Annotated in this window: 49 protein-coding genes, 2 tRNA genes and 1 pseudogene (1 of these 52 cut by a window edge); 20 read left to right on the forward strand and 32 right to left on the reverse strand. The window is 71.6% G+C overall.

Annotation, left to right across the window (positions count from 1 at the left end):
- Positions 1–285: pseudogene (locus ABZV00_RS02120) on the reverse strand (hypothetical protein); the annotation flags it as partial.
- A gap of 185 nt (positions 286–470) precedes the next feature.
- Positions 471–1172 carry a PASTA domain-containing protein gene (locus tag ABZV00_RS02125; RefSeq protein ID WP_355601065.1) on the reverse strand — a complete coding sequence of 234 codons (702 nt, stop codon included), beginning with the start codon at positions 1170–1172 and terminating at the stop codon, positions 471–473.
- Between the two features lie 122 nt (positions 1173–1294).
- On the opposite strand from ABZV00_RS02125, the gene ABZV00_RS02130 reads away from it, so the two are divergent.
- Positions 1295–2707: a hypothetical protein gene (locus ABZV00_RS02130; protein WP_355601067.1), complete on the forward strand. Its 1413-nt coding sequence runs from the start codon at positions 1295–1297 to the stop codon at positions 2705–2707.
- 54 nt (positions 2708–2761) lie between these two features.
- On the opposite strand, the gene ABZV00_RS02135 is transcribed toward ABZV00_RS02130, so the two are convergent.
- Together ABZV00_RS02135 and ABZV00_RS02140 are read right to left on the reverse strand one after the other, a co-directional pair.
- Complete coding sequence (locus tag ABZV00_RS02135) at positions 2762–4240, reverse strand: glutamate--cysteine ligase (RefSeq protein ID WP_355601069.1); 1479 nt, start codon at positions 4238–4240, stop codon at positions 2762–2764.
- A 286-nt stretch (positions 4241–4526) separates the two neighbouring features.
- The gene (locus tag ABZV00_RS02140) at positions 4527–5108 is read right to left on the reverse strand and encodes a YceI family protein (protein ID WP_328422113.1); all 582 of its coding nucleotides are present in this window, start codon (positions 5106–5108) and stop codon (positions 4527–4529) included.
- Positions 5109–5206: 98 nt separating this feature from the next.
- Here ABZV00_RS02140 and ABZV00_RS02145 point away from each other — a divergent pair, with 98 nt between their 5' ends.
- Entirely contained in the window at positions 5207–5710 is a 504-nt protein-coding gene (locus ABZV00_RS02145; RefSeq protein ID WP_328422112.1) for a MarR family transcriptional regulator, read from the forward strand.
- A 251-nt stretch (positions 5711–5961) separates the two neighbouring features.
- On the opposite strand, the gene ABZV00_RS02150 is transcribed toward ABZV00_RS02145, so the two are convergent.
- From ABZV00_RS02150 to ABZV00_RS02160, 3 genes are all read right to left on the reverse strand, one after another.
- On the reverse strand, positions 5962–8655 hold the full coding sequence (locus ABZV00_RS02150; protein WP_355601072.1) for a helix-turn-helix domain-containing protein: 2694 nt from the start codon (positions 8653–8655) through the stop codon (positions 5962–5964).
- A 144-nt stretch (positions 8656–8799) separates the two neighbouring features.
- A complete protein-coding gene (locus ABZV00_RS02155) occupies positions 8800–9948 on the reverse strand; it encodes an acyl-CoA dehydrogenase family protein (protein ID WP_355601074.1) in 1149 nt (382 codons plus the stop codon).
- A gap of 81 nt (positions 9949–10029) precedes the next feature.
- Positions 10030–11562 carry an acyl-CoA carboxylase subunit beta gene (locus ABZV00_RS02160; protein ID WP_355601075.1) on the reverse strand — a complete coding sequence of 511 codons (1533 nt, stop codon included), beginning with the start codon at positions 11560–11562 and terminating at the stop codon, positions 10030–10032.
- Between the two features lie 191 nt (positions 11563–11753).
- Between ABZV00_RS02160 and ABZV00_RS02165 the strand changes: the two genes are divergently transcribed.
- Positions 11754–12326, forward strand: a complete 573-nt coding sequence (locus ABZV00_RS02165) for a snapalysin family zinc-dependent metalloprotease (RefSeq protein ID WP_328422105.1) — start codon at positions 11754–11756, stop codon at positions 12324–12326.
- A 60-nt stretch (positions 12327–12386) separates the two neighbouring features.
- On the opposite strand, the gene ABZV00_RS02170 is transcribed toward ABZV00_RS02165, so the two are convergent.
- The 5 genes from ABZV00_RS02170 to ABZV00_RS02190 all read right to left on the reverse strand — a co-directional run bounded on the left by ABZV00_RS02170 (position 12387) and on the right by ABZV00_RS02190 (position 20311).
- A complete protein-coding gene (locus ABZV00_RS02170) occupies positions 12387–13307 on the reverse strand; it encodes a hydroxymethylglutaryl-CoA lyase (RefSeq protein WP_355601077.1) in 921 nt (306 codons plus the stop codon).
- Between the two features lie 141 nt (positions 13308–13448).
- Entirely contained in the window at positions 13449–14816 is a 1368-nt protein-coding gene (locus ABZV00_RS02175) for a biotin carboxylase N-terminal domain-containing protein (RefSeq protein ID WP_355601079.1), read from the reverse strand.
- Positions 14817–14888: 72 nt separating this feature from the next.
- Complete coding sequence (locus ABZV00_RS02180) at positions 14889–15488, reverse strand: TetR/AcrR family transcriptional regulator (protein WP_328422099.1); 600 nt, start codon at positions 15486–15488, stop codon at positions 14889–14891.
- Positions 15489–15608: 120 nt separating this feature from the next.
- On the reverse strand, positions 15609–18521 hold the full coding sequence (locus ABZV00_RS02185) for a hypothetical protein (RefSeq protein ID WP_355601081.1): 2913 nt from the start codon (positions 18519–18521) through the stop codon (positions 15609–15611).
- Positions 18522–18523: 2 nt separating this feature from the next.
- Complete coding sequence (locus ABZV00_RS02190; RefSeq protein WP_355601349.1) at positions 18524–20311, reverse strand: HSP90 family protein; 1788 nt, start codon at positions 20309–20311, stop codon at positions 18524–18526.
- A gap of 120 nt (positions 20312–20431) precedes the next feature.
- Here ABZV00_RS02190 and ABZV00_RS02195 point away from each other — a divergent pair, with 120 nt between their 5' ends.
- A complete protein-coding gene (locus ABZV00_RS02195) occupies positions 20432–21691 on the forward strand; it encodes an MFS transporter (RefSeq protein ID WP_355601083.1) in 1260 nt (419 codons plus the stop codon).
- Here the strand turns inward: ABZV00_RS02195 and ABZV00_RS02200 are convergent.
- Positions 21591–22148: a VanZ family protein gene (locus tag ABZV00_RS02200; protein WP_355601085.1), complete on the reverse strand. Its 558-nt coding sequence runs from the start codon at positions 22146–22148 to the stop codon at positions 21591–21593. The genes ABZV00_RS02195 and ABZV00_RS02200 overlap by 101 nt on opposite strands.
- Positions 22149–22157: 9 nt before the next feature.
- Positions 22158–23315 carry an FAD-dependent oxidoreductase gene (locus tag ABZV00_RS02205; RefSeq protein ID WP_355601087.1) on the reverse strand — a complete coding sequence of 386 codons (1158 nt, stop codon included), beginning with the start codon at positions 23313–23315 and terminating at the stop codon, positions 22158–22160.
- A gap of 107 nt (positions 23316–23422) precedes the next feature.
- On the opposite strand from ABZV00_RS02205, the gene ABZV00_RS02210 reads away from it, so the two are divergent.
- From ABZV00_RS02210 to ABZV00_RS02220, 3 genes are all read left to right on the forward strand, one after another.
- Positions 23423–24004, forward strand: a complete 582-nt coding sequence (locus tag ABZV00_RS02210) for a TetR family transcriptional regulator (protein WP_355601089.1) — start codon at positions 23423–23425, stop codon at positions 24002–24004.
- Positions 24005–24073: 69 nt separating this feature from the next.
- A complete protein-coding gene (locus ABZV00_RS02215; RefSeq protein ID WP_355601091.1) occupies positions 24074–24631 on the forward strand; it encodes a SigE family RNA polymerase sigma factor in 558 nt (185 codons plus the stop codon).
- Positions 24628–25812 (forward strand): hypothetical protein, encoded by a 1185-nt coding sequence (locus ABZV00_RS02220; protein ID WP_355601093.1) that lies wholly within the window; start codon positions 24628–24630, stop codon positions 25810–25812. The genes ABZV00_RS02215 and ABZV00_RS02220 overlap by 4 nt, the downstream gene beginning before the upstream one ends.
- 68 nt (positions 25813–25880) lie before the next feature.
- Here the strand turns inward: ABZV00_RS02220 and ABZV00_RS02225 are convergent, their stop codons facing one another.
- The 3 genes from ABZV00_RS02225 to ABZV00_RS02235 form a co-directional block, all read right to left on the reverse strand.
- Positions 25881–26783, reverse strand: coding sequence for a sulfurtransferase (locus tag ABZV00_RS02225; protein WP_328422082.1), 903 nt, complete (start codon positions 26781–26783; stop codon positions 25881–25883).
- An 87-nt stretch (positions 26784–26870) separates the two neighbouring features.
- Entirely contained in the window at positions 26871–27317 is a 447-nt protein-coding gene (locus tag ABZV00_RS02230; RefSeq protein ID WP_355601095.1) for a hypothetical protein, read from the reverse strand.
- Between the two features lie 2 nt (positions 27318–27319).
- Complete coding sequence (locus ABZV00_RS02235; RefSeq protein WP_328422078.1) at positions 27320–28087, reverse strand: SGNH/GDSL hydrolase family protein; 768 nt, start codon at positions 28085–28087, stop codon at positions 27320–27322.
- Positions 28088–28374: 287 nt separating this feature from the next.
- On the opposite strand from ABZV00_RS02235, the gene ABZV00_RS02240 reads away from it, so the two are divergent.
- The 4 genes from ABZV00_RS02240 to ABZV00_RS02255 all read left to right on the forward strand — a co-directional run bounded on the left by ABZV00_RS02240 (position 28375) and on the right by ABZV00_RS02255 (position 31792).
- On the forward strand, positions 28375–30144 hold the full coding sequence (locus ABZV00_RS02240; RefSeq protein ID WP_355601097.1) for a proline--tRNA ligase: 1770 nt from the start codon (positions 28375–28377) through the stop codon (positions 30142–30144).
- Positions 30145–30200: 56 nt separating this feature from the next.
- Positions 30201–30626: a CBS domain-containing protein gene (locus ABZV00_RS02245; RefSeq protein WP_328422074.1), complete on the forward strand. Its 426-nt coding sequence runs from the start codon at positions 30201–30203 to the stop codon at positions 30624–30626.
- A gap of 75 nt (positions 30627–30701) precedes the next feature.
- A complete protein-coding gene (locus ABZV00_RS02250; RefSeq protein ID WP_355601099.1) occupies positions 30702–31130 on the forward strand; it encodes a SufE family protein in 429 nt (142 codons plus the stop codon).
- 20 nt (positions 31131–31150) lie between these two features.
- On the forward strand, positions 31151–31792 hold the full coding sequence (locus tag ABZV00_RS02255) for a DsbA family oxidoreductase (protein ID WP_355601101.1): 642 nt from the start codon (positions 31151–31153) through the stop codon (positions 31790–31792).
- 79 nt (positions 31793–31871) lie between these two features.
- Here ABZV00_RS02255 and ABZV00_RS02260 read toward each other — a convergent pair whose 3' ends face one another.
- From ABZV00_RS02260 to ABZV00_RS02280, 5 genes are all read right to left on the reverse strand, one after another.
- Entirely contained in the window at positions 31872–32420 is a 549-nt protein-coding gene (locus tag ABZV00_RS02260) for a YbaK/EbsC family protein (RefSeq protein WP_328426197.1), read from the reverse strand.
- Between the two features lie 95 nt (positions 32421–32515).
- Positions 32516–32710: a hypothetical protein gene (locus tag ABZV00_RS02265; protein WP_328422068.1), complete on the reverse strand. Its 195-nt coding sequence runs from the start codon at positions 32708–32710 to the stop codon at positions 32516–32518.
- A 37-nt stretch (positions 32711–32747) separates the two neighbouring features.
- A complete protein-coding gene (locus tag ABZV00_RS02270) occupies positions 32748–33530 on the reverse strand; it encodes an NAD(P)H-binding protein (RefSeq protein ID WP_355601103.1) in 783 nt (260 codons plus the stop codon).
- 135 nt (positions 33531–33665) lie between these two features.
- Positions 33666–34319, reverse strand: coding sequence for a GAP family protein (locus ABZV00_RS02275; protein WP_355601105.1), 654 nt, complete (start codon positions 34317–34319; stop codon positions 33666–33668).
- 51 nt (positions 34320–34370) lie between these two features.
- Positions 34371–35759, reverse strand: coding sequence for an MFS transporter (locus tag ABZV00_RS02280; RefSeq protein ID WP_355601107.1), 1389 nt, complete (start codon positions 35757–35759; stop codon positions 34371–34373).
- A 249-nt stretch (positions 35760–36008) separates the two neighbouring features.
- Between ABZV00_RS02280 and ABZV00_RS02285 the strand changes: the two genes are divergently transcribed.
- From ABZV00_RS02285 to ABZV00_RS02300, 4 genes are all read left to right on the forward strand, one after another.
- The gene (locus ABZV00_RS02285) at positions 36009–40496 is read left to right on the forward strand and encodes an HAD-IC family P-type ATPase (protein WP_355601351.1); all 4488 of its coding nucleotides are present in this window, start codon (positions 36009–36011) and stop codon (positions 40494–40496) included.
- Positions 40497–40869: 373 nt separating this feature from the next.
- Positions 40870–41916, forward strand: coding sequence for an IS110 family transposase (locus ABZV00_RS02290; protein ID WP_355601109.1), 1047 nt, complete (start codon positions 40870–40872; stop codon positions 41914–41916).
- Between the two features lie 45 nt (positions 41917–41961).
- Positions 41962–42342: a hypothetical protein gene (locus tag ABZV00_RS02295; RefSeq protein ID WP_355601111.1), complete on the forward strand. Its 381-nt coding sequence runs from the start codon at positions 41962–41964 to the stop codon at positions 42340–42342.
- Positions 42339–42983, forward strand: coding sequence for a class I SAM-dependent methyltransferase (locus ABZV00_RS02300; RefSeq protein WP_355601113.1), 645 nt, complete (start codon positions 42339–42341; stop codon positions 42981–42983). The genes ABZV00_RS02295 and ABZV00_RS02300 overlap by 4 nt, the downstream gene beginning before the upstream one ends.
- Before the next feature lie 58 nt (positions 42984–43041).
- On the opposite strand, the gene ABZV00_RS02305 is transcribed toward ABZV00_RS02300, so the two are convergent.
- A complete protein-coding gene (locus ABZV00_RS02305) occupies positions 43042–43836 on the reverse strand; it encodes an SDR family NAD(P)-dependent oxidoreductase (protein WP_328422056.1) in 795 nt (264 codons plus the stop codon).
- Between the two features lie 78 nt (positions 43837–43914).
- Here ABZV00_RS02305 and ABZV00_RS02310 point away from each other — a divergent pair, with 78 nt between their 5' ends.
- Complete coding sequence (locus ABZV00_RS02310; RefSeq protein WP_328422054.1) at positions 43915–44319, forward strand: helix-turn-helix domain-containing protein; 405 nt, start codon at positions 43915–43917, stop codon at positions 44317–44319.
- Positions 44320–44467: 148 nt separating this feature from the next.
- On the opposite strand, the gene ABZV00_RS02315 is transcribed toward ABZV00_RS02310, so the two are convergent.
- Positions 44468–44857, reverse strand: a complete 390-nt coding sequence (locus ABZV00_RS02315; protein WP_355601115.1) for a hypothetical protein — start codon at positions 44855–44857, stop codon at positions 44468–44470.
- Positions 44858–45097: 240 nt separating this feature from the next.
- Between ABZV00_RS02315 and ABZV00_RS02320 the strand changes: the two genes are divergently transcribed.
- Complete coding sequence (locus ABZV00_RS02320; RefSeq protein ID WP_355601117.1) at positions 45098–45817, forward strand: hypothetical protein; 720 nt, start codon at positions 45098–45100, stop codon at positions 45815–45817.
- Between the two features lie 234 nt (positions 45818–46051).
- Here the strand turns inward: ABZV00_RS02320 and ABZV00_RS02325 are convergent, their stop codons facing one another.
- Complete coding sequence (locus ABZV00_RS02325; RefSeq protein WP_355601119.1) at positions 46052–46903, reverse strand: hypothetical protein; 852 nt, start codon at positions 46901–46903, stop codon at positions 46052–46054.
- A gap of 609 nt (positions 46904–47512) precedes the next feature.
- On the opposite strand from ABZV00_RS02325, the gene ABZV00_RS02330 reads away from it, so the two are divergent.
- A complete protein-coding gene (locus ABZV00_RS02330) occupies positions 47513–47893 on the forward strand; it encodes a VOC family protein (protein ID WP_073837923.1) in 381 nt (126 codons plus the stop codon).
- Between the two features lie 647 nt (positions 47894–48540).
- Positions 48541–48984 carry a tyrosine-type recombinase/integrase gene (locus ABZV00_RS02335; protein ID WP_355601121.1) on the forward strand — a complete coding sequence of 148 codons (444 nt, stop codon included), beginning with the start codon at positions 48541–48543 and terminating at the stop codon, positions 48982–48984.
- A gap of 15 nt (positions 48985–48999) precedes the next feature.
- Here ABZV00_RS02335 and ABZV00_RS02340 read toward each other — a convergent pair.
- From ABZV00_RS02340 to gyrB, 6 genes are all read right to left on the reverse strand, one after another.
- A tRNA-Ala gene (locus ABZV00_RS02340) sits at positions 49000–49075 on the reverse strand.
- A 43-nt stretch (positions 49076–49118) separates the two neighbouring features.
- Positions 49119–49247 (reverse strand): DLW-39 family protein, encoded by a 129-nt coding sequence (locus ABZV00_RS02345; protein ID WP_208869723.1) that lies wholly within the window; start codon positions 49245–49247, stop codon positions 49119–49121.
- Positions 49248–49289: 42 nt separating this feature from the next.
- Positions 49290–49363, reverse strand: a tRNA-Ile gene (locus tag ABZV00_RS02350).
- Between the two features lie 149 nt (positions 49364–49512).
- Complete coding sequence (locus tag ABZV00_RS02355) at positions 49513–50418, reverse strand: DUF3566 domain-containing protein (protein WP_355601124.1); 906 nt, start codon at positions 50416–50418, stop codon at positions 49513–49515.
- Positions 50419–50422: 4 nt separating this feature from the next.
- Positions 50423–52942, reverse strand: a complete 2520-nt coding sequence (gene gyrA / locus ABZV00_RS02360) for a DNA gyrase subunit A (RefSeq protein WP_355601126.1) — start codon at positions 52940–52942, stop codon at positions 50423–50425.
- 130 nt (positions 52943–53072) lie between these two features.
- On the reverse strand, positions 53073–55019 hold the full coding sequence (gene gyrB, locus ABZV00_RS02365) for a DNA topoisomerase (ATP-hydrolyzing) subunit B (protein ID WP_328422033.1): 1947 nt from the start codon (positions 55017–55019) through the stop codon (positions 53073–53075).
- A gap of 522 nt (positions 55020–55541) precedes the next feature.
- Here gyrB and ABZV00_RS02370 point away from each other — a divergent pair.
- The gene (locus ABZV00_RS02370; RefSeq protein ID WP_328422031.1) at positions 55542–56096 is read left to right on the forward strand and encodes a hypothetical protein; all 555 of its coding nucleotides are present in this window, start codon (positions 55542–55544) and stop codon (positions 56094–56096) included.
- On the opposite strand, the gene ABZV00_RS02375 is transcribed toward ABZV00_RS02370, so the two are convergent.
- Positions 56081–56476, reverse strand: the 3' portion of a protein-coding gene (locus ABZV00_RS02375; RefSeq protein WP_355601129.1) for a MarR family transcriptional regulator. The gene runs 108 nt beyond the window's last position; 396 of the gene's 504 nt are visible here — the last part of the coding sequence; its start codon lies off the right edge, out of view; its stop codon occupies positions 56081–56083. The genes ABZV00_RS02370 and ABZV00_RS02375 overlap by 16 nt on opposite strands.

Raw genomic sequence — 56476 nt, forward strand, 5'->3', positions numbered from 1 at the left:
CTCGTCCGGCTGCGCGGTGCGGTCGTGCGGCGCGGTCTCGTCCGGCTGCGCGGTGCGGTCGTGCGGCGCGGTCTCGTCCGGCTGCGCGGTGCGGTCGTGCGGCGCGGTCTCGTCCGGCTGCGCGGTGCGGTCGATCGGCGCGGTCTCGTCCGGCGCCGCGGCGCGGGGTGGGGTGGCGGGCTCGGCTGGTTGTGGCGGCTCCGGCCGGTCGGCGGCGGGCGGCAGGGGTCGGGTCCGGTCGTCGTCGTGTTCCCCGGTGGGCGGCCCCTGGCGGTCGTCGCTCATCGCACCGTCCTTTCCCGAACCGGGCGGGCGCCATGGCCCTCGACCGCCAACCTAACCGCCCGCACCGTCATCGGCGGGTATCAGCGGCCCGAACCGCCCGGCTCGAACCGGTGTCGGCGGTCGGATGCCCCGATCTCTGGCACCCACAAGGCGGTCGGTGGTGATGGTCGATCGCTGGGCCGGGATCAGGGGGTGGGTTCCGGGCTCGCCTGGGTGGGTGGCGCTGCCGCCCCGCACCAGATGCTGACCTCGTCGTTCCAGCGGGCCGGGCCGTCCTCGGCCGGTTCCTGCCGGCTGACCTTTCCGCTGCGTCCGCTGCGGTAGCTCGGGTAGAGCCCCTCGTCGACCAGGTCGTCGGCGGCATCGGAGCAGTTGTCGCCGACCACATCGGGCACCTCGGCGGCCGGCGCGGGACCGGCCACGCGGAGTTGCACCGTGGCGCCCCGGGCAACGTCGGTACCCACGGCGGGCGAGCTGCTCTCGACCGTACGACCGGTGCCCGTGCCGAAGACCAACCGCCAGCCCAGCCGCTGCTTGCGCAACATGTCCCGGGCCTGCACGAAGTCGGTGCCCACGACCGGTGGCACGGTCAGCCCGGTCCCCTTCGTCCCAGTGCCGGAGGTCCGGGGGGTGGAGGGCGTGGTCCGGCCGGTGCTGGGCCGGGGTGCGGTGGCCTGGTCGGTCGGCGCACCGGTCGCGGTCGCCACCGCCAGCGGATCCGACGGAGATCCGTCGTCCCCGCCGGCCAGCAGCCAGCCGCCGGTCGCACCGACGGCGGCGAGGAGCACGGCGACCAGCCCGCCACCCAGCAGCACGCTGGTCCGTCCAGGACCGCCGTTGTCCCGGTCGCCAGCGGAATCCTGCCGACCCGTGTTCGCGTCCGTCATACCGCCCACCGCCTCATCACCGGCGACCGTACCCGTCGCCGCCCAACACGCTGCGCCGCCGGCCAACCCCGGCGGGTCGTCGCGACTCGCCGCGCCGACGACGGGACGCTACGCTGCCCGGCATGGCCAGACGGGGCTGGGGAGTATCGATCGCGACGGCGATCGGGGTCGCTGCCGGCGCTGGCGCCGCGCAACTGGGCTTCGGCTACGGGCTTGGCGTCATCACCTGGACGCCAACCGATGCCGGAGCCACAGAGACGGCATGGCCGGACGGCCTCGCCTGGGCCACCTGGCTCGCCGCCAGCTCGACCGTGCTGGGTGCGGTCTGTGCGCAGCGGCTGCACCAGCGGGCCGTGCCGCCGGTGGCCGATCCGAGGGTGACCGACACGGAGCCGACGCCTCCCGCCGTGCCCGAGCCGCGACCGGCGGACAGGTCGGACCAGACGGCCCGGCCAGACCGGGCGACGCTCGCGACCGGACTTCCGGCTGTGGTCGACGGTGACGGCCCCACGACGGCGGACCGACCGGCCGAGACGGGCGACCAGTCGGCGCAGGCGTCCGAGGCCCTGCCCAACGAGGACGAGGGCCTGCTGCGACGGATCGCCCTGGCGCTCGGTGCCGGGATCGGCGGGCTGGTCACCGTGCTGCTGGTCTCCGTACCTGCGCGGGTCGCGATGGGCGCCGACACCGGGGCCCCGCAACGGGTGGCCGCCGTACACGCGGGACTGGGCATCCTGATCGGCGTGCTCGTCGCGGTCTGGGCGCTGCGCTCCCGCACCGCCGCGCTGAACGTGACCGCGACGGCCGCCTGGCTCTGGCTGCTCGCGGTGGTCTCGGTGATCGACGGGGTACGCGTCGGACGCGGGCTGACCGGCGCCCAGCTCGGCACCTGGCAGCTCGACCCGGATCACCCGCGGTACTGGATCGGGGACCAGCTCTACTGGCCGGGTGCGCTGCTGGCGCTCGTTCCCGCACTGGTGATCGGCGCGCTGGCCGCCCGACGGGCCGCGAGGTCGCCCGGGCACCGGGTCGGCGCGGCGGCCTCCGGCGCGGCCGGTCCACTGCTCGTCGCGCTCGCCTACCTGACCACCGTGCCGCGCTGGTCGGCACTGGGTCCGGCACAGCTGTCCACCCAACTGATCGCCCCGTACGCGGTGATCGCCGGCATCGGCGGCTCGGTGCTGATCGCCGTCTTCGCCGAGCGGGCCGACCGGAACCGGAACGCGGCCCGCCCGCACACCGTCGTCGAGCCCGGCTCGCCCCGGGCCGCCGAGCCCGAGCCGGCGGCGGTCACCCCTTCGGCAGAGGTCACCACCAGGCGCGGAAAGGTCCCTGCCGGCGCCGTACCCCCGGTGACCGAGGCCACTCCACGGAAGCGGGGCACCGCCGGCGTACCCCGGGTGCCGGCACCGCGCACGGACCCGGACCTCGCCGATCCGACCGACTCCGCGGACGGTGACTCGGCGGCGGGTGCGGCGACGGGCGGCCGACGGAGCAGGTCGCCGCGACGGGCCGGGCGACCCGCCACCGACTGAGCCCCGGCGACGGCGGCGAGCCGCCAACGCGGTGGGCGAGCTGGGCGCGCGGAGTCAGTCGACCGGCCAGGTGTGCACCGGCTCGTTGCCGCGCTGGAGTTCCGCGTAGCGCTGGACCATGTGGTGCAGCGCGGCGGGCCGGTCCATGCCCCGGTGCCGCTCCGCCGCCCAGACCGCCTCGGTCTGCCAGACGGCACCGTTGCGGCCGGTCCGGCAGCGCTGCTCGATGATGCCGAGCAGCCGGTCCCGCTGCTCCGGGGCGACACCGAACCCGTCCAGGCCGGCTGCGGCGGTGGGCAGCAACTGCTCCAGCACCAGCTTGGTGACCGGCACGTCGCCGACCCGGGGCCAGTGCAGCACGGCGTCCAGGCCGCGCCGGGCGGCGGCGTGGAAGTTCTCCTCGGCGGAGCTGAAGGTGAGCTGGCTCCAGATCGGCCGTTCCGCCTCGGCCAGGCCGCGGGCGAGGCCGAAGTAGAAGGCCGCGTTGGCCAGCATGTCCACCACCGTGGGGCCGGCCGGCAGCACCCGGTTCTCCACGCGCAGGTGCGGGCGGCCGTTCATGATGTCGTAGACCGGGCGGTTCCAGCGGTAGACCGTGCCGTTGTGCAGCCGCAGCTCGCCGAGCTGGGGCACACCGCCGGCGTGCAGCACCTCCACCGGGTCCTCGTCCTCGCAGATCGGCAGCAGCGGCGGGAAGTACCGGACGTTCTCCTCGAACAGGTCAAAGATCGAGGTGATCCACCGCTCTCCGAACCACACCCGAGGGCGTACGCCCTGTGCCTTGAGCTCGTCCGGACGGGTGTCGGTGGCCTGCTCGAAGAGGGCGATCCGAGTCTCGGCCCAGAGCTGCCGGCCGTACAGGAAGGGAGAGTTCGCCCCGATCGCCACCTGCACCCCGGCGATGGCCTGCGACGCGTTCCAGTAGTCGGCGAAGCTGTCCGGCGCCACCTGGAGGTGGAACTGGAGGCTGGTACAGGCGGCCTCGGGGGCGATCGAGTCGGTGTGCGTCCGCAACTGCTCGACGCCGCGGATGTCGAGCTCGATGTCCTCGCCCCGGGCACCGACGATCTGGTCGTTGAGCACCCGGTAGCGCTCATTGGTGGAGAGGTTGTCCTCGACCAGGTGCCCCTCGGTGAGGGTGGGCAGGATGCCGACCAGGACGATCTTCGCGTCGGACTTGGCCGCCCGCTCGTCGGCCCGGGAGAGGCTGCCGCGCAGGTCGTGTTCGTAGTCGGCGAAGCCGGTGCCCTCGATCAGCCGGGGCTCGGCGTTGAGTTCCAGGTTGAACTGCCCCAGCTCGGTCTGGAAGAGCGGGTCGGCGATGTCGGCGAGGATCTCCTCGTTGCGCATCGCCGGTTCGGCCGCCGAGTCGACCAGGTTGAGTTCGATCTCCAGCCCGGTCATCGGCCGGTCGGCGTCGAAGCCGAAGTCGTCCAGCATCAGCGCGAAGACGTCCAGGCAGCGCCGGACCTTCTGCCGGTAGCGGACGCGGTCCTCCCGGGAGAAGGCGCCCTGCGAGACGTCCCTGCCCATGTGTCCTCCCGACGCCGGCGCGGTCGGGATCCTGCCGTCCCGGAAAGCGCAGTGTGAACCATCCACGTTAAGAGCGCTTGCCTGGCCGGGGCCAGAGGCCGGCACCGGGTGATCCCTCACCAACCGGAGCCAGACGCGCTCGTGGCGCCATCTGTACCCCGTCGGCGCCTGGCCGGACCCAGTAGCCGTGCGAACAACTCGTGACAATTCCCACGAGGTCGGCGGAGACGACGCCGGGCCCGCGCCGACGTACGGCGCGGGCCCGGCGTACCGGCGATCCGAAGGATCAGGCCTGGCGGATGGCCTCGCCCTCAATCTCGATCTTGATCTTCTTGCTGACCAGTACGCCGCCGGTCTCCAGCGCGACGTTCCAGGTCAGGCCGAACTCCTCGCGGTCGATCTCGGTGCTCGCGGAGAAGCCGAAGATGTCCTGGCCGAACGGGCTGCGGCCGACACCCTCGAACTCGACCTCAAGCTCGACCGGGCGGGTGACACCCTTGATGGTCAGCTCACCGGAGAGCACGAACTCGTTGCCACGACGGGACTTGACCCCGGTGCTGCGGTACTCCAGGGTCGGGAAGTTCTCGACATCCAGGAACTCGGGGCTGCGCAGGTGCGCGTCCCGGTCGGCCTGGGTGGTGTCGATGCTGGCACCCTGAATGGTGGCAGCGACCGAGGACTGCAGCGGGTCCTCGGCGACGGTGATGGTGGCGGTCGCCTCGTTGAACTCGCCACGGACCTTGCTGACCATCATGTGCCGAGCGACGAAGCCGACCCGCTTGTGCGCGACGTCCAGCGCGTAGGTGCCGGGGGTCGGGATGGTGAGGCCGTCCCAGTCGCGGGTAACCGCATCGATGCTGCTGGTCATGCTGATGTCCTCCAGAGAATGTTTAGTAGCCCAACGACTGCTTGAGCAAATATAACCGCAACAACATTCCCCCTGTCAAGTACTGGTACGATGAACGAGTGACCAACGTCTTCGACGACCCCCGGATCACCGCCGTCGGCCTGCTCTACGAGGTGCATGCCGGTCTGTCGGCCCGGTTCGCTGCCCAACTCGACGAGCAGGGCCTCTCCGTGGTCGAGTTCGAGGTGCTCACCCGACTGGCCCGCTCGCCGGGCAACCAACTGCGGATGTCGGACCTCGCGGCGCAGACCTCCCTGTCCACCAGCGGGGTGACTCGTGTGGTGGACCGGATGGAACGCGACGGGTTGCTCACCCGCCGGGCCTGCCCGTCCGACCGGCGCAGCTCGTTCGCCGTGGTAACCGCCGCTGGCATGCGGCGGCTGGATGAGACGCTGCCCGGGCACCTGCGGATCATCGAGCAGTGGTTCACCGGGCAACTCGACCCCGAGGCTCTGGCGGCCCTGCTCGACGGCCTGCGCCGGGTCCGTGACGCCGTGCATCCGGGAGCCACCGCTGGCAGTACCGAGCAGGAGATCGCCGCCGTCGACGGCGCTGCCCACTGACCGTCGTCGGCCGCCCGTTTGGCAGTCGGCGACCGACCGGGGGCGGTGTCGGCGCTACCGGCAGAAAGACCGGCAGAACTGACCTTGCCACCCCGACATGCCGCCCGAAACAGGCTTTCCGCCTCGATCGCGGTGGCAGGCTTTCGTCCACCGGGGATTCACCGGGGGGTGACGGCGCGGGCGAACAGCGAGGGGTAGCAACAAAGGGGGCTTTTCGCCCGCGCCACTCTCCACCCGGCAACCCGCCGCGACTACCGCTCGGCGGGCCCGCCCCGGGTGGCGGTCAGCGCGTAGAGCAGTTCCGACTCCTGCGGCAGCAGGCGGATGCCACTTTCCTGGCAGACCCGGTCCAGCTGGTCGAGGATCGCCGCGTCGGCGGTGCTCGCGGCCAGCCCGACCAGCGCCTCCACCCCGTCCCGCCGGTCCTGACCAACCTCGGCGGCGGCGGCGAACCACTCGGCCGCCAGCTCCCGGTCACCCCGGTGCAGCGCCAGGTTTCCCTCGATCAACGCACAGATCGCCGCCTTCGGGCCACCCCCGGCCGGCACCGCACCGTGCAGACGCGGTCGCGGCGGTCCGGCCCGCTCCGCTGGTGGCCGCGACCGTACGCCTACTCCCACCTCGGCGGCGTCGGCGCGCAACTCGGTGAGCACCTCGGCCGCCTCGTCACCGCGACCGTCCTGGGCGAGCGCCAACCCGATCGTGCCGAGCACCCGTCGGCGGTGCCGCGGATCACCCAGCTCGGACAACGCCGCCACCGCCCGTCGGCCCTGGTCCACCGCGTCGGCGTACCGGCCCTCGAGGCGGACGACCTCGGCCCGGTTGGCCCAGGAGAGGGCCCGCAGCCGCTGTTCCCCGCACTCGGCGGCGAGCCGGTCCACCGCGGCCAGCCGGCGGTGCGCCGCGGCCAGGTCGGCGACCCGGATCTCGTGCCAGGCGAGGCTGTTCTGGGCCACCGCCATGTCCCGGATCCGGCCGTTGCGGCCGGCCAGCCGGAGCACCGTCTCGGCCTGCTCGCGGGCCTCGTCGCGCCGGCCAACGCCGATCAGCAGCGCGCCCAGCACGATCCGCGACTCCAACTCCCCGCTGACGTCGCCGGCCTGCCGGAACGCGTCCAACGCGGCCCGCGCAGTCGGCAGCTCGTCGGCGCCCGCGCCGTGCTCGGCGGCGAGCCGGGCCACCCCGAGGGCGGCCCAGCCCCGCAGGACGGGATCGGCGTCGACGGTCCGTGGATCGGCCAACAACCGGCGCAGCCACTGCCGGCCGGCGACATCCCGGCCACGGAACCGCCACCAGCGGGTCAGGGAGGCCGCCAGACGGAGCGCGGTCACCGGATCGTCGGTTGCGGCGTGGGCCAGCGCCGAACTGATGTCGCTGGTCACCTCGTCCAGCCGGTGCAACGCCTCGGGCAGCCGCGGACCGACCAGATCGGTGGCGGTCCGCGCCACCAGTCGGGTGACCACCACCGCGTGCCGACGCCGGATGGAGGGCAGCTCGCCGCCGCCGGCCGCCTGCTCGGCGGCGAAGTCGCGTACCGCGTCAAGCAGCCGAAACCGGTACGGCCCGGTGCCGCGCACGCTCAGCAGGCCGAGTTCGACGAGCCGGTCCAACAGCGAAACGGGATCGATCGCCGCCGCGCCGTCCCGGTCGGTCTCGTCGACGAGCATCTCCTCGGCCAACTCCACCGACCAGCGGTTGCCGAACACGGCGAGCCTGCGCAGCGCGGCCCGCTCGTCCGACGCGAGCAGCCGGTAGCTGGTCTCCACCGCGTCCCGCAGGGTCACCGCCACGACTGCCCCGGTGTCGTCCGCGCCGACCGAGCGGCGGATGGTCGCGTCGGGCCCGTCCCAGCCGGGGTGGACCGCCGGGTCGGCGGGGGTCGCCAGGTCGAGCACCCGGTCGCCGTACCGGTCGAGCAGCTCGGTGAGGTCGAGGATCCTGCCCCGGGCGGCCATCAGCTCGATGGCCAGCGGCAGCCCGCCCAGCCGGCGGACCAGTGCGGCCAGAGCAGGCAGTTCGTCCGCGGTGGGAGGCTCCCGACGGACCTGGGCCAGACGGGCGGTGAACAGCGCGACCGCCGGCCACGACCCGAGCGTGGCCGGCCCACGCCGCTCGGCGCCCGGCGGCGGCACGTCGAGTGGCGCGACCGGCCAGACCCGCTCGCCGGGCAGCCCGACCGGATGCCGCCCGGCGACCAGCACCCGCAGCGAGGGCAGCACGCCGGTCAGCCGGTGCAGCGTCTCGGCCACCGGGCCCGGTGCGCGCTCCACCGCGTCCATCACCAACAGCGCCGGCCGGCCGGCGAGCCGGGCGACGAGTTCCGGCAGCCGGGCCGCGCCGAGCACGGCCATCGAGGCGGCGAGCACATCCGGTCCGTCCGAGCCCTCGCCGACCAGCACCCCGGCCACGCCGCCCGAGTGGGCACGGGCTGCCGCGTGCGCCACGGAGAGCGCGAGCGCGGTCTTTCCGACCCCGGCCAGCCCGACCAGGCTCACCAGCCGGGGACCACGCTCCGCGGTCAGCATCCCGGCCAACTCCGTGACATCGCGGTCGCGGCCGATCAGCGCGACCGGCGGTGGAAGGGCGACCTGCGGGCCGGATCCGGCGGGCTCGGCTGTCGACGCGGTGCTGCCGGTGATCGCGAGCGCCGCCGGGGTGACATCCGGCTGAGGTGGCTCACCGCTGGCGGTGCTGCGGGCGGCAGTCAGGAACGTCGCCCGGGTGGCGCCGGTCAGGTCCAACGCTGCGGCAAGCAGCTCAACCGTGGTGCGCTGCGGCCGGACCGACCGACCACGCTCCAGGTCACGCACCGTCCGCACGCCCACGCCGGCCCGGGACGCCAGCTCGGCCTGGGTCAGGCCGGCGGTACGCCGGTGCCCACGCAGCAGGTCCGGCAGCCCGGTACGGCCCGCCGGGCTCCGCGACCGATCATGATCGGGAGTCATGGGCACGAAGAGTACGGATCGACTCCCACCATCGGCAGTCGAACGTCGGGCTGCCGACGCCCACTCGCCGATATCCGACAGCCGAACGGGCACCCCTACCCGAAGCGACCGGCCGATCGGGGTGCCGGCCGGCTCGGGGACCGGTCAGAGACCCAGATCGCGAGCGATGATCATGCGCTGCACCTCGCTGGTGCCCTCGCCGATCTCCAGGATCTTGGAGTCCCGCCAGAACCGGGCCACCGGGTACTCGTTCATGAAGCCGTAGCCGCCGTGAATCTGGGTCGCCTCCCGGGCGTTGTCCACCGCGATCGTGCTGGCGTGCAGCTTGGCGATGGCGGCCTGCCGCTTGAACGGCTCGCCGGCCAGCATCCGGGCGGCGGCGTCGTAGTAGGCCAGCCGGGCGGTGTGCGCCTTCAGCTCCATGTCGGCGATCTTGAACTGGATCGCCTGGTTGGCACCGATCGGCCGGCCGAAGGCGTGCCGCTCCTTGGCGTACTTGATCGACTCGTCGACGCAGCCCTGGGCGAGGCCGACGGCCAGCGCGGCGATGGCGATCCGGCCCTCGTCGAGAATCTGCAGGAACTGGGCGAAGCCCCGGCCCCGCTCGCCGAGCAGGTTGGCGGCCGGCACCCGGCAGTCGTCGAAGGTCAGCTCGTGGGTGTCCGAGGCGGTCCAGCCCACCTTGGAGTAACCCGGCGCCACGGTGAACCCCGGCGTACCGGTGGGCACGATGATGGTCGACAGCTCCTTCGAGCCGTCCGGGTTCGTGCCGGTCACCGCCGTGACGGTGACCAGGGCCGTGATGTCGGTGCCCGAGTTGGTGATGAACGCCTTCGAGCCGTTGATCACCCAGTGGTCACCGTCCAGCACCGCCCGCGTCTGGGTGCCGGCGGCGTCCGACCCGGTGCCCGGCTCGGTGAGCCCGAAACCGGCCAGCGCCTCGCCGCTGAGCAGCTTCGGCAGCCAGGTCGCGCGCTGCTCGTCGGTGCCGAACCGGTAGATCGGCATCACGCCGAGCGAGACCGCCGCCTCCAGAGTGATCGCCACGCTGGAGTCGACCCGGGCCAACTCCTCCAGGGCGAGGCAGAGCGCGAAGTAGTCGCCGCCCATGCCGCCGTGCTCCTCGCCGAAGGGCAGGCCGAACAGGCCCATCTTGCCCATCTGCCGGACCACCTCGTACGGGAAGGTGTGCTGCTCGTAGTGCTCGGCGATGACCGGTGCGACCACCTCGCGGGCGAAGTCCCGCACGCTTTCCCGCAGCGCCGTTTGTTCGTCGGTGAGCCGGAAGTCCATCTCATCCTCCTGTGTGGACGGGGCCGCCGGGCGCTCGTGACGCCGGGACGGTTCGCTGTGGCCGTTCGGTCGGTCGTCGGGTCAGACCGGGGTGACGCCGTGCCGGCGCCGGGAGAACTGCCGATCCTTGGTACGCGCTGCGGCGAACCGGCGCACCAGCTCGGTACGCAGGTCGTGCGGCTCGACGATGGCGTCCACCACCAGCTCGCTGGCGAGCCGGACGACGTCGATGTCCTGCTCGTACTCGGCGCGCTTCGCGGCCACGAAGGCGGCCCGCTCGTCCGCGTCCGGGATGGCGGCGATCTTGTTGGCGTAGACCGCGTTCACTGCGGCCTCGGCCCCCATCACCGCGATCTTCGCGCTGGGCAGCGCGATGGTGGCGTCCGGCTCGAACCCGGGCCCGGCCATCGCGTAGAGGCCGGCGCCGTACGCCTTACGGACCACCACGCAGATCTTCGGCACGGTCGCCTCGGAGATCGCGGTGATCATCTTCGCGCCGTGCCGGATGATGCCCTGCTTCTCCACGGCGCTGCCCACCATGAAGCCGGGCACGTCGCTGAGGAAGAGCAGCGGCACGTTGAACGCGTCGCAGAGCTGCACGAACCGGGTCGCCTTGTCGGCCGAGTCGACGAAGAGCACGCCGCCCTTGAACATCGAGTTGTTGCCGACCACGCCGACGACCTCGCCGTTCAGTCGGCCGAAGCCGATGGTCAGCTCCTTGGCCCAGAGTGCCTGGATCTCGAAGAAGGAACCCTCGTCGAGCAGGCCCTTGACGTACCGCCGCATATCGAACGCCTGCCGCTCGCTGGCCGGCACCAGCGCGGCCAGGTCGGCCTTCGCGGGCGCGGCCACCGCCTCGGCGGCCGGCGGCGCCTGGGTCCAGTTGGCTGGCAGGTACGACAGGTAGCGGCGCACCACGTCGAGTGCGTCGGCCTCGGTCTGGCAGAGGAAGTGCCCCACGCCGGACTCGGCGGTGTGCACCTTTGCCCCGCCCATCGCCTCCAGGGTGGTCTTCTCGCCGGTGACCATCTCGACCATCCGGTCGGAGCCGAGGTACATGCTGGCGTTGCCCTCGACCATGGCCACCACGTCGCAGAACGCCGGGATGTACGCCCCACCGGCGGCGCTCGGGCCGAAAAGCGCGCACACCTGCGGGATCGAGCCCGAAGCGCGAACCTGGTTCCAGAAGATCTTGCCGGCGCCGCGCCGACCGGGGAAGAGGTCGACCTGGTCGGTGATCCGGGCGCCGGCCGAGTCGACCAGGTAGACCATCGGCACGCTGGCGCCGTACGCCCGCTCGATGATCCGGATGATCTTCTCGACCGTGCGGGCGCCCCAACTGCCGGCCTTGACGGTGGAGTCGTTGGCCATCAGGCAGACCTGCCGGCCGTCGATGGTGGCGGTGCCGGTGACCACGCCGTCGGCGGGCAGCCCGTCGGCAAGTGCGTTGGCGTAGAGGCCGTCCTCGACGAAGGAGCCCTCGTCGACCAGGAGCGCGACCCGCTCCCGGGCGAAGAGCTTGCCCTTGGCGGCGTTCGCCGCGTGGTACTTCTCCGCGCCGCCGGCCCGTACGCGCTTGCGGAGCTGCTCCAGCGCCTCACCGTCGAGCGTCACGCTGACTCCCTCGCCGCATTGAACTGAACGATCGTTAGGCTATCGCATCCGTGCGACGCTCGGCGACCCGCTGGGCGGATCGGACGGCGGAAGAGGCCACCTCCCGGCCGCGCCTTCAAAAGAAGCATTGAAGTACATAGATGCATGTCGCTAGGCTCCTGACACCCCCTCCTCCCGGATTGGAGTCAGCGATGACCTCACGACTCAATCGGCTCGCGGTCGCGTTGCTCGCGACGGCACTCACCACCCTCGGCGTCACGGTCGCCAACCCGTCGCCCGCGTCCGCCGCCATGACCATCTGCTACAACACCAGCCAGGCGGGAAGCTACGCCAGCACCGCCAACCAGGCCGCCTCGATCTGGAACAACGCCACGTCGAACCTGACGCTCTCGGCGAACTGCGGCTCCAACCTCCGGATCTACCGGATCACCGGCGGCGGCTCGTACGCCGTCCGGACCAGCCTCGGCAACGGCCGGGTCTACATCGACACCCAGCAGGCCGCGCAGTACAGCGTGCTGCGGATCATGACCCACGAGATCGGGCACATCCTCGGCCTGCCGGACAACTACAACGGGAACTGCTCGCTCCTGATGTCCGGCGGCAGCGCCGGCACCAGCTGCACCAACCCGTACCCGAGCACCGCCGAGGCGAACCGGGTGACCAACCTCTTCGCCGGCACCCTCGCCACCGAGCGCAGCACGGACCGCGCCGGAGCGGACATCTTCCGCGACAGCTGGCCGAGCGTGCTCACCCCGGTGGGCTGATCGACCGGACACGACGGAGGGGCCGGCACGACGCCGGCCCCTCCCCGCGTTCCTGAACGGTCAGCTCGGCATCGGCGTCAACCGGGTACGGGGGCCGGCGCGCAGCACCCCGGACGGGAGCTTCTTGCCCAGCAGGTGCTCGGCCAACTCGGCCGCCTCGATCAGGGCGGCCAGGTCGATGCCGGTGTCGATGCCCATGTCGTGCAGCATGTGCACGGCCTCCTCGGTGGCCAGGTTGCCGCTGGCCCCCGGGGCGTACGGGCAGCCGCCCAGGCCGCCCACGCTGGCGTCGAACTCGGTCACCCCCAACTCCAGCGCGGTCATCAGGTTGGCCAACGCGGTACCCCTGGTGTTGTGGAAGTGCAGCAGCACCGGCACTTGCGCGTTGCGGTCGCGTACCGCGGTCAGCAGCTCTCGGACCCGGCGCGGAGTGCCCATGCCGGTGGTGTCACCGAACGCCACCCGGTCCGCGCCGTCGCGGACCACCCGGTCCACGATGCCGGCCACCCGCTCCGGGTCGATGTCCCCCTCGTACGGGCAGCCGAAGCTGGTCGCCACGATCACCTCGACCCGCGCGGAGGCTCCGTGCAGCAGGTCGATCAACTCGGCGATGTCGTCCAGTGACTCGTCCGTGGTCCGGTTGACGTTGCGTCGGTTGTGCGTGTCGCTGGCCGAGACCACCACCTCGATCTCGGTGAACCCGGCGGCGAGCGCCCGCTGGGCGCCCCGGGTGTTCGGCACCAGAGCCGAGTAGCGCACCCCGTCGGCCCGCACCGCCCGCTGCCACACCTCGTCGGCGTCGGCCATCTGCGGGATCGCCTTCGGGTGCACGAACGACACCGCCTCGATCCGGCGTACGCCGGTGCCGGAGAGCGCGTCGAGCAGGCGCACCTTGGCGTCGGTCGGGATCGGGTCCTCGTTCTGCAGCCCGTCCCGTGGCCCAACCTCGCGAATGGAGACGAAATCCGGCAGGTCCGCCATAAGGGGTCACCTCACTGTGACGTCGTGCTGTGCTGAAGTTCCCCCAGCATGCCACTCCCGCCACCACCGGCGTTGATCAAGAGGTTTGCGTCATCCGTGGCCGGGATCCTGACGCAAACCTCTTGATCAACAAGTCGGGGGTCAGCGCATGCGGGAGACGATGCCGGTGTCGTAGGCGCCGGAGAGGAACTCCTCGTTCTCCAGGAGCTCTTTGAAGAAGGGGAGGTTGTTCTTCGGGCCTTCGATCTGGAAGGCGGCCACGGCCGTGCGGGCGCGGGCGATCGCCTGCTCGCGGGTGTCGCCGCTGACGATCAACTTGGCCATCAGGCTGTCGTAGAACGGGGTGACGGTGTTGCCTTCGGTGTAGCCGGAGTCCACCCGGACCCCTTCACCGGCGGGTTCCACCCAGGTCCGGACCACGCCCGGCCCGGGCAGGAAGCGCTTCGGGTCCTCGGCGTTGATCCGCATCTCGATGGCATGCCCGCGCGGGGTCAGCGCGTCCGGGTCGAAGGTCGGCGCCAGCCCCGACGCCACCCGCAACTGCTCCTCGACCAGGTCGACGCCGTAGACGTACTCGGTCACCGGGTGCTCCACCTGCAGCCGCGTGTTCATCTCCAGGAAGAAAAATTCCTCGGAATCGGGCACAGCGCCAGCAGCGTCCCGCTGGCGCGGGACCAACAGGCATTCCACCGTGCCGGCGTTGCGGTAGCCGACCGCCTCACCGGCGCGCACCGCGGCCGCCAGGAAACGCTCACGCAGCTCCGGCGAGACCGCCGGGGACGGAGACTCCTCGACCAGCTTCTGGTTGCGCCGCTGCACCGAGCACTCCCGCTCGCCGAGCGCCACCACCCGGCCGTCGGCCAGGCCGAGGATCTGCACCTCGACGTGGCGCACCCGGGGGAAGTACCGCTCGATCAGCACCGAACCATCGCCGAACATCCGCTCGGCGAACGCGCGTACCTTGTCGTACTCGGTGCGCAGCGCGGCCTCGTCGACGGCCACACCCATGCCCATGCCGCCGCCACCGGCGGCGGCCTTGACCATCACCGGGTAACCGATCTCGCTGGCGGCGGCCACCGCCGTGTCCAGGTCGGCGGCCGGGTCGGTGGTGCCAGGCGCGACCGGAACGCCGGCCGCCGCCATCAGGTTCCGAGCGTTGATCTTGTCGCCCATCGCGGTGATCGCGTCCGCGCCGGGACCGACCCAGATCAGACCGCTCGACTCGACGGTACGGGCGAACTCGGCGTTCTCCGACAGGAAGCCGTAGCCGGGGTGGATGGCCTGCGCACCGGTCGCCTTCGCGGCGGCGAGGATCGCCTCGGTGTTGCGGTAGCTCTGCGCCGGGTTCGGCGGACCGATGAGGACCGCCTCGTCCGCCTCGGCGACGAACGGCAGGTGGGCATCGGCCTCCGAGTACACCGCGATCGCGCGAATACCGAGCCGCTTGGCGGTCCGGATGATCCGGCGGGCGATCTCGCCCCGATTGGCGACCAGCAGTGACTCGATCATGTTTCCTCCCAGCGTCCAGGGGTTGGGACGGTAGTCAGGGAACCACGACCGGTGCCTTACTGACGAGTCGGCTCAGGCGAGCAGCGCGGCCAGGGTGGCGTCGCGCAGCAGCTCGGCGCGGCGTCGGCGGTCCACCTCGCCACCGAGGAACGGCGTCGAGTTCATCAGGCCGAACGCGGCGTGCGCCAGCACCCGCGCCTCCCCGTCGGGCATGCCGGGGTGCAGCGCGGTGAGCACCGTCACCCACTCCTCGACGTAGAGCCGTTGCAGCCGGCGGATCCGTCGCCGCGGTTCGTCGGGCAGGCGGTCCAGCTCGTGCAGATGCAACGCGATCACCGCCGGGTTGGCCAGCGCGAACTCGACGTGAAAGTCGATCAGCGACTCCAGCGCAGCGCGCGGGTCATCCGGGTGCCCGGCGGCGCGCTCCCGCCCACCGGCCAGCAGCCCGTCGCTGACCGGGATCAACGCGGCGGCCAGCATCGCCTCCTTGCCGGCGAAGTGGTGGTAGAGCGCCGGACCGGTGACCCCCGCCGCCGCGCCGATGTCGTCCATCGACACACCGTGATAGCCGCGGGCGGCGAACAGGCCGACCGCGATCTCCAGGATCTCGTCCTTGCGGGACCGACGCCGGCCCGCACCCGCCGCACCCCGTGCCTGCTGCTCCACCGTCACCGGGCAAGCCTAGACCGCGATCTGCCTCCGGTGGAGCGGTGGTTACCGCTCGGTTACTCACACCTGTGGTGCGGTTGCCCCCTCCCCGACCTGCTCGCAAAGGGCGACCCGCCGGCGGGGTCAGTCGTCCGGGTCGACGTTGTGCTCCGTCCGCAGCGCCGTGGCCTCCTCAGGCCGACCGAGCAGGTCCAGCGCACGGGCCAGCAGCCAGGCCGTCTGGCGGACCGGCCGGGAGTCGGCCGGGAGCCCGCCGAGCACCCGGCGCAGCAGCGGCTCCGCCTCGGCCGGACGGTCCAGACGCAGCAACAGCTCACCGACGAGAATCTCCACCTGCGTGGCCTCCCCGAACGCCTCGATCGACCGCAACCGGTCGGGCACCCCGGTGAGCCGGTCCAGCGCGTCGTCCAGTCGATCCGCCTCGGTCAGCACCCGAGCTCCGGCCTCGGCCGCCATCGCCAGCTCGTACGTCACCGGTGGCGACTGTTCCGGCTGCCCGGCCAACGTCGCCGCCAACCCGTCCACCACCTCGATGGCGCGTACCGCCTCCGGAATGTCATAGGACCAGAACCAGGCGTACGCCTCCCGCCGGCGCGCCCGCAGCTCGTCAAGCGGCAGGTCGGCCAGTCCGTACGCCGTCGCGGCGGTGGCGAACCGCTCGGCGGCCACCGCGTCCTGGTTGGCGTCGTAGAGGATCCCGCCCGCCTCCTCCAGCACCTGCGCGCGGAGCGGGAGGTTGTCCGGGCCGTCCAGGTTGCTGGCCAACTGCTCCAGCAGGGCCAGCGCCGGATCGATCTCGCCGAGCCCGGCGTAGACACCGGCCAGCATGTGCCGGCAGCGGTCAGCCTGCGCCTGGGCGCCGAGCCGGTCCAGACCGAGAACAGCCTCCTCGGCGACCTCGGCCGCCTCGCCGAGCCGGCCCACCATCCGGTACGCGTTCGCCAACTCCCAGCGCAGGAAGGCGTCCCCCTCCGCACCCCGCTCCACGCAGAGCGTCACCGCCTCGACGAAGTCGTCCACCGCGTCGGCGGCCCGGCCGGTGGCGAGCAGCGCGCGCGCCCGGGCGACCCGGACCGGCAGCTCCGCGTCCGCCGGCGCCACCCGCAGCGCCTCGTCGCAGGCGGTCACCGCGTCGGCCGGGTCGTCCACCGTCCTGGCGTACGTCAGGCAGCCTGCCGTGACCAGCTCGCCGACGCCCAGCTCACGGCCGATCCGGCGGGCCTCGTCGGCGGCTGCGCGGGCCTCCGTCAAGCGATCGAGCTGCTCCAACAGGTGTGCCCGGTGCAACGCGATCCGGGCCGCCAGGTGCCGGTCGCCACCCGCATCGGCTGGCGCCCGGTCGAGCGCGGCGAGCGCGTCCGCCCACCGTTCCCGATGCAGCAGCGCCAGCGCCACCCGGTCGTGCCCGGCGGCCCGCTGCCGGGCGTCGCCGAGCTGGTCCAACGCCTCGGCGGCCGCAAGGACCAGCGTCAGCCCTTTTTCGGCGCCCTCGTCGGCCCGGGTCAACAGCACGCCGAGCCGCCCGGCAACCACCTGGGCGGGCAACTCCTCGGCCGCCTCCCGGTACAGGTCCAGTGCCGCCCGGTTCATCTCGATCGCACCGTCGATGTCGTCCTGGTCGCCACGCTCGGCCGCCCGCAACGCCATCCGGTGGGCGACCGTGCGCGGTGCCAGGTCGGCGGCGCTGAAACCGTCGTCGTAGGCCACCAGCGCCGCCCGGAACGTGGCCCGATCGTGCCGGCCCCAGCTCTCCTCGGCGAGGTCCAGCAGCTCGTCCGCTCCGGCATCGGCGGGCAGGGTCACCGTCGGCTCGCTGGCACCGGCCCGTGGCCGGCCGCCACGGTCGGCCACGGTCGGTGCGGCACCCTGGTCGAGCGGGACCGCCGGCTCGGCCTCAGCCGGGCGGGTCGGGCGGTCGGGGCGACGACGGACGCTCGCGGAGAGCGGCAGGTGCTCGCCCTCCGGCCGCACGGCGATCCGCCGGGCGATCCACTCCGACTGGTGGGTGGTGCCGTTGCGGGCGTCGAAGCGGGCGGCCAGCCCGGTCGCGGTCTCCGCCAACTCGTCGGCGAGCGCCGACACCGGCACCTCCCCGGCCGGCTGGCCCTCGGCGGCCCGTCGGTACACGGTCGACGCGCCGACCCGACCGGCCTGGCGCAACGCGGCGGCAGCGGTCGCCGCGAAGTGCATCGCGGCAGCCGGCGACGGCGGCCGGTCCAACCAGTCCAGGTGCCGCTCGATCAGCTCCACCGCCCGCGCCTCGTTGCCGGTCAGCGTGCAGAACTCGATGTGGTCGCCGATGTCCCACAGGTCGGCGAGGTTGCTGCGCAGCCGTCGGTACGCCTCCCGGTGCGCGTCCCGCGCCGAATCACCCCGCCCGATACGCACGTACGGCAGGAGCAGCGCGGTGAGGATCGCCTGCGGCTGCTCGCTGCAGGTGAGCCGACCGGCGAGCACCGGCTCGGCCAGCGCCACCGCCTCGGCGTCCCGCCCGGCGTCGGCGAGGTAGGCCACCTGGCTCGTCGGGTCACAGCCGGCACAGTCGGAGAGCTCGTCGCGTGGGGTGGTCTGCCAGAGCCGGTACCAGTGCGCGGCGGCCTCGGCGTCGCCCACGTGGGAGGCGACCCGGAACCGGTGCTTGTGGACGGCCTGCAGGCTGTGCCCACCAGCCCGATAGCGCCGTTCCATGTCGTCCAGCACCGCGTACGTGCGGTCCAGCGGCACCTCTGGGAACTTCAGCAGACCGGACACCATTGACTTGAAGTGCCAGAGCAGCTGGTGCATGTGGCGCTGGTGATAGGGCTGCGGGTCCCGGTCGAACTCGGCCAGACACCAGGAGAAGGTCACGAAGGACTTCGCCGACTCGCCGCCGTAGATGTACCCGGTGGTGGCCTCCATTCGGGTGGCGAAGGCGAGGTGCCGGTCGTCGGAGGCGTCCGCCCGACGCAGCAGCTGCTCCAGCGCGGCGATCTGCCCCGCCCCGTGCGGCATGTCGCCGATGCCGCGCAGCACCCGCCACAGATCCTCGTCGCCCATGCTCACTCCTGTCCCGGCACGGCCCGGCCGAGCAGGCCGAGGAAGGAATCGTTCAGCAGCGCGGCGTCGGCCGCACGGATCGGATGGTGGCCGAGCAGCAACGCCTGCCCGTACAGCGCCTCGACGGCGAGCCCGACCAGCTCCGGGTCGGTCAGCGTGGTGACGCGGCGGACCAGCGGGTTGCGGTGGTTGAGCACCAACTGCGGGCGGTCCGGCGGGGCGGTGGCGGCGAGCGCGTCGAGCACCCCGCCCCACAGCTCGTCGGCCCGGTCCCGGCTGGCCGCGAGCTGGTCGTTGAACGCCGCGGACCGGCTGACCAGGTAGAGCGCCGGCAGCGAGACCGGGTCGTACGCCCGGATGACCACCTCGCAGCCGGAACGCTCGACGGCCCGCTGCGCGGCGGTGAGGAACGGCCGTAGCGCCAGCTCCACCTGCGGGTCGAGGCCTTCGAAGCGGGTGGTGAGGTCGCTCGGCTCCAGCCGCTCGATCAGCACCGAGCGGTCCACCACCGGCAGCCGCTCGATCAGCTCGGTGTCGTACGTGTAGCCGGCGTTGACCACCGCCAGGTCCTGCGCGGCGGCAACGGCGGCGAGCTGGCGGAACTCGTCGAGGCTCGCCGCGTAGCGGAGCACCCCGTAGCGCTCCCGGAACTCGGCGAGGGTGAGCGTGCCGACGTTGCTGTCCATCGGCCACCACCGGTCGACCAGCCGGAGCATCTCGTCGTCGTGCAACGCCAGCGCCTTCACGCCGAGGTGGTGCACCTGGAGGAACTCGGCCAACCGGTGCGGGTCGTGCCGCGCCAGCCGGACCAGCCAGCCGCGTACCTGGTCGCCGAGCGCCTCCCGGGTCTCGGTCAGCAGGGTGTCCTCGTAGAGGGCCTCCCGGCTGGCGGTGGGGCGCAGCTCGCTGGCGTCCACCACGCAGTGCGCGAAGAACGCCCAGTCCGGCAGCAGCCCGTCGGCGTTCTCGGTGAGCAGCATCCGCTTGAGGTATACCCGGTGCCCGGCTCGGGCCGCCGGGTTCACCGGGGTGGGCAGGATGACAGCGACACCGGTCAGCCCGGCCTCCGGTACGGCCAGCGGCAGCACGTCGAACGGGTCGACGCCGAGCGTCTCCCGGGCGTACCTGATCAGCGCCGCGCGGTCGACCGGTGCTCCCGACGTGGTCGGCCACGGCGGTTCGCCGGTGGTGGTGACCACGTCGCCGACCCGGACGGTGACCGGCAGCAGCGACCCGAAGAGCCGGGCCAGGTCGGTGACGGTCGGCGTGGTGAGCCACTGGTTGGCGTCGCGGCGGGGCACCAGCGTGACGGTGGTGCCCGGCTCGGCGCGGGCGGCCTCCGGCGGCGCCACCGTCACCGCGTAGCGGCCGTCGGCGTACCCGGTCCAGCGGACCGTGGGGTGCTCGCCGTGCCGGGTGAGCACCTGGATCTCGTCGGCCACCAGGAAGCAGGAGAGCAGGCCGATGCCGAACTGCCCGAGGAACTCGTGCCGGGAGAAGCCCAGCTCGTCCCGCTTGGAGCTGCGGCCGATGGTGGCCAGCAGCTCGTGCACCTGCGCCTCGGTCAGGCCGATGCCGGTGTCGTGCACCCGCAGCGTGCCGTCGCCGGTGATGTCCGGCGGCTCGATGCGGACCAGCGCGGGCGCGTCCGGCTCGGCGGCACGCCGGGCGGTGATCGCGTCCACTGCGTTCTGCAGCAGCTCGCGGACGTAGACCCGCGGGCTGCCGTAGAGGTGATGACTGAGCAGATCGACCACGCCACGGAGGTCGACCTGGAAGGTGTGGTCCACGCCTGAGTTCTCCCCGGTCCGGATGCCGGCGCCCACCGTACCGATGATCACCGCCGGGCGCGTCCCCCTTTCGCCCGGCGGCTTGACTCTCGACCCGGTCGAACCCGCACGGTCACCGGCATGACCTCCTCCGCTCTCGGTCGGGACTTCCGGCTGCTCTGGTCCGCCGCCGTCTCCTCCCGGCTCGGCGACGCGCTACGGACGCCAGCGCTGGCGCTGCTGGCCGCGACGCTCACCCGCGACCCCCGGATCATCGCGGCGGTCACCGTGGCCGGGCAGCTACCGCCGCTGCTCTTCGGCCTGCTCGGCGGCGTGTACGCGGACCGCTGGGACCGGCGGCGGACGATGGCCCTGGTGGACGGGGTCCGCGCGGCCGTGGTGGGGGTGCTGGCCGTGGCGGTCGCCCTCGACCGGGCCGGCATCCTGGTACTGCTGGTGGCCGCGTTCCTCCTCGCCGCGCTGGGCACCCTCTTCGACTCCGCCTCGTTCGCGCTGCTCCCCGCACTGGTGCCTCCGGCGGCGCTACCCCGGGCGAACGGCCGGCTCCAGGCGGGCACCGCGGTGGCCGGCGGTTTCCTCGGCGCGCCCGCCGCCGGCGTGCTCTTCGCCGTCGCCCCCGCCCTCCCGTTCACCATCGACGCCGTCACCTTCGCCGTGGCCGCCCTGCTCGTGCTGGCCCTCACCCCAACATCCGCTCCCCGCTTGGCGACGGGAGCGCGTCGCGGGTCGGTGTGGGGCGAGATCGTCGAGGGGCTGCGGTGGCTTCGCGCGCACCGGACACTGTGGCGGGTCACCCTGTTGGCGGCGGCGTGCAACCTGGCGATCAGCGGCGTGCTGGCGGTGCTGGTGCTCTACGCGCTGGACGTGTTGCGGGTGCCGCCGTCCGGGTACGGGCTGTTCGCCGCCAGTGCGATTCTCGGCGGCGTGGCAGGGGCGCTCGGGGCGGGTCGGCTCGCCGCCCGGTTCGGCACGGTGCCCGCGCTGTGCGCGGTGCTCGCCGCGCAGACCGTCGCGTTGACCGGGTTCGCGCTGGCCCGGCATCCGGTGCCGGGCGCGTTCGCGTTGGCCGTCTTCGCCGCCGGCACCGTGGTGTGGAACAGCCTGTGCGCGTCGTACGGGCAGCGGCACGTGCCGGCCGGGCTGCTCGGTCGAGTGGGTGCCGCCCAGCGGATGGTCGGGCTGCTCACCGCACCGGTCGGCGCGGCGCTCGCCGGGCTGGTCGCCGCGGCGTACGGAACGGTGCCGGTGGCGGGTGCGGCGGCCGGTACGTTCGCACTGGTCACCCTCGCGGCGTGGTGGACACTGCGGCCGGTGCCGCCGGCTGACGCGCCCACCAGCGGCGGGACAGCAGCCCGCCCAGAGCCGCACCCGTCGCGTTGAGCAGCACGTCGTCCACCGAGGAGACGCGGCCGAGGTCCAGCGCGTACTGGAGGGACTCGACCAGCAGCGAACCGGCCGCGCCGAGCAGAAAGAGCCGACCGACGCTGGTCAGCGCGGCGAGGCGTACCGGGGCGAAGAAGCCCAGGGCGGCGAAGACCAGCAGGTTGCCGACCACCTGAACCACCGCGGTCGTCGGCGGTCCGGTCAGCAGGTCGGCCAGGTCGCGCAGCGGCACCGGGTTGACCTGCCGTGGCGCGTCGCGCGGGTTGAGGATCATCCACACCCAGGGCAGGGTGCCGGCGACCGCGCCCACCTCGGCGATGCTGCGTCGCCACGCCTGACCGGCCGGCGCGGCCCGGCGCAGCCGGGCGAGGGCGGCGGTGACCAGGACCAACAGCGGCAGCCCGGCCAGCACGGCGAGCAGGACATCGCCCCAGTCCCGCCAGACCTGACCCACGGCCGCAGCCTAGCCCGGCGTCCGTTCCCGGTGGGACAGCCCGGACAGGCGCAGCGCGATCCGCCGACGGGCCGGCGGCACGACACCGAGCAGCCGGAGCAGCACGTCACGGACCGGCCGGCGGGCCGGGGAGAGGGTCGCCAGCCGGGTCAGCCCGGCGGCGAAGCTCAGCACGTCCTCCGCCATCGGGCGCTGCCGGGCCGTGTAGTCGTCGAGCAGCGTCTCCGGGCCGCCGTCCAGCACGTCGGCCAGCGCGGTGCCGAGGGCCACCGCGTCGCAGATGCCGAGGTTCATGCCCTGCCCGCCGGCGGGGCTGTGCACGTGTCCGGCGTCGCCGGCCAGCAGCACCGGCCCGGACCGGAAGGTGTCGGCGATCCGGTGGTGCACCCGGAACCGGGAACCCCAGAGCACCTCGGTGACCCGGTCGGGTCGCCGCGCCGGGCCGCGCTCGTCGAGCAGTGCCTGGAGGTAGGCCGGATCCGGCTCGGCCGGGGCCGTCGGCACGGCGGCGACCAGCCGGACCACCCCGTCCGGGAGCGGCGCCCAGATCAGCGGCCCGGAGCGGGCGAGGAAGAGCGCCGCCTCGTCGCGGGGCAGGCTGGTGTGCACCCGGATGTCGGCGAGCACAAAGGACTCCTCGTCGCTCGGGCCGGTGAAGCCAATACCGGCCAACCGCCGGACCGTGCTGTGCAGGCCGTCCGCGCCGACCACGAACCGGGCGCGCAGCGCCTCCCCGTCGATCTGCGCGAGCACCCCGTGGCCGTTCCGGCTCAGGCCGGTCAGCCGGCACGGCCGTCGCACCCGGACGCCGAGGTCGGCCAACTGCTCGGTGAGCACCGCCTCGGTGACCGCCTGGGAGACCATCAGCGCGTAGGGAAAACGGGACGGCAGTTGGTGGAACGGCACCGACAGCAGCACCCGGTCCCGGTCACGGACGGTGAAGCGCGGCGCTCGCACCCCCTGGGCCACCAACGGCGCCGCAGCGCCGATCCGGTCCAGCACCTCCAGGGTGTACGCGTGCACGACGGCCGCGCGGGAGGTCGACGGCGGGTCGGCCAGCTGGTCCAGCACGGTCACCTCGACCCCGCGTCGGGCCAGCGTCAGCGCGGTGGCGAGACCGGTGGGGCCGGCGCCCACCACCAGAACGTCCGTACTCGTGGGCAGCATGGCCACCTCCGGAACGATCGTTGCCAACACATGTTGGCAAACACTTGTTGGCAACGTTAGGTCGCCGCTCATTGTGAGTCAACAGTCGTTGGCATACGGTCGTTGACATGACAGCGCCCGCCCGCCCGACCCCTCCCCGCCGCTCGGACGCCACCCGGGCGGCGATCCTGCGGGCCGCTCGCGAACGGTTCGCCGCCGACGGGTACGAACGCGCCACGATCCGGGCCATCGCCGCCGACGCCCGGATCGACCCGTCGATGGTGATGCGCTACTACGGCAACAAGGAGGGGCTGTTCGCGGCGGCGGCCGAGTTCGACCTACGCCTGCCCGACCTGACCGCGGTGCCGCTCGGGCAACTGGGCGAGACGTTGATCCGGCATTTCCTCACCCGGTGGGAGGGCGACGAGACGCTGACGGCACTACTCCGTACCGCCAGCACCAATCCCGGCGCGGCCGAGCGCATGCGCGACATCTTCGCCGGCCAACTCATCGCGACCGTGGCCACCTTCGGCACCGACCCGGCAACCACCGCGCGCCGGGCCGGCCTGGTGGCCAGCCAGATCCTCGGCCTCGCCTTCACCCGCTACATCGTCCGCCTGCCGCCCATGGTGGACATGGATCCGGATGAGCTGGTTTCCTGGATCGCACCGACCCTCCAGCGCTACCTGACCGGGCTGCCGGAGAACTGACCCAACCTTTTCCCCCTCCCCGTGCGTCTGGCAGGTGACGCGGGAACGCGACGGCCGGGAGGTGGGCGGATGGGACCGGCGGCGGACGACGGACGCGAGGGTTACCTCGCCTTCGTGGAGAGCCACCAGCACCGGCTGCTGCGTGCGGCCTACCTGATCTGCGGCAACCAGCACCAGGCCGAGGACCTCCTCCAGGACGCGCTGCTGAAGCTGGCACTGCGCTGGACCTCGGTACGCGACGGCGACCCCGCCGCGTACGTGCGAACAATCCTCTACCGGGACGCGGTGTCGTGGTGGCGTCGCAGGCGTCGGGAATGGCTCAGCGCCGCACCCCCGGAGCAGGTGGCGCCCGACCGCGACGGCACGCTGCGGCTGACGATGCACCACGCGCTGGGCCAGTTGCCACCCCGGCAGCGGGCCGTGCTGGTACTGCGTTACTACGAGGACCTGACCGAGGTCGCCACCGCCGAAGCGCTCGGGGTGACCGTCGGCACCGTGAAGAGCCAGTGCCACGCGGCGCTGCGCCGGCTCCGCGAGGTGGCCCCGGACCTGGCTCGGGACGCCCGCTCGGGCCAGGTCCCGGCTGCTCCCGGAGACCTGGCCACCGGCCTGGAGGTGAACCCGTGAACGAGCAGGACCTACGTCAACTGCTGACGGTCAGCGTCGAGGACGTCCGGCCCAGCCACCCCGCGGTGGCCGGCTGGGAGCGGGCCCGGCGTACCCGGCGTACCCGACGGTCCGTCGGCGCGGCGGCCCTGGCCGTGGCGCTGATCGGTGGCGGCACGGTGGCCGCGATGCGACCGCCCGCCGATTCGCCGCCGGACCACTCGGTGGCGCCAACCGTCGTGCCCAGCCACGCCGGGCCGGTGGTGCGCGCCCCCGCCGAGCTGACCTTTCCGCGTGATCCGCTGTCCCGGCTCGGTGACCCGGCGACCGTGCCGCTCTCCGCCCGGCCGGTCCAACGGGCACTGGCGCTGTTCCAGCCGATCGACTTCGAGGAGTACCGCGCGGACGGCCCCGTCCGGGTGCTCGGGGACGACGGCGTGGTGCGCAGTCTCGACGTGGTGACTCCGGCGCCCACCCGGGACGAGGGCGGCAACCAGGCGCCCGCCCTGAAGTCGGGAGTGCTGTCGCCGGACGGCCGGTCAGCCGCATTCGCGCAGACCAACGAGCTGATCATGGTCGACCTCACCACGGCGACCGTGCGTCGCATCCCGCTTCAGGGCTACCTGGAACTGGTGGTCTGGGCGAACGACCGGGTGTTGGTCGGCGGCGACGACCGGACGTACGCGGTGGACCGGGTCTCCGGCGCGGCCAGCGAGCTCGACGTCTCGCTCTGGGACCTGGTCACGCCCGATCCGGCGGCCGGCCGCGAGGCGGCGCTGGTCGAGGTGAGCGGCATGCGGGACAACCTCATCCTGCGCAGCCGGACCGCCCGCGAGGGCACGATCCGCTCCGAACAGAAGGTCACCGGTGCCGCGCTGCCGGTGCCGTACCAGGTCAACGAGTTCTACGGCCGGGGTTGGCTGCACGGCGAACGCCTGGCCCGCTCGGCGTGGATCACCAGCAGCGAGATCGACGGTGCCGAGGGGGTGGCCGTGCTGGACGCTCGGACCGGTGCGGTGGCCCACGTGCTCGACCTGGGCCGGGACCGGTGGAAGGGCTGCTGCGAGGTGCTGGGCTGGGACAACCGCGGTGCCGTCCTGCTCCGCCTGCAACCGGGCGGCCTGGTGCGCTGGCACCCGGAGACCGGCGAGGTCACCGGCGTGGTCCGCGACCTGACCGGCATGGTGGCACTGGCCGGCTGAGCCCCGTCCCCGCGCAACCGGATGGTCGCGCGGGGACAGGTGCTCAGGGGGTCAGGCGGCAGTGCCGGTCAGGCGGCGAGGCCGCCGGGCTGGTCGCCCTTTGCGACGGGAGCTCGGACCAGGTTGCCCCACTCGGTCCACGAGCCGTCGTAGTTGCGCACCTGCGGGTAGCCCAGCAGGTGCCGCAGCACGAACCAGGTGTGGCTGGACCGCTCACCGATCCGGCAGTACGCGATCACGTCGTCGTCCGGGCTGAGCCCGAGCTGGTCGGCGTAGATCGCGCGCAACTCGTCGGAGGACTTGAACGTGCCGTCCTCGTTGGCGGCGGACTTCCACGGCTTGTTGACCGCACCCGGGATGTGCCCGCCGCGCAGCGCGCCCTCCTGCGGGTAGTCCGGCATGTGCAGCATCTCGCCGGTGTACTCGCCCGGGGACCGGACGTCGACCAGCGGCCGACCCACGGCGATGTGCGCCATCACCTGCTCGCGGAACGCCCGCAGCGGCGTGTCGTCACGCAGCGGCACCGGGTAGTCGGCGCGGGGGCGGGCCGGCTTGTCACGGGTCACCTCACGCCCCTCGGCGATCCACTTCTGCCGGCCGCCGTCGAGCAGCCGCACGTCGGCGTGGCCGAAGAGGGAGAACACCCAGAGGGCGTACGCGGCCCACCAGTTGAAGTTGTCGCCGTAGAAGACCACCGTGTCGCCCCGGCCGATGCCCTTGGCGGCGCACATCTCAGCGAAGCTCGTGGCTTCCAGGTAGTCCCGGGTCACCTGGTCGTTCAGGTCCAGGTGCCAGTCGACCTTGACGGCACCGGGGATGTGACCCGATTCGTAGAGCAGTACGTCCTCGTCGGACTCGACCACCACGAGGCCCTCGTCGCCCAGGTGCTCGGCCAGCCACTCGGTGGTGACCAGCCGCTGCGGGTCCGCGTACGACTGGAGGCGGGGATCAGGATCGCTCGGCACAGACATGATCCCCAAGTTACGCCGCGATTCGACCTGGCGGCCGGCCATCGGGGATCGGGAGCCGCGGATGTGGCGGGCGGCACGTCACGGTGGTCAGGCGCGACGGTGGGCGATCCGACCGGCGACCACAGTGACCAGGCAGGCACCGTCGGCGTCATGGACCGCCAGGTCGGCGCGCCCGCCCGGGTTCAGCGCCGACGGGACGGCAGCGGGCAGCACCACCAGGTCGCTCCGGTCGACGGCCGCCCGTAGCGCCGGGTCGGCGAGATGCTCGGCCAGCACCGCCGTCACCCCTCGCCGCAGCAACGCGTACACCCGCTCGCGCGGGGTGGGCGCCGCCGGCAGCGGGCCATCGTGCAGCAGCCCCGGGCCCAGCGTGCCGGGCCAGCGGCGGACCCGCGCCCCGGCGTACGCCCCGCTCAACTCGGAGAGCGGACCGACGGCCTCGACGCGGTCGCCGCTGACCACCACGGCGTGGTCCGGCACCGGCTCGCCGTCGGGGGTGAGCCGCAGCAGCGGCGCGGTGTGCAGGGTGAGCACGCTCAGTCGACGATCGGCCCGAGCAGCGGGCGCTTGGCGGTGACGGTGTCGCCGGAGGAGCGACCGGTCAGCCGCCGCTTGATCCACGGGGCCAGGTGCTGACCGGCCCAGCGCAGGTCGGCCGCACGGGCGGCCAGCCACGGCGACGGCGCCGGGTGCGGCGGGACCAGTAGCCACTCCTCGTCGCAGCCCACCCCGAGTGCGTTCAGCACCTGCCCGGCGACCCGCCGGTGCCCTGCAGCGGAGAGGTGCAGCCGGTCGGTGCTCCAGAGCATCGGGTTGAGGAAGGTGTCGTCGGCGTACAGGTCGACCAGGATGGCGCCGTGCCGCTCGGCGGTCTCACCGACTGCCTGGTTGAGCAGCTCCACCCGGGGGGCCACGAGGCGTTGCCCGGGCAGCCGGGCCATCACGTCGGCGAACCGGAAGAGCAGCACGTCCGCGCCGCCCGAGCGCAGCTGCCGGACCACGTCGTCGAAGCGGGCGACCAGTGCGTCCGGGTCGAAGGTGCGGCGCAGCACGTCGTTGCCACCGGCCGCGAAGCTGATCAGGTCGGGTTTCATCGCCACGGCGGCGGGCACCTGCTCGGCGACCACACCGGGGAAGAGTCGACCCCGGATGGCCAGGTTGGCGTAGCGGAAGTCGGGACCCGCCTCGGCGGCGAGCCGGGTCGCCACCAGATCCGCCCAACCCCGGTAGGTGCCGTCCGGGTAGGCGTCGTCCATACCCTCGGTGAAGCTGTCCCCGACCGCGACATAACTGCGCCAGCGCACCCGCGCCTCCCTCACGCCACTCGTTGCCTGCGGCGACCAGTCTGTCACCGGGGGCGCGGCGGGCGGTGCCCCGATTTGGACGACGTGGCGGAGGTCATTGGTCACACACGGGGTGGCCCGTCCCCGTGGTACGGGCCACCCCGCGCACCCGACGGTCAGTCGAGCGCGTTGATGATCTGCATGTCCCGGAGGCTCGCCGGCTCCGGCCGCTCGCCGACCCGACAGTCGTGCCGCACACGGGACCGAATTGGATCGCCGACCCGGCGCGACGGCTCTAGGCTGCGCGAATGCTGCTACGCATGTCGACCCTGCTGCTGCGAACCCTGCGCGAGGACCCGGCCGACGCGGAGGTGCCGAGCCACCGGTTGCTGCTGCGCGCCGGCTACATCCGTCGCGCCGCACCGGGCGGGTACACGTGGCTGCCGCTGGGCAAGCTGGTGCTGGACCGGATCACCGAGGTGGTACGCGGCGAGCTGATCGCGATCGGCGACCAGGAGGTGCACTTCCCGGCGCTGCTGCCGGCGGAGCCGTACCGGACCAGTGGCCGGTGGGCGGAGTACGGCGACGACATCTTCACCCTCGCCGACCGGCGCGGCGCCGAGCACCTGTTGGCGCCCACCCACGAGGAGATGGCGGCGCTGCTGGTCAAGGACCTGTTCACCTCGTACCGGGATTTCCCGGTGACGCTGTTCCAGGTGCAGACGAAGTTCCGGGACGAGGCGCGGCCGCGGGCCGGTCTGCTGCGCGGCCGGGAGTTCCTGATGAAGGACGCGTACTCCTTCGACCTGGACGAGGAAGGGCTGCGGGACGCGTACGGACGGCACCGGGCGGCGTACCGGCGGATCTTCGACCGGCTGGGGCTGGACTACACGGTGGTGCACGCGATGTCCGGGGCGATGGGCGGCTCGGCGTCGGAGGAGTTCCTGGCCGCGACACCGGTCGGCGAGGACACCTTCGTCGGCTGCACCGCCTGCGACTACGCGGCGAACACCGAGGCGGTCATCACCCGGGCGCCCGCCGCCGGCGATCCGGCCGCGCAGCCGGCCGTCGAGGTGCACGACACCCCCGAAACCCCGACGATCGCCAGCCTGGTGGCGCTGGCCAACGCCCGCCGACTGGGCGGCCGGGACGGCTGGACCGCCGCCGACACCCTGAAGAACGTCGTGCTGAGCGTGCGCCAGCCGGGCGCGGAGCGGGCCGAGCCGCTGGTGGTGGGGCTGCCGGGTGACCGGGAGGTCGACCTGAAGCGGGTCGGTGCCGCGCTGCACCCGGCCCAGGTGGCCGTCTTCGAGGAGTGGGCCGAGCATCCGGAGCTGGTTCGCGGGTACATCGGGCCGCAGTTGCTCGACAAGCTGGGCATCCGCTACCTGGTCGATCCGCGGGTGGTGCCCGGCTCGGCCTGGTTGACCGGGGCGAACGAGCCCGGCCGGCACGCGACGGACGTGGTCTGCGGACGGGACTTCACGCCCGACGGCACGATCGAGGCGGCCGACGTACGGGCCGGCGACCCCTGCCCCGACTGCGACCGCGGCGAGCTGACCATCCGGCGAGGCATCGAGATCGGGCACATCTTCCAGCTCGGCCGCCGATTCACCGACGCGTTCGCGGTCGACGTGCTCGGCCCGGCGGGCAAGCCGGTCCGGCCGACCATGGGCTGCTACGGCATCGGGGTCTCCCGGGCGGTAGCGGCGATCGCCGAGCAGCACCACGACGACCGGGGACTGGTCTGGCCGGCGGCGGTCGCGCCGTGCGACGTACACCTGATCGTGGCGGGCAAGGGACCGCAACTCGACGCGGCGCTGGAGCTCGGCAGGCTGCTCGACGCCGCCGGCCTGCGGGTGCTGGTCGACGATCGGACGCACGTCTCGGCCGGGGTCAAGTTCACCGACGCCGAGCTGATCGGCATCCCGCGCGCCGTCGTGGTCGGCCGCCGACTGGCCGACGGGTACGTCGAGTTGCGCGAGCGGTCCGGCGACGGGCGCACCGAGATGCACGTGGACGGTCTGGTGGAACGACTGGTCCACGAGGTACGCCGCGAACGTGGGAACCTGGTGTAGCGACCGCGTCACGGGGTACCGCAGTTCGATCGGTGAAAACGTCTTCGGAGGCTCTCATGACCAGTTACCGGGTCAGCGACGTGATGACCAAGCAGGTCGTGTACCTGTCGGCGGAGACCACCCTGGACGAGGCGGCCAGGGTGATGAAGGAGGCGGACATCGGCGACGTGGTGGTCACCGACGGCGCCAGCCTCGCCGGCATGCTCACCGACCGGGACATCGTGGTCCGGGCGGTGGCCGAGAACCGCTCGCCGACTGCCACCACCATCGGCTCGATCGTCACCCGCGAGGTGGTCATGATCGAGCAGCACTGCACGGCCGGCGAGGCGGCGACGCTGATGCGCGACCGGGGCATCCGGCGAGTGCTGGTCTGCGACACCGACCGCAAGCTGGTCGGGATCGTCTCGCTCGGCGACCTGGCCATGCAGCTCGACCCCACCAGCGCCCTCAGCGAGATCAGCGAGCAGTCTCCCACCGTCTGAACCGCAAACAAGGGCCCCTTCTGATCGCCTCGGGTAGCGGGAAGGGGCCCTTACCAACGGCGGTAGCCTCGACACATGGCTGACATGCCGGCCCGACTGGCCGAGATCGTCGACGAATTCGCCGCCGCGCCGCGCGACCTGGTGCTGGAGATGCTGCTCGAGTACGCCGACGTCATCCCGCCGCTCCCGGTCGACGCCGTCGAGCGCGAGGGCATGGAGCAGGTGCCGGAATGCCAGACGGCGTTCTTCCTGCGTGCCCGGGTGACGCCGGAAAAGACCGTCGAGACGCTGTTCGACTGCCCGCCGGAGGCGCCGACCACCCGGGCGTTCGCCGGGATCCTCGCCGAAGGGCTGGCCGGCGCGAGCGCCGAGGAGGTGCTGGCCGTGCCGGACGACCTCTACCAGCGGATGGGCCTGGCACAGGCGATCAGCCCGCTGCGGATACGCGGTGGCACCGCGATCCTGGGCCGGCTCAAGCGGCAGGTCCGGGAACAACTCGGCTGAGCTGGGAGTTGGCACCGATCATGGAGATCGAGATCTACGCGGACGTCGTCTGCCCGTGGTGCTACATAGGCAAGCGCCGGCTGGAGGAGGCCCTCGCCAGCTACGACGGCGAGGTGACCGTCCGCTACCGGCCGTTCCAGCTCGACCCGTCGGCGGTGTCCGAGCCCCGTCCGCTGCTGGAGGCCATGGCCGCCAGGTTCGGCGGTGCGGAGCGGGCGCGGCAGATGTTCGCTCACGTGACCGAGGTCGCGGCGGGTGACGGGCTGCGGCTGGACTTCGACCGTGCGGTCACCGCGAACACGTTCGAGGCGCACCGGCTGGTCTCCTACGCCACCGACCACGGCCTGGCGGCCGAGATGGTCGAGGCGCTCTACCAGGCGTACTTCACCCAGGGCGTCGACGTCGGCTCCCGGGACGCACTGGCCACGGTGGCCGGCGGGATCGGCCTGGACGTCGCCGACGTGCGCCGGTTCCTCGACTCCGACCAGCGGACCGCAGACGTCACCGCCGCGTTGGCCGCCGCCCGGGACCTGGGCATCACCAGCGTGCCGACCTTCGTGCTGGCCGGAAAGTACGCGGTCAGCGGCGCCCAGGAGACGCCGACGCTGCTCGCTGCGCTCGCCGAGGTCGAGCAGCGCGAATCGGCGGCGCACTCGCACTGATCAGGCCGCGACCGACCAGGCACCCCGGCATCGACCGACGTGATGTTTCACGTGCAACAGCATCGATGCCGATGCCCGGTCAGGCCGGCCTGGCCAGGCCCTCCACCACCTGCGCTCCGGGCAGCGCACCCAGCGCCGGCCCGGGCAGCGCGATCTTGCTGTGCCGTACGCCGGAACCGATGATCACGTGTGGTGTGGCGATCACCCGCGCGTCAACCAGGATCGGCCACTGCGCCGGCAGCCCGATCGGGGTTATCCCGCCGTACTCCATGCCGGTCAACTCGACCGCGTCGTCCATCGGGGCGAAGCTCGCCTTGCGAACATCCAGCGCCCGGCGGGCCACCCCGTTCACGTCGGCCCGGGTGGTGGCCAGGACGATGCAGGCCGCGTAGCGGACCACACCCTCGCGCTTGCCGGCCACCACGACGCAGTTTGCCGACACGTCCAACCCCACCTCGTACGCCGCGCAGAAGGCTGCGGTGTCGGCGAGGTCGGCGTCGATCGGCGCGACCAGCACGTCGTCGACGTCCACCGGCGCGTCGGCCGGCCACTCGGAGATGGCCGTCGCCACCGGCGGGGCGAGCAGGTCGAGGCGGGCACGGGCCGGTTCGGTCTTCAGCGTTCCCATCACGGGTGCGATCCTCGCACCCGCCACGCCCGAACCGCTTGGCGACTCCCGAGCCGGCACGCGGACCACCCGTCCGTGCCGAACCGACCGGCGGCTCAGCTACCGGCGAGGAACGCGTTCTCGCGCAGGAAGGTGCGGTCACGGGAAGCGGCCAGTTCCTCGGCCCGCAGGGCCTTGGCCCGCTGCAACTCCAGGTCCTCCAGCGCGTGCCGGACACCCAGCCGGATCACGCCGTAGAGGAAGACGAAACCGGCGACGTAGAGAATGACGGTGATAACGACAGCGAACATGGCGTCACCGTAAGGCGAATGTGAACCCGGTTTCCTCTCATCTCTGCCGGGGTCCCCCGTACGTGTCAGCGAGGTGGTCGGCCCAGGTGCGAACGCCCCGGGGCAACGCCTCGGTGACCAGGCCACCCGCGCGCAGCTCGCGGCCGAGGCGGCCGGGGATTCGCACCGGTAGCAACGGTCGGCGTGCACCCCGGGCCTGCCGCCAGGCGTGGACCGCCTCGTCGAAGCGGAGCACCTGCGGCCCGCCGTACTCCTCGATCGAGCCCAGCGGGCCGGCGACCAGCCGGGCCGCCAACCGGGCCGCCACCTCGGCCGGGTCGACCGGCTGGGCGAGCACCGCCCGGTCCCCGATCACCGGCCCCAGCCGCGCGCTGGCGGTCAGCATGTCGTCCAGGAACTGCGGGAACTGGGTGGCCCGCAGCACCGACCAGGGCACCTGGCCGGCCGCGATCACCTGCTCGGCGGCGAGTTTGTGCCGGTAGTACGGGATCGGCACCCGGTCCACTCCGACGATCGAGGTGTAGACCAGGTGCTGGACGCCCGCCGCGCCGGCCGCGACCACCAGCCGACGGGTGCCGAGCACGTCCACCTGGTAGGTCTGCCGGCCCCGGGGAGAGGAGGCCAGGTGCAGCACCGCATCCATCCCGGCGACCGCCTCGGTCAGCCCGTCCCCGGTGGCCAGGTCGGTCACCACCCATTCCACCCCGGAGCCGGTACGCGGCCGCCTGCTGGTGGCCCGGACGCTGACCCCGTCGTCGCGCAGCCGGGCCAGCACCGCGTGGCCCAGGTGGCCGCCCGCCCCGGTGACCAGAACCCTCATCCCGTCCTCCCGTCCCGCCGCGAACCACGGCATACGCCGGCCCACCGATCCGTCCGGCGCCCGGTCCGCGCCGCCTCTGGGCCCACCCGGTGATGACGGCATCCTGGGCAGACCCGTGACCGGTTGTGCGGCGGCTCACCCCGAGCGAGCCAGGTCCAGCACGGTCAGCAGCGCGAAGAACCCGATCAGCACCTCGTTGACCACCCAGGCGTGCCCCTCGGCCCACTCACGCATCCGGGCCAGCACCCTCGCGGCGCGATGCCCGAGCACCAGCAACGCCAGTAGCGGCAGGGCCAGCAAGGTCACCGTGAGCAGCACGAACGGCAGTAGATGCCACCACGGCAGGTTGTGCCGGGCCACGCTCGCCCCGACGGCGGCCATGGTCAGGTCGTCGGTGGGCGTCACCACGAAGAGCAGCGCGCCCAGCCGCAGCGCCCGGCCCGGATCGGCGTGCCCGATCCTCCCCAGCCACCGCGGCGGCCCGGACCGGTGCCGACGCAGCCAGACCACCACGGCCAGGATGAGCAGCAGGGCGAGCACCACCAGGTCGATGGCCGGGCCGTGATCGACCCGGCCGGCGACGGCGCTGGCGTCGGTGGCCACGCCGCCCACCAACCGGGTGAGCAACCAGCTCACGGTCACCCCGACGGCGACCACCAGCCCGGCACCGGCGAGGAAGCCCAGCGACGCCGCGCGGGGCCGGTCGGACGAGGCGAGAAAGACCGCTACGACCAACTGGGTCCCGGCGACCATCACCACGGCCAGTGGCAGGACGGCAAGGAAACTCATCGCCCGCCATCCTCCCGGCCGACCGGGGCCGGGCGCCGCCGAACCTGCGGATCACCCGCCCAGCCGCGCGCTCCCGCCCACCACCACCCGGCCGGCCAGCAACGCACCGAGCAGCGCCAGGCCGGCGGCGACCACCAGCGTCGCCGCATAGCTGGCCGGGCCCGGCGCGCTACCGGCCGCCAGCACCGCCCCGGTGAGCGCCAGTACGGTCGCCGCGAAGAGTGAGTCGCCCAGTTGCAGCGAGGAGCTGTTGCGGCCCTGCTCGCCGGGGGCGGACAGCTCCAGGGTGAGCACCGACAACGACGGGTAGAGCAGCCCCATGCCGAGGCCGGCGACCGCCCAGCCCAGCACGGCGACGGCCACCGGCAGTTCGGGCCAGACGGCCAGCGCCACCGTGGCGGTACCGACCGTGATGCAGCTCAACCCGGCTCGGGGCAGGCTGGCGCGGGAGGCCGGCAACGGGATCCGGCCCTGTACCCAGGAGCCCACCGACCAGGCCAGTGCGCCGACGGTGAGGACCAGCCCGGCGGCGGTCGGCGACAGACCTCGCTCCCGGGAGAGCATCAACGGGATGACGACCTCGGCGCCGACGAACGCCGCCGAGGCCAGACCCCGCAGCCCGATCACGGTGGGCAGCCCTCGGGCCGCCCGGAGGAACCCGGCCGGCAGCAGGCGCGGGGCGCAGACCAGCAGGCCGGTCACGGCGAGCGCGATCAGTGCCAGGGCGGCCGCGCCGCGCTGCTGTCCCCCGATGTGCAGCAGTGCGGCGCTCGCCCCCGCCCCGCACGCCCAGCCGATCCGGGCCACGGCGCCGGCCGGCGGCCGGGTCGGCGCACTCCGTTCGAGTGAGCGCAGGCCGGGGTGGACCAGCAGCACCGCCGGCACCGCCACCGCCGGCACCGCCAGGAAGACCCACCGCCAGCCCAGGTGCTCCACGATCAGGCCGGCCAGCGCCGGCCCGACCAACGACGGGACGACCCACGCCGCCGCGAACGCGGCGAAGATCCGCCGGTGCAGTTCCTCCGGGTACGCGTGCCCGACGATCACGTAGAGCGCCACTGAGAGCAGCCCGGAGCCGAACCCCTGCACCACGCGGCCGACGACCAGCGCCTCCATCACCGGGGCGGTCCCGGCGATCAGCAGCCCGACCACGAACCAGGCGACGCCGTGCCACATCGCCGCCCGGGGTCCTCGTGCGTCGCACCAGATTCCAGAGATCACCATGGCCAGCACGCCCGCAGCGAACGAGCCGCCGAACGCGATCCCGTACAGCGCCAGCCCGTCCAGGCTGCGAGCGACGGTCGGCATTGCCGTGCCGACCGCCAGCGCCTCGAACGCGAGCAGCGAGATCAGCGCGACGCTGCCCACCGTCATCGCCCGCAGTCGGGGTGCGAACAACCCCGGAGGGGCCGGTACGACGGTGGCGGATGGGCTCAGCATGGACCGAGCCTGCGACCTCAACCCGGATTCATGTCAATCACGGGTGACGCGGCTCTCGTCGGGGATCCCACCGCCCACCCCCGTCCATCCGACGGCGACGACGGAAAGTTCCCCTGCTCCGAGGGCATAACGGATGCCAGGTCGGGAAGCCAGGCCGCCGGACGCGAGGCGGTGGGAGGACGAGATGGCCGAGGGCAGGACCTGTATCAGCGGGGAGTCGGGCCGGCGTCCGTCCAGCCGTACGCCTCGATGACGGCGGCGGGTCGCGCGGTCGGCCGCCTCCTGCCGTCCATCGGCGTGCCGCACCTGGTCAGCGAGGCGTCCCGGACCGTGGGCTCGGCCGCGACCCGGCTGGCCCGGACGGCCGGGCTGACCCGGCGTCGGATCTGGTCCCGACCTGGTCGCCACCACATCGAGGTGCACGGCGTCTGCCAGGACGGCGGCGACCGGCTGGCCCGGCAGGTGGAGGGCGCGCTGGAGCAGATGCCCGGGGTGGCCTGGGCCCGGGTGAACGCCCCGTCCGGCCGGGTGGTGGTCGCTGTGCAGGATCCCGAGCCGAAGCTGCGCGACCTGATCGCCAATATCGCCCGGGTCGAGCAGACCTGCGACCACGCGCCTGACCCGGAGATCCCGCCGCCACACCCACCGGAGGACGGGCCCCGGACGCCACGCACCCTCGGGGGGCTCGCCTCGGACGCGCTGGGCCTGACCATCTCGGCGGCCACCCGGATCCTGCCGTTCGCGCCGGTGCCCGGCGAGGTTGTCGGGCTGCTCGGCGCGGTGGACCTGCAACCGAAGCTGCACGCGTTCGCCAGCCGGGGGCTGCGCGCCGACCCTCGCGCCGACATTCTCTTTCCGCTCGCCGAAGCGGTGGTGCAGGGTCTGGCGGGCGGCTGGGCGGGGATCGTCGTGGACGGCGCCCAACGGATCGTGCAGTGGGGCGAGGCGCGGGCCCAGCTCTCCGCGTGGGAGCGGGCCGAGCCACAGCTGACCGGTGAGCCGGAGCGCGCCACCGCGCGCTGGCTGGGGAACGACCGCCCCCGGCCGAAGCCGGACGGCCCGGTCGAGCGGTACATCAACCGGTCGCTGGCCGCCGGCGCGGCAGCCGCTGCGGCGGCGGTGCCGTTCGCCGGGCACAAGCGGGCCGCCGCGCTGGGCCTGTCCGCGTTGCCCAAGGCCCCAGGCAGCGGGCGCGAGGGGTACGCCGCCCAACTCGGCCAGATCCTGGCCAGACGCGGGGTTATCGCCATGGACCGCAGCGTGCTGCGGGAACTGGACCGGATCGACACGCTGGTGCTGGACGCCGCGGTGCTCGGCTCGGACCGGGGCGTGCTGGCCGACCTCGCCCCGGTGCCCGGAGCGGACGTCGACCAGGTGGCGGAGCGGGCGTTCGCGCTGTTCGACCCGGCTGATCCGGCCGGCTCGCGGGCGGTGGACGGCTGGCGGCTCGGACCGCTGGACCAGTTGCCCGCCGGCGACCCGGGTGACATCCCGGACCGGGAACGGTTGCGAGCCGCGGGTGGCCAACTACTCGGCCTGGTACATGACGAACGGCTCGTCGCGTTGTTGCGCGTCGAGCCGGAGCCCGCGCCGGGCGTCAACGGCCTGCCGGCCGCCGCCCGACACGCCGGCCTGCGGCTGGTCGTGGCCGGCGGTGACGAGCAGCGGTACGGCTTCGCCGACGCGATGCTGCCGGGCGGGGACCAGCTGACTGAGTCGGTACGCGCGTTGCAGCGCGACGGCGCCGTGGTGATGCTGGTGTCCTCCGACCGACCGGCGCTCGGTGCGTCCGACTGCGGCCTCGGGATGTTCAGACCGGAGGAGCTGCCTCCATGGGGAGCGCACCTGCTGGTCGGCGCGGATTTGCGGGTGGCTGCTCTGATGGTCGAGGCGACCGGAGTGGCCCGGCGAATGACCGGGCAGAACATCCGGCTGGGCCTGGCCGGCACCGGTCTCGGTGCGCTGGGCGCGTTCACCGCCGCACCAACCCAGTTGCCCGTCCGAACGCTGGTCGCGGTGAACGGCGCGGCCGGGCTGGCCTTCGCACACGGCGTGTGGCGGGCCCGGCGGCTGCCCGACCAGTCGGACACTCCGGCACCGGTGGCGACCGCCTGGCACCTGATGCCGGTCGGCGCCGTGTTCGACCGGCTCAGCACCGGGCCGGACGGCCTGGACAACGCGGAGGCGCAGCGTCGCCGCGACGGGCACGGCGCGAGCGGCGGCGAGGCACCCGGAAACGGTGGCCTGCTGCGCGCCTTCGTCGACGAGCTGGCCAACCCACTCACCCCGGTGCTGGCCGCCGGGGCGGTGCTCTCCGCGTCGTTCGGCTCGCTGGTCGACGCCGCGCTGGTGGGCGGCGTGGTCGGCGGGTCCGCCATGATCGGGGCGGTGCACGAGCGCAACACCGAACGGTCGCTGGCGGAGCTGCTGTCCCGTTCGGCGGTGACCGCCCGGGTCCGCCGGGACGGCGCTGAGCGGGTGGTCGCCGCCGAGGACCTGGTCCTCGGGGACGTCATCGCCGTCGAGCCGGGTGACTCGGTGCCCGCCGACTGTCGGGTGCTGGAATCGGTGGGGCTGGAGGCGGACGAGTCATCGCTGACCGGCGAGTCTCTGCCGGTCGCCAAGACCGACCGACCGGTGGTCGCCGCCGCCGTCGCCGACCGGCGCTCGATGTTGTACGAGGGCACCACCGTCGCCGCCGGGCACGGCACGGCCGTGGTGGTGGCCACCGGCTCCGACACCGAGGCCGGGCGCAGCCTGGCGCTGGTCCGGCAGGCGCCTCCGAGCAGTGGGGTGGAGGCCCGACTTGGTTCGTTGACCAGCCTTGCCATCCCGTTGGCCGCCGGTTCGGCGGTGGCGGTGGCCGGCGCGGGTCTGCTCCGGGGCGTACCCCTGGTCGAGACGGCGGCGACCGCCGCGAACCTCGCCGTTGCGTCGGTGCCGGAGGGGTTGCCGTTCCTGGTCAGCGCGGCACAGCTGGCCGCCGCCCGGCGGCTGGCCGAGCACGGCGCGTTGGTCCGCAACCCGCGCACCATCGAGGCGCTCGGTCGGGTGGACGTGCTCTGCTTCGACAAGACCGGCACCCTCACCGAGGGCCAGTTGCTGCTCGCCGGGGTCGGCGACGGCGTGGCCGACCGGTACGCCCCGGTGGACCGGCTCGACGATCGGCTCCGGATGACGCTGGCCGCGGCGTTGCGGGCCACCCCTGCCGCAGCCAACCCGGAGGAGCTGGCGCTGCATACCGACCGCGCGGTCCGGAAGGGTGCCGCGGCGGCGGGGGTGGTGGAGCAGACCGGTGCCCATGGCTGGCAGGCTGCCGGCGGGCTGCCGTTCGAGCCGTCCCGCGGGTACCACGCGAGCGTCGGGGAGACCGACGGTCACCTGCTGTTGAGCGTGAAGGGCGCCCCGGAGTCGGTGCTGCCGCGCTGTTCGGCCCGGCGCACCGATGGCCGCCAGGAGCCGCTGGACGACGCCGGCCGCGCGGAGCTGCACCGGGTGCTCGCCGACCGGGCCGGGGCGGGGCACCGGATCCTGGCCGTCGCCGAGTGCCAGGTGGACGACCCGAAGGTAACCGACGGGGACGTCCGAGGGCTGACCTTCGTGGGTTTCCTGGCCCTCGCGGACGGGGTCCGGGAGAGCGCCGCCCCGGCGGTACGCCGGATCCGGCAGGCCGGCGTGCACACCATCATGATCACCGGGGATCATCCGGCGACCGCCGCGGCGATCGCCGCCACCATCAGCGAGCACGACGAGCAGCGAGTGGTCACGGCCGGCGAGCTCGACCAGTTGGACGACGAGGCACTCGCCGAGCGGTTGGTCCGCACGGACGTGGTGGCCCGTTGCACCCCGACGCACAAGGTTCGGATCATCCAGGCGTTGCAGAAGTGCGGGCGGACCGTGGCGATGACCGGCGACGGCGCCAACGACGCCCCGGCGATCCGGCTGGCCGACGTGGGCATCGCCCTCGGTCAACGAGGCACCCCGGCCGCGCGGGCCGCCGCCGACCTGGTGGTCACCGACGACCGGCTGGAGACCATCATCGCCACCCTGGTCGAGGGTCGGGCGATGTGGTCGTCGGTGCGGCACGCGCTCAGCATCCTGGTTGGCGGCAACCTCGGCGAGATCGCATTCAGCGTGCTCACCGCCGCGGCGACCGGCCGCTCCGCGCTCACCGGACGGCAGCTACTCCTGGTCAATCTGCTCACCGACCTGGCTCCGGCGCTGGCCATCGCGATCCGCCCGCCCGCCTCGGACCGCACCGACAGCCTGCTCCGGGAAGGCCCGGACGCGTCGCTCGGCGAGACCCTCACCAAGGAGATCGGGCTGCGCGCGGCTGCCACCACGCTGGGCGCCACCGCCGGCTGGACGCTGGCCCGGTACACCGGCCGCCGTCGGCGGGCGGGCACGGTCGCGCTGGTCTCCCTGGTCGGCACCCAGCTCGGCCAGACGGTCCTGGCTGGCGGCACCAGTCCGGCGGTGCTGGCGTCCACGGCGGCGTCGCTGGGGGCGATGGTCGTGGTAGTGCAGACACCGGGGTTGAGCCAGTTCTTCGGTTGCACGCCGATCGGACCGGTCGGTTGGACCATCGGGGCCGGATCAGCGCTCGGCGCCACCTTCGCCAACGGCGCACTCACCAAGCTGGTGGAGCACCTGCCGCAGGCCCGGCCCGACACCGCGGTGCGGCCGGCGGCGGACGACGGCGGGGCGGGCGGGTCCACGGGCGCACCGCCCGCCTGACCGTCGCACCGCCCTCCTGGCCGCCGGCGGACGGTCCGAGGCTACGGCGACACATCCACACTCGGAAGCGCGATACCCCAGAGTTACCTCAGAGTCATCACGCTTGACAGTGAGGATATGTTCGGCGGCACCGAGCGGGTCTGACTCGATGCTTGACCGACGCTTCGGCTGTCCTTGATCCGATCTGTCGGCCTGCTCGGTGCCGTTGTTGTGCACGCGGCCGGACGGGCGCCGTGACCTCATAGGAGCCTGTGCGAGAGGCCCCATCGCTGTCTTGTCCGCCCGCCCGACCGGCGCGTGCCGCCCACCCGGTGCGAGCGGAAAGGACGGCCAACCAAGCATGACCGAACAACGAGGCACGGCGCAGCATCCGGTGACGGTCGGCGGCGTAGATACCCACGGCGACACTCACCACGCTGCTGTCCTGGACGAGGTGGGCCGGCAGTTGGCCGATCGCGCGTTCCCGACCACACCGGCTGGCTATCGGCAGTTGTTGGCGTGGCTGCGTAGCTTCGGCCGGCTGGAGCGGGTCGGTGTCGAGGGCACCGGCGCCTATGGGGCAGCGTTGGCGCGGATGTTGCGCCAGGCCGGCGTCACCGTGGTCGAGGTCGACCGACCCGACCGCAAGGCCCGCCGTTTGAAGGGCAAGTCCGATCCGGCCGATGCGTATTCGGCCGCCTGGGCCGCCTTGTCGGGCCGGTCGACGGGCACACCGAAAAGCCGCGACGGTCGCATCGAAGCCATCCGTACCCTGCGGGTGACCCGCCGCGGCGCGGTCAAGGCCCGCACCCAGGCGATCAACCAGCTCCGCGCCCTGCTTCTCACCGGTCCGGCCGAACTGCGCGAACAGCTGCGTGGCCTGCCGAGGGCCGCCCTGGTCTCCGCCTGCGCCCGGCTGCGCCCCACCGCTGACCTCGCCGATCCCGCTCAGGCGACCAAGGCGGCTCTGCGTCGGCTGGCCCGCCGTCATCAGCACCTCACCGCCGAGATCGCCGAGCTGGACGCCGAACTCGCAACGCTCGTCACCGCCGCGGCACCCGAACTGCTGACGCTGCCCGGGGTTGGCGTCGAAACCGCCGGACAACTGCTGACCACCGCTGGCGACAACCCCGAACGGCTGCACTCCGATGCCGCCTTCGCTCACCTGTGCGGCGCCGCACCGATCCCGGCCAGCTCCGGGCGCACCGACCGTCACCGGCTCAACCGCGGCGGAGACCGCTGGGCCAACTGCGCCTTGCATACCATCGCCCTGTCCCGCATGCGCTGGCACGAACCCACTCGCGCCTACGCGGCTCGCCGACAGCAACAGGGCCTGTCCAACAAAGAGATCATGCGCTGTCTCAAACGCCTCATCGCCCGGCAGATTTACTACATCATTCGCCGACTCGAGATCACCAAGACAGCTCCTGCAACGGCTTGACGATCCATAGGAGCATCGGGAGACATCACCCCCATCCCCACGCTCGTGGAAAGCGTCGCGGGGCGGGCCGTGCTCCGCCCAGCAGAGGCCGCCCCGGAACTCCACGCCGGGGACGCCATCGCCGAGCCGACCGATGTCCACCACGCTCGCCAGCGAGCCGGCAAGGTCGGTCTGCAACTCGCCGACTGCGGTGTCGAGGTCATCCTCCTCGGTGGACCAGTCGATGTCCGCCGCGCGCAGCTCGGCGACCGCGTGACCGATCACGGCCGCGGGGTCGGTGACGACCACATCGACCCGGCAGTACAGGTGCAGGGTGACGGGGGCTGGCTGTTCATCCATTCAAGGATGATGACCAGCGCATTACGGGTCACGGTTACCGGCCCGTGGATCGCCCGTCTGGTCCCTGATCTAGCGTCGCCGTCATGAACGATGACGGCTGGTTAGCAGACACTCGCATCTCCTACGACACAGTCGCCGCCAGTTATGCAGACCTGCTGCGCAACCTCCTGGCTGAAACGCCCTACGAACGAGCGACTCTGGCTTTGTTCGCCGACCTCGTTCACGCCGCTGGTGGCGGGCCCGTCGCGGACGTGGGCTGTGGACCAGGGCGCATCACCGCCCACCTGCATGAGCTCGGCGTTGAGGCGTTCGGCATTGACCTATCGCCAGGAATGATCGATGTGGCTCGGCGTGATCATCCGGGTCTACGGTTCGAGGTGGGCTCCATGACCGACCTCGATCTGGATGACGGTTCGGTCGCCGGCTTGATCGCCTGGTACTCGCTGATCCACATCCCCGACAGCCAGGTCGGCTCCGTCATCGCGCACTTCCGGCGAGTGTTGCGTCCCGGCAGCCCGCTGCTGCTCAGCTTCCACGTCGGCGACGAATCACGGCTCAAGACGCAGGGCTACGGCGGGCACCCGATGAAGGTTCACGTGCACCGTCGCCAGCCCGACCAAGTGGCGGCATGGCTGCGCGAAGGCGGATTCACGGTCGAGGCACAGATGACTCTCACCTCGGCAGAAAGCTCGCTCGGCGGGATCATCTTTGGGCGCCGTCAGTCCTAAGCGGATCTCCTCGTCGGGAGCCGCGGGGCCGGAGACGTGCGGACGGGAGAGGTGAGCTTCAGGTGAGCAACGTTTCTGTGAGGTCCATCAAACGCTCGGCGTTCCCGGCGTCGAGGGTGGGGAAACTGAGCGGGAGTCGCTTGTCCCGGTCAACGGCGGTCAGCGGCGCGGCTGGTGGCGTGTCCAGGAACCGATGGATCGGCGCTACGGCGTCCGCGATGGGTTGGGCCGCCACCGACGCCGCCGCCAGCAGCCCACGGAGTACCAGCGGAAGCGGGCTACGGTCGCCGCTTTTGGTGAAACCGGGATGGTAGAGCACGTATCGGGCACGGCTGCCGGATCGCTGGGCGAAGCCCACGCCGAGCAGGTCGTTGGCTCGACCGGCCTGCAACTGTGCGGTGATCATGGAGTAGCCCGAGGCCAGTTGCGGATCGGTCCAACGCACGCCGCCCTTGGTGACCCCGACGCCAGCGACGTTCACGATCACCGGTGCGGCAGCTCGGTCCAGGGCCGGACGTAGGCCGAAGCTGAGCAGATAGCGACTGAGGTAGTAGAGCGCGAACGTGCGCTCCAGGCCTTCGCCGGTCACGATGCGACGCGGCGCTTGAGCATTGGCGAACAGCGCCAGCGCGTCCACGACCTGGTACTCGGTGAGGATGTGCTCGATGACCTGCCGAGTCTCGGCCATGCTGGAGAGGTCGACGGGAAGGAAGTCGATAGCGCTGCCGGCGAGCGCCTCGCCGCGTTCGCGGTTGCGCCCGAGCACCAGGACGCGGTCGCCGCGTTCGGCCCGCCCGCGGGCCAACGCACGTCCCATTCCGTTCGTGCCCCCACTGACCACCACAACGCCCATGTCGCCCCCCCCGTTACCGTTCTTCACTGACGTGCTCATCCTGGGCAGACGGCCAGTGGAGCGAAAGAAGGCACTTTCATGACCACAAGGGACACCGGTGTGCGTGCCTCGCTGGACAACCACCGGTTGCCGAATCCCGTTCCGATCGGCGAGTACGAGCGCTGTCCGGTCACCGACGTGCTGCGGCGGGTGAGCGACAAGTGGACGCTGCTGCTGATCACCCTGCTCGGCCGGCGTCCGTACAGGTTCAACGAGTTGCATCGGGCGGTGGAGGGCATCAGCCCGCGCATGCTCACCCGGACGCTGCGCACGTTGGAGAGTGACGGCCTGGTCGAACGTGAAGTGTTTCCGACGGTGCCGCCGAGCGTCGAATACCGGCTGACGCCGCTCGGCGTCAGCCTTCTGGAGCCGCTCTCCGCGCTGGCCGACTGGGCGGTCGACCACCACGCCGAGATCGCTACGACACGTCAGCGGCCCACCTGAAACACCATGGGCGGACTCCGTCCTACGGTTCGCACACCGCCACGGACGGGAGACGAGTTCCTTCCACCCACCCGATAACCGCAAAAGCTCAGGTTGACCGCAAGATCAGGTTTTCGGCAGACCCTCCCGTGCGGGAGCAGGGTCGCGGTCAGCCGCCCCTCTTCTCGAAGGCCGCCTCACTGACGCCCCATAGGAACAGGCCGCCGAGGGGGCACTCGGGAAAGTCAGCCCGCAGCACCCGGACGAGAAACTCCACCATGCCGCAGTCGTAGCGGCTCCACAGCGAGCCGTTCCGCTTGTAGACCACGACCGGCCACTTGGCTGGATCGCCGTCCGAGGCATCCCAGCACAACATGTCGGCGGTGGCGTCGACACCCCAGTTGATCAACACCGGAGAGGTGCCTTCCAGTTCGGGCGCCTTGTCCTCGGTCTCCCAGTCAGCCTCGGCGTTCGCCGAGAGCGTCCCAGTCGACCCTCGTACCACCGTCCGCCGGCGGCGACATGAGCCGTCGCAGGGCGTCCAGATCGGCCGACTCACTCATCGGCACCTCGCTTTCTGGTCCGTGTCAGGTCGATGGGTATGAACGCCTGGAACTCGCTCGCCGGAGGCTGGCCACCTCCACCGGCCTCCTGCTGGCCGCCCGTGTCGGACAAGGTGTCGGTGCCGCCCTCGCGTGTCCGGTCACGGGACATGCTTGACACTCGCGTCCCACCACGTCCTTTACAAGATCCGTTCGGGCAATCGATGACGGAGTGGGTCGGCGGAGATGATGTCGGCATGGACGCATGGGCAGACGGCGACCTGGCTGGCGAGTTCGAGCGGCAGCTTGATGACCTCCTGGCTGAGCTGAACTCAGACTGGGTAGAGCCCGAACTGCCGCCGGAGTTCGCGAGTAACGAGTCGTTCCATCGCTACCACCGGAGGAACGGCAAGCGCTGGCAGCTTGCCTGCGTTCTTCGAGAACGTCCTGACCTGGCGGCCACCCTGGCCGACCGGGTCCTGGCCGCGGTGGTCTGCGACGAAGATGTGGCCGCCAATCGCCAACTCATTGAGCCGTTGTTGACGGCGGTGGGCCGTCGCAGGGTCCAGGAGTACCTCATCTCGGTCGTCACCTCTGGATCGCTACTGCAACGCGTCTGCGCAGTCCGCGCCTGGTACTGGTCGCAGGCCGTGCTCGTGTACGAGTCGTCTGAGGCGGTGACCAGCAGACAGCCCACGACGGTTAGCCAGGCCCAAGATGATGAGGTTGCCGGCATTCGCGTCTGGTATCGCGCAGCCTGTCTCACCGCCTTCGTCGAGTGCGACCACAACACCACACGCGAATGGCTGGCCCGAGGCTTCATTCTGGACAAGTCCTTCTACCCGTCGGGGCTGCACCGCAGGGTGGCCCAGGCCCGCGCTATCGCCGAAGCCGACCCGGTCCGGTTCAAGGAACTCATTGCCAAGACCACCGACGGGACGAACCTCGCTGCCATCCGGCCCGCAGATGATCGATGAATCCGGCGCAATTCACCCGGACCTCGTGATCTCCGCGTAGCGACCTGACGCCGCATTTGAGGAAGCATGTGGTGGGACTAGACAACTCGGCTCGCCAAGTGTCCTCCGTCGGCTAACCTGCGACAGTCGTCCGCCAACTGGTCAGCGACGTCCGCGCGGATCGCGGCATGAGCGTGCACCGTGTGCTGAGCGCGAACGGCCGCTGAGCGAAGCGGCACCTACGACGAAGCAGCGTCACGCATGAGTGAGCGTGGCGAGCCACTTTTTCGGGTATGGCTTTTGAGTCGACAGGTTCCGGATCAACGTCGCCAGGGTTTCGGGACGTCGGCCGTGGGCCACCAAGGCGACGGCCTCCGCCAAGGCATATCGAACGCGGCTGTCGCGTCGGATTCCGACCTCCTCGCGAAGGCTCGGACCGAAGCTCGCTGTCAGCTTCTCCTGCCGCTCCGCCAGATAGGAATATACCGACGGATCCATCGATACGTTGCTGACCGCGCCGGACGGCAAGTCCGCGGTCCAGCCTGCGTGCCGCTGCCAACGTCGCGTCTTCGGACTCGTCTTACCACGGGCGACGACCCCGATGAAACGAATCTTTCGGCGCACGACGTCCCACGGCTCCCGCTGCTCCTCGACCCAGTCGCGGAGCAGCGAATACAGGCTCTCGAACGTCCTGCCGGTGGACACAATGTCGACGAACGAGACAGGATCGCCGGTGCGGGCCAGGCGGAACGGCGTCACGCCACATCGAGTCAGGATGACGCGAGCCTCGTCGCGCCACTCATCACACGGCACCCAACCCTCTGAAGACCTGCTGAATGGCAACCGTATCAACCTCGGGTCCTCGGCCAGCACTCCAGTAAGCAGGTCGTACATCGAATCCATCGAGCGTCCGACGAAGTGCAACGCGCCGCCACCGGAACGGGCTAACACCCTGGCCGAGCAATCCACCAACTCTGCCGCAAACCACAAATCGGGGCGGCAATCCCCGTCCAAGAGCGAACCCAGTCGATCCGGTGTCACCAAGTTCCAGCGGAACGGCAAGGTCATCCTCGGGTCGTCGGCCCACATGGCGAACGATAATGCCATGGCCTTCCCCCTGCTGCAGGGAATTGCGGGCCACGGCCCGGGCGAGCCCCGACGGCCATGGATGGACGGCGCGCTGTCATCGGCAGATCCGTGCGCTCACGCTCCGCCGACCTGCCGCTAGGCCCCTTGCGGTGGGCGCGGAGAGCTTCATGACGGCCGACACCTACGGCCACGTTCTGCCGGCGAGGGCTCGTCAGGCTGCCTCGGCCATAGATCGGGTCCTCGGCCAGGAGCGGACGGCGTGACCGCTTGGCTGTACTCGGGACCGAGATCAACCAAGGAAAGTGCTGGTGGAGCCCAGGGGATTCGAACCCCTAACCCCTGCCTTGCAAAGGCGGCTCCACACAGTTGATGCTTGCTGATCAATGCCGACGACTGGTGTTGTCGTCCGGGACTTTGCTGTCCCGTACCAACGGTTGACGGCTGTTGTCGCGCGTCTCGCTGACTTCCTGCTGACTGACGACCGTCAGGGCTCAGCCCGACGGGCACCCTCGTCCAGCCCCGCTCGCCTCGCCCGGTACGATCGCGAGCTTGTTCGCACTGCAGGGAGCCCATGAGATCCGCGTGCGGCCGCCCCGGCAGTTCCCATGCTGAGAGTAGGTTTCGTCAATGGCATGCCGTATCGGTGAGCTCGTGCTCAAGTGCCGCGACCCCGAGGTGCTAGCGCGGTTCTGGTGCGAGGTCCTGGACTTCATAGTGCTCGATCGCGAAGAGGGGGTCTACATCGAGATAGGCCCGCGCGAAGGGTTCGGCGGCCCGCAGCCGACGATCTTCCTCATCCGCAACGACGAGCCGAAGAACGGGCATGCCCGGCTGCACATCGACGTCAACCCCACCGACCGCGATCAGGACGCCGAGCTCGAGCGCCTCCTGGCCGCCGGGGCCAAACTCGTCGACATCGGTCAGCCTGCGGATGCGTCCTGGCACGTCCTCGCCGATCCAGAAGGCAACGAGTTCTGCCTGCTCAAGCGCCGCCTCGACCCACTCTGACGGCCCTTGCCCAAACGATCGACGCAGCCGCCACCCCGCAGCCGCCGACAAGATCTGGCGACCCCATCAATAGCTGGGGGGCCGGGTGGATGCTCGACCCGCCCCGTGTCGCATGCGTGTTGGTGAGGCATTGACCCAGCCAGCGGAACCTCGCCATCCCGTCGCCGTCGACCCGCCCTTGTGGGAGCGGGCCGCCGTCGGGGCCGCCACGTCAAGACGGCCTTAACGCACGGACGGACGCTGGCGGTCCCGGCGGCGGTCTGCTCGGCTCGCCCCGGGTCTTCGGCGGTGGGATGGCGCTACCGTAACCACCCACGGACCGCGACCCGCCGACGGAGCCCCGGCCATCCTGGAGCCGGAGCGCCCCCGCCGGAGGCGCACTAGCCGCAACCCCGCGACCGCCGCCAGCTCGCCGACGCGGCCGGCGTGCGCTCCCTTACGCCGCGCGGGCACGTGGCCGCGCGGCCCGGCCGGCTGCCGGCCCACCCCTCACTCGTCAACGATCTGTCGTTCTGCGGCGGCCCACCGGGCTTCCCGCTTTCCGCGCCAGCCGCCGGGGGCGTCAGGCGTGACGGCCGCAGAGCGACAGCGGCGCGGCCGGCGCGCGCCCAGGCGGCGGCGCGTGCGGCCCGTCAAGGGCCGCCTTGATGTTGCGTAGTAACTTCCGGCGTCAGGTCTGGCGTCCGTCTCTTGTCCGAGCTGGACTCCTGGGCCAGCTCGCCGAATCCGGGCCGTTCAAGTTCCGCGCAACCTGGCCCGACCGGGACGGCGTGGAATGGTCAGCGGAGTTCACGACCGAACGGGAAGCGGTCGACTGCTTGGCGACCAAGGCGGCTGGTGGACTGCGCTTCCATGATCTGCGGCACTGCTACGCGACGTGGTTGGTGTCCGCCGGAGTCCCTGTCAACGTGGTCCAGGCGGTGATGGGCCACGAGCAGGCGTCAACGACGCTCAACCGCTACACGCATACTCCGGCGGATTTCCACGAGTCGGTGCGCAGGGCCTTCGGCGGGTCTGCTGACGATCCGCTGACTACCGTAGAAGATCCTCAATTTGGCGGGAAGCCGATCGAGGGAGAAAACAGCCCGTGACCAGGCCAAATTGTGTGGTGGAGCCCAGGGGACTCGAACCCCTAACCCCTGCCTTGCAAAGGCAGTGCTCTGCCAGTTGAGCTAGGGCCCCGTGAGCGGGCGGCGTCGCCGATCGCTCGGCGCCGGGCCTGACCTCAGCGCAGGTCGGGCGCGGTGGTCGCCTCGTGCCACAGCGCACGCTCGTCGTTGGACGCCTTGACCTTGTTGAACACGACGGCGGCCACGCCGACGACGCCGGCCAGAATCAGCAGCTTCTTGAACATGGGGCGACCCCTCGCGCTCGACTACCGTCGGACGACCTGCGGTGGGGCTAGCTGGAATCGAACCAGCGACCTCAGAGTTATCAGCTCTGCGCTCTAACCGACTGAGCTATAGCCCCGCGTTGCGACGAGCAAGATTAACCCATCCGCTCGGTCGGCCCCAAATCGGGGTCCGGCCTGCGAGCCGGGTCGTCGACGCCTCCAGAACCTACCCGAGTGCGGAGCGCCGGAGCGACCGCTATTCGCGGCGCCCCGGCGCTCCGATCGTTCAGTCCCGCTCGGCGAGGGTCAACTCGATCCCGCCGACCAGGTCGGCGCAGACGTTGTAGACGAACGCTCCCAGCGTGGCCAGCGCGGTGAACAGCACCACGTTGACCAGGCCGATCAGCGCCGAGCTGAGGATCACGCCCTTGGCGGTGATCTGGAAACCGTCGGTACTCTGCCCACCGCCGGCGTTGACCAGGTCACTCAGGCTGTCGTTGACGCTCTGGAACACGCCCATCGCGTCCAGCGCCAGGTAGAGCACCGACGTGGCGACCACCACGACGATGAAGAGCACCACCGAGACGGCGAACGCGAACTTCATCACGGACCACGGGTCGATCCGCTTCAGGTTCAGCCGGGCCCGGCGCGGTCCGCGGGACGCGGCCGAGCTGACCGAGGTACGCGCGGCGCGTACCGCGTCGCCGACCCGGGCCGCCCCGACGGCGGACGCGTTGCCGATTCCCGGTGGCAGGCCACCGCCGCTGGCCGGGCGGCCGGCAGTGGCGGTACGCCCCGGGTCCAGCTGCGGCTGGGTCATGCCGGGGGTGATCCGGGGCTGGGTGCCCGTGCTCCCGGTCGACGCCGCCTGACCGGCCCGGACGTTGATCGGCTGGGTGGTCGTCGGACGGGCCGGGGCCGGGGCCGCAACCGGAGGTGTGCCGGCGGACGCCGGCGCCTCGGGAGCGGAGGCCTCGGACTTGTCGGCCGACCCGCCGTCCTCGCCGGGCTGGTCCGGCGGTGGTGTCATGCCGGGAGCCCGGGTGAATTTCGGGGCAGGCGCGTCGGCGGGGACCGTCGCCCGGCCCACGGCCGCGCGGCCGGTCGCTGGTGTGCCGCCCTTGGCGGCATCCTCGTCGACCGGGTTGGCCGAGGTCCCCGTGTTCCCCGACTTCGCCTGTGTCTCCGTCATTCAACTAGTCCTGTTCGTCAGGCTCGTCGGCATTGCGAGCAATCGCCACGATAGTCACGCCGTCCGGGAGGTCCATCAGCTTGACCCCCATTGTGTTCCGGTCACGCGTACGGCGTACAGGCTTCACCGGAGTCCGGATGACACCACCGTTGCTTGTGATCGCGAACAGTTCGTCGTCCGGGTCGATCACAACCGCGCCGACGAGACCACCGCGCCGCTCGGTGATCTTCGCAGTCAGCACGCCTTTACCTCCCCGGCCCTGCACCGGGTATTCCTCGATCGGGGTACGTTTCGCGTATCCCCCGTTGGTGGCCACCAGAACGTCCAGGCCCTCCCGAACGACCTCCATGGCCAGCAGGACGTCATCGTCCGTGAAACGCATGCCGATCACGCCCGAGGTGGCCCGACCCATCGGCCGCAGCGCCTCGTCCGAGGCGCTGAACCGGATCGCCTGCGCCTTCTTGGAGACCAGCAGCAGGTCGTCGTCCGGCGCAGCCAACGCAGCACCGACCAGCTCGTCCTCATCGCGCAGGTTGATCGCGATGATGCCGCCGGAACGGTTGGAGTCGAACTCCTCGAGCCGCGTCTTCTTCACCAGGCCGTTCTTCGTGGCCAGTACCAGGTAGGGGGCCACCTGGTAGTTCGGGATTTCGATGATCTGCGCGATCTGCTCGTCGGGCAGGAACGCGAGCAGGTTGGCCACGTGCTGGCCCTTGGCTACCCTACTGGCCTCCGGCAGCTCGTACGCCTTGGCCCGGTATACGCGGCCCTTGTTCGTGAAGAACAGAATCCAATCGTGGGTTGAGCATACGAAGAAGTGGCTGACGATGTCGTCCTGTCGCAGCGTGGCGCCACTGACGCCCTTGCCGCCGCGCCGCTGTGAGCGGTAGAGATCGACCTTGGTCCGCTTGGCGTACCCGGTCCGGGTGATCGTGACGACCACGTCCTCCCGGGCGATGAGGTCCTCCATCGAGACCTCGCCGTCGAACGGAACGATCTTCGTGCGCCGCTCGTCGCCCCACTTGGCGATGATCTCGCCCAGCTCCTCCGAGACGATCCGCCGCTGCCGCTCCGGCTTGGCGAGGATGTCCTTGAGGTCGGCGATCTCGATCTCCAGCTTGGCCAGGTCGTCGAGGATCCGCTGCCGCTCCAGAGCGGCGAGCCGGCGCAGCTGCATGTCCAGGATCGCGGTCGCCTGGATCTCGTCGATCTCCAGCAGCCGGATCAGGCCCTGCCGGGCGTCGTCCACGGTCGGCGAGCGCCGGATCAGGGCGATCACCTCGTCCAGTGCGTCCAGCGCCTTGGACAGACCACGCAGGATGTGCGCCCGCTCCTCGGCCTTGCGCAGCCGGAACGCGGTCCGCCGACGGATCACGTCGATCTGGTGCTCGACGTAGTAGCGGATGAACTGCGCCAGGTTGAGCGTGCGCGGCACCCCGTCGACCAGCGCCAGCATGTTGGCGCCGAAGGTCTCCTGGAGCTGGGTGTGCTTGTAGAGGTTGTTCAGCACCACCTTGGCGACCGCGTCGCGCTTGAGCACCAGCACGATCCGCATGCCGGTACGCCCGGAGGACTCGTCGCGGATGTCGGCGATCCCGGCGAGCTTGCCTTCCTTGATCAGCTCGGCGATCCGCTCGGCCAGGTTGTCCGGGTTGACCTGGTAGGGCAGCTCGCTGACCACCAGGCAGGGCCGGCCGCGCTTGTCCTCTTCGACCTCCACGACAGCGCGCATCCGGATCGAGCCGCGACCGGTGCGGTAGGCGTCCTGGATGGCGGTGGTGCCGACGATCAGGCCGTGGGTCGGGAAGTCCGGACCCTTGACGATGCCGAGCAGGGCTTCGAGGGTGGTCTCCTCGTCCTCCTCCGGGTTCTCCAGGCACCACTGCACCGCCGCGCCGATCTCGCGCAGGTTGTGCGGCGGGATCTTGGTGGCCATGCCGACCGCGATGCCCTCGGAGCCGTTCACCAGCAGGTTCGGGATCCGCGACGGCAGGATGGTGGGCTCCTTGGCCCGGCCGTCGTAGTTGTCCTGCAGGTCGACGGTGTCCTCGTCGATGTCCCGCAGCATCTCCATGGCCAGCGGGTCGAGCTTGCACTCGGTGTACCGCATGGCGGCGGCCGGGTCGTTACCCGGCGAGCCGAAGTTGCCGTTGCCGTCCACCAGCGGGTACCGCAGCGACCAGGGCTGCGCCATCCGGACCAGAGCGTCGTAGATCGCCGAGTCGCCGTGCGGGTGGAACTGACCCATCACGTCGCCGACCACCCGGGAACACTTCACGTAGCCCCGGTCCGGCCGGTAGCCGGAGTCGAACATCGCGTAGAGGATCTTGCGGTGGACCGGCTTGAGGCCGTCCCGGACGTCCGGCAGCGCTCGACCGACGATGACGCTCATCGCGTAGTCGAGGTAGGAGCGCTGCATCTCCACCTCGAGCCCGACCGGCTCGATCCGGTCGTGCGCGACCACGGCGGCGAGGACCTCGGGGACCTCGGGCTCGTTCGGTGTGGACTCGGGTGAATCGGTCACTGTATACCCTTATCAGACTCAGAGTCGTTTTCGTGCTGTGGATAACGGCTGTGGATACCGGCCAAGCTGTGGATAACTCTGTGGATCGGTGGGTCGGTCGGGTGTGGCCCGACCGACCCACCGTGCTCCGTCAGATGTCCAGGAACCGGACGTCCTTGGCGTTGCGCTGGATGAACGACCGGCGCGCCTCGACGTCCTCACCCATCAGCACGCTGAACAACTCGTCGGCGGTTGCCGCGTCGTCGAGCGTGACCTGACGCAGGGTACGCGTTGCCGGGTTCATCGTGGTCTCCCACAGTTCGGGGTAGTTCATCTCGCCGAGGCCCTTGAAGCGCTGGATGTCATCCGGCTTGGCGTTGGGCTTCTTCTGCTGGCGCAGCGCGATCAGCCCGTCCCGCTCGCGGTCCGAGTACGCGTACTGGGCGTCGTCGCCCTTCTTGTTCCACTTGATCTTGTAGAGCGGCGGGGCGGCCAGGTAGACGTGCCCCAGCTCGACCAGCGGGCGCATGAAACGGAAGAGCAGCGTGAGCAGCAGCGTCTGGATGTGCTGGCCGTCGACGTCGGCATCGGCCATCAGCACGGTCTTGTGGTACCGCAGCTTCTCGATGTCGAAGTCGTCGTGGATGCCGGTGCCCAGCGCGGTGATCAGCGCCTGGACCTCGTTGTTCTTCAGCACCCGGTCGATCCGGGCCTTCTCCACGTTGAGGATCTTGCCGCGGATCGGCAGGATCGCCTGCGTCCGCGGGTCCCGGCCCTGCTTGGCCGAGCCACCCGCCGAGTCGCCCTCGACGATGAACACCTCAGACTCGCGCGGGTCGGTGGACTGGCAGTCGGCCAACTTGCCCGGCATGGAGCCGGACTCCAGCAGCGACTTGCGCCGGGCGAGCTTGCGGGCCTGCTGCGCGGCGATCCGGGCGCGGGCCGCCTGGGAGGCCTTGGTGATGATCATCTTGGCCTCGGCCGGGTTGCGGTCGAACCAGTCGACCAGCCGGTCGTTGCAGACCCGCTGCACGAAGCTCTTCACCGGGGTGTTGCCGAGCTTCGTCTTGGTCTGCCCCTCGAACTGCGGGTTGGCCAGCTTGACCGAGATGATCGCCGCGAGCCCTTCCCGGATGTCCTCGCCGGAGAGCTTCTCGTCGCCCTTGAGCAGTTTCTTGTCGGCGCCGTACCGGTTGACCACGCTGGTCAGCGCGGACCGGAAGCCCTCCTCGTGGGTGCCGCCCTCGTGCGTGTTGATCGTGTTGGCGAAGGTGTAGACCGACTCGCCGTACGACTCGTTCCACTGCATGGCGATCTCGAGCGACATGCCCTCCTCCTCGGCACCGAACTCGACCACGGTCTTGTGGATCGGGCTCTTCGAGGCGTTGAGGTGCCGTACGAAGTCGGCGATGCCGCCCTCGTAGAAGAAGGTCACCTCACGCTGCCGGCCGTCCTCCTCCTCGGCCACCCGCTCGTCGAGCAGGTGGATGCGGAGGGCACGGTTGAGGAAGGCCATCTCCTGGAGGCGCCGGTAGATGGTCTGGAAGTCGAAGTCGACCGTCTCGAAGACGTCGGCGTCGGGCCAGAAGGTGACCGTCGAGCCGGTGCGGTCGGTGGGCTCGCCCTTGTCCAGTGGGCCGGGCTTGGAGTTGTTGTACTGCTGCCGCCACACGAAGCCGGACTTGTGGATCTCGACGGCCATCCGGGTGGAGAGCGCGTTCACCACCGACACGCCGACGCCGTGCAGACCACCGGAGACTGCGTACGCCTTGCCGTCGAACTTGCCACCGGCGTGCAGCACGGTCAGCGCGACCTCGACACCCGGCTTCTTGAGCTTCGGGTGCAGGTCGACCGGGAAGCCGCGGCCGTTGTCGGTGACCTGGACCCCGCCGTCGGCGAGCAGCACCACGTCGATGGTGTCGCAGTATCCGGCCAGCGCCTCGTCGACCGCGTTGTCCACGACCTCCCAGACGAGGTGGTGCAGACCGCGCTCGCCGGTGGACCCGATATACATACCGGGCCGCTTGCGGACGGCCTCCAGCCCCTCGAGAACGGTGATCGACTCCGCGCCGTACTCCTGCTTGTCCTGCGCTGCCACCCTCGGCCACTTTCTCGCGTCGTCTGCGCCGGCAAGGCGCTTCGGGCGCGGGTTCGGCGGACAGGACGCGACGTCGGCGCGCGGACCGGTGCCGGAGACCTCCGGACAGCGGGTCGAACGCGCCGGTCGCCGCGGTTGCCCGCGGATCGCGATCGGCTCGACCCGACGTGGAGAATGTTTCTGGGGCCACCGGCCCCGTCCCTCGCTCCGCACCGGGTCTTCGTCTCACTGTCAATCCTACTGTGCCCGGAGGACAGAACCACCACTCGGCACCCTCAACGAGGCGGCTGAGAAAGCCGTAGCCGGCAGAACCCCATTGCCCGCGACTCCCCCCACACGCCAGGCTCCGATCGGACGCGCCGCCCCCGAACGGGTTGACCCGCGGCCGGGCGGGTCGGGGGTCGCGGCCGGACCGCCCGTGCCGTACGTTTGCGGCGCCCCGGCAGCGGCCTTGATCTTTACGGGCTGGAACCGGGACGATCGACCCAATCGACCCGACACGTGCTCTTTAAGAGGTGACAGATGGGGCTGGACAACGTCGCGGTGCACTGGCCGCGGACCGGCCGCTTCTACGATCCGGTCGCGCCGGCCGAGTTCGTCGACTTCGGCGAGATCGTCGACCTGCCGCGAATCTCCGCGCCGACAGCGGCTCTGGCCGAGTTGATCGCGAAGACCGGCACCGTCCGGGCGACCGCGTACACCGAGTTGGTGGATCTGCTGCTCGGCCTGGAAGGTGTGTTGTACGCCACAGACGCCGCGGCCGAGGATGAGGACCCGGTGATCGACCCGGACGGCTGCGCCTGGATCGCCGGCGGCATCGAACGGTTCGTGGCCGGCCACCGCCCGCACGGCGAGGCGGTCACCTTCGAGTCGGTGAGCACGGTGCTGCGCTCGCTGCTCGGCGACGGACGGCTGGCCGAGCAGCAGCTGCGCTGGCTGGAGAGCCGACTCGACGCGCTCCGCGACGAGAGCGGCGACCCGCCGCAGTGGAACTTCACCTGCGCCGAGTTGGGCGTGCTCGCCGCGTTCTACCGGCGCTGCGCCGAGCGCGGCTTCGCGGTCTACGCCGACGCCTGACCGCTCACCCCGGGGTCCGGGGTGGGCGGGTCACCACCGCCGGGCCGGTTGGCCGCGGCGATCACCTGGGTGAGCACGGCGTGCAGGTGTTGCAGGTCCTCCACGGGCAGCCCGAGCCGCTGCACGATCGCGGCCGGGATCAGCTCCGCCCGGCTGCGCAGCGCCGTGCCGCTGTCGGTGAGGGTGACGGCGAGACTGCGCTCGTCGGCGGCGTCGCGTTCACGGCGCAGGTAGCCGGCTGCTTCGAGCCGCTTGAGCAGGGGTGACAGCGTGCCCGGGTCGAGCTGCAACAGGCGACTGAGGTCGCGGCCGGACGGCGGCGCGTGCTGCCAGAGCGCCAGCATGACCAGGTACTGCGGATGGGTCAGCCCCATCGGCTC

It is taken from the genome of Micromonospora sp. NPDC005173, from assembly GCF_040608515.1.
In the GTDB taxonomy this organism is placed as follows: Bacteria; Actinomycetota; Actinomycetes; order Mycobacteriales; family Micromonosporaceae; genus Micromonospora.

What these genes read in the sequence shown, in the direction of transcription:
- ABZV00_RS02275 (WP_355601105.1), bottom strand. Translation starts at nt 34,319, where the DNA reads ATGAGTTTCCTTGCCGTCCTGCCACTGGCCGTGGTGATGGTCGCCGGG.
- ABZV00_RS02250 (WP_355601099.1), top strand. Translation starts at nt 30,702, where the DNA reads ATGGCTGACATGCCGGCCCGACTGGCCGAGATCGTCGACGAATTCGCC.
- ABZV00_RS02260 (WP_328426197.1), bottom strand. Translation starts at nt 32,420, where the DNA reads ATGGGAACGCTGAAGACCGAACCGGCCCGTGCCCGCCTCGACCTGCTC.
- ABZV00_RS02240 (WP_355601097.1), top strand. Translation starts at nt 28,375, where the DNA reads ATGCTGCTACGCATGTCGACCCTGCTGCTGCGAACCCTGCGCGAGGAC.
- ABZV00_RS02300 (WP_355601113.1), top strand. Translation starts at nt 42,339, where the DNA reads ATGAACGATGACGGCTGGTTAGCAGACACTCGCATCTCCTACGACACA.
- ABZV00_RS02265 (WP_328422068.1), bottom strand. Translation starts at nt 32,710, where the DNA reads ATGTTCGCTGTCGTTATCACCGTCATTCTCTACGTCGCCGGTTTCGTC.
- ABZV00_RS02170 (WP_355601077.1), bottom strand. Translation starts at nt 13,307, where the DNA reads ATGGCGGACCTGCCGGATTTCGTCTCCATTCGCGAGGTTGGGCCACGG.
- ABZV00_RS02210 (WP_355601089.1), top strand. Translation starts at nt 23,423, where the DNA reads ATGACAGCGCCCGCCCGCCCGACCCCTCCCCGCCGCTCGGACGCCACC.
- ABZV00_RS02320 (WP_355601117.1), top strand. Translation starts at nt 45,098, where the DNA reads ATGGACGCATGGGCAGACGGCGACCTGGCTGGCGAGTTCGAGCGGCAG.
- ABZV00_RS02325 (WP_355601119.1), bottom strand. Translation starts at nt 46,903, where the DNA reads ATGGCATTATCGTTCGCCATGTGGGCCGACGACCCGAGGATGACCTTG.
- ABZV00_RS02335 (WP_355601121.1), top strand. Translation starts at nt 48,541, where the DNA reads ATGTTGCGTAGTAACTTCCGGCGTCAGGTCTGGCGTCCGTCTCTTGTC.
- ABZV00_RS02225 (WP_328422082.1), bottom strand. Translation starts at nt 26,783, where the DNA reads ATGTCTGTGCCGAGCGATCCTGATCCCCGCCTCCAGTCGTACGCGGAC.
- ABZV00_RS02245 (WP_328422074.1), top strand. Translation starts at nt 30,201, where the DNA reads ATGACCAGTTACCGGGTCAGCGACGTGATGACCAAGCAGGTCGTGTAC.
- ABZV00_RS02125 (WP_355601065.1), bottom strand. Translation starts at nt 1,172, where the DNA reads ATGACGGACGCGAACACGGGTCGGCAGGATTCCGCTGGCGACCGGGAC.
- ABZV00_RS02370 (WP_328422031.1), top strand. Translation starts at nt 55,542, where the DNA reads ATGGGGCTGGACAACGTCGCGGTGCACTGGCCGCGGACCGGCCGCTTC.
- ABZV00_RS02255 (WP_355601101.1), top strand. Translation starts at nt 31,151, where the DNA reads ATGGAGATCGAGATCTACGCGGACGTCGTCTGCCCGTGGTGCTACATA.
- ABZV00_RS02355 (WP_355601124.1), bottom strand. Translation starts at nt 50,418, where the DNA reads ATGACGGAGACACAGGCGAAGTCGGGGAACACGGGGACCTCGGCCAAC.
- ABZV00_RS02345 (WP_208869723.1), bottom strand. Translation starts at nt 49,247, where the DNA reads ATGTTCAAGAAGCTGCTGATTCTGGCCGGCGTCGTCGGCGTGGCCGCC.
- ABZV00_RS02185 (WP_355601081.1), bottom strand. Translation starts at nt 18,521, where the DNA reads ATGGGCGACGAGGATCTGTGGCGGGTGCTGCGCGGCATCGGCGACATG.
- ABZV00_RS02215 (WP_355601091.1), top strand. Translation starts at nt 24,074, where the DNA reads ATGGGACCGGCGGCGGACGACGGACGCGAGGGTTACCTCGCCTTCGTG.
- ABZV00_RS02175 (WP_355601079.1), bottom strand. Translation starts at nt 14,816, where the DNA reads ATGATCGAGTCACTGCTGGTCGCCAATCGGGGCGAGATCGCCCGCCGG.
- ABZV00_RS02305 (WP_328422056.1), bottom strand. Translation starts at nt 43,836, where the DNA reads ATGGGCGTTGTGGTGGTCAGTGGGGGCACGAACGGAATGGGACGTGCG.
- ABZV00_RS02195 (WP_355601083.1), top strand. Translation starts at nt 20,432, where the DNA reads ATGACCTCCTCCGCTCTCGGTCGGGACTTCCGGCTGCTCTGGTCCGCC.
- ABZV00_RS02280 (WP_355601107.1), bottom strand. Translation starts at nt 35,759, where the DNA reads ATGCTGAGCCCATCCGCCACCGTCGTACCGGCCCCTCCGGGGTTGTTC.
- ABZV00_RS02285 (WP_355601351.1), top strand. Translation starts at nt 36,009, where the DNA reads ATGACGGCGGCGGGTCGCGCGGTCGGCCGCCTCCTGCCGTCCATCGGC.
- ABZV00_RS02150 (WP_355601072.1), bottom strand. Translation starts at nt 8,655, where the DNA reads ATGACTCCCGATCATGATCGGTCGCGGAGCCCGGCGGGCCGTACCGGG.
- ABZV00_RS02130 (WP_355601067.1), top strand. Translation starts at nt 1,295, where the DNA reads ATGGCCAGACGGGGCTGGGGAGTATCGATCGCGACGGCGATCGGGGTC.
- ABZV00_RS02155 (WP_355601074.1), bottom strand. Translation starts at nt 9,948, where the DNA reads ATGGACTTCCGGCTCACCGACGAACAAACGGCGCTGCGGGAAAGCGTG.
- ABZV00_RS02205 (WP_355601087.1), bottom strand. Translation starts at nt 23,315, where the DNA reads ATGCTGCCCACGAGTACGGACGTTCTGGTGGTGGGCGCCGGCCCCACC.
- ABZV00_RS02330 (WP_073837923.1), top strand. Translation starts at nt 47,513, where the DNA reads ATGGCATGCCGTATCGGTGAGCTCGTGCTCAAGTGCCGCGACCCCGAG.
- ABZV00_RS02270 (WP_355601103.1), bottom strand. Translation starts at nt 33,530, where the DNA reads ATGAGGGTTCTGGTCACCGGGGCGGGCGGCCACCTGGGCCACGCGGTG.
- ABZV00_RS02165 (WP_328422105.1), top strand. Translation starts at nt 11,754, where the DNA reads ATGACCTCACGACTCAATCGGCTCGCGGTCGCGTTGCTCGCGACGGCA.
- ABZV00_RS02140 (WP_328422113.1), bottom strand. Translation starts at nt 5,108, where the DNA reads ATGACCAGCAGCATCGATGCGGTTACCCGCGACTGGGACGGCCTCACC.
- ABZV00_RS02135 (WP_355601069.1), bottom strand. Translation starts at nt 4,240, where the DNA reads ATGGGCAGGGACGTCTCGCAGGGCGCCTTCTCCCGGGAGGACCGCGTC.
- ABZV00_RS02310 (WP_328422054.1), top strand. Translation starts at nt 43,915, where the DNA reads ATGACCACAAGGGACACCGGTGTGCGTGCCTCGCTGGACAACCACCGG.